53 protein-coding genes (2 of these 53 cut by a window edge) are annotated in these 55,766 nt (G+C 64.7%); 15 read left to right on the top strand and 38 right to left on the bottom strand.

Annotation, left to right across the window (positions count from 1 at the left end):
- The 3 genes in view from pseF to pseB are tightly spaced (at most 1 nt apart) and all read right to left on the bottom strand, a layout consistent with a single transcriptional unit that may run on beyond the window.
- Positions 1-482, bottom strand: the 5' portion of a protein-coding gene (pseF, locus tag ACFZCE_RS14780) for a pseudaminic acid cytidylyltransferase (RefSeq protein WP_390940194.1). It extends 217 nt beyond the left edge of the window; the window shows 482 of its 699 coding nt (coding positions 1-482); its start codon is at positions 480-482; its stop codon lies off the left edge, out of view.
- Between the two features lies 1 nt (position 483).
- The gene (pseC, locus tag ACFZCE_RS14775) at positions 484-1,641 is read right to left on the bottom strand and encodes a UDP-4-amino-4,6-dideoxy-N-acetyl-beta-L-altrosamine transaminase (RefSeq protein WP_390940192.1); all 1,158 of its coding nucleotides are present in this window, start codon (positions 1,639-1,641) and stop codon (positions 484-486) included.
- On the bottom strand, positions 1,638-2,639 hold the full coding sequence (pseB, locus tag ACFZCE_RS14770; protein WP_390940190.1) for a UDP-N-acetylglucosamine 4,6-dehydratase (inverting): 1,002 nt from the start codon (positions 2,637-2,639) through the stop codon (positions 1,638-1,640). The genes pseC and pseB overlap by 4 nt, the downstream gene beginning before the upstream one ends.
- A 185-nt stretch (positions 2,640-2,824) precedes the next feature.
- Between pseB and vioA the strand changes: the two genes are divergently transcribed.
- The gene (gene vioA / locus ACFZCE_RS14765; RefSeq protein ID WP_390940188.1) at positions 2,825-3,958 is read left to right on the top strand and encodes a dTDP-4-amino-4,6-dideoxy-D-glucose aminotransferase VioA; all 1,134 of its coding nucleotides are present in this window, start codon (positions 2,825-2,827) and stop codon (positions 3,956-3,958) included.
- On the opposite strand, the gene ACFZCE_RS14760 is transcribed toward vioA, so the two are convergent.
- The 20 genes from ACFZCE_RS14760 to flgA all read right to left on the bottom strand — a co-directional run bounded on the left by ACFZCE_RS14760 (position 3,950) and on the right by flgA (position 27,798).
- Entirely contained in the window at positions 3,950-4,729 is a 780-nt protein-coding gene (locus ACFZCE_RS14760) for a hypothetical protein (protein ID WP_390940185.1), read from the bottom strand. The genes vioA and ACFZCE_RS14760 overlap by 9 nt on opposite strands.
- Entirely contained in the window at positions 4,726-5,862 is a 1,137-nt protein-coding gene (locus ACFZCE_RS14755; RefSeq protein WP_390940183.1) for a hypothetical protein, read from the bottom strand. The genes ACFZCE_RS14760 and ACFZCE_RS14755 overlap by 4 nt, the downstream gene beginning before the upstream one ends.
- A 35-nt stretch (positions 5,863-5,897) precedes the next feature.
- Positions 5,898-8,864, bottom strand: a complete 2,967-nt coding sequence (locus ACFZCE_RS14750; RefSeq protein WP_390940181.1) for a glycosyltransferase — start codon at positions 8,862-8,864, stop codon at positions 5,898-5,900.
- Between the two features lie 43 nt (positions 8,865-8,907).
- Positions 8,908-12,474 (bottom strand): glycosyltransferase, encoded by a 3,567-nt coding sequence (locus tag ACFZCE_RS14745; protein ID WP_390940179.1) that lies wholly within the window; start codon positions 12,472-12,474, stop codon positions 8,908-8,910.
- A gap of 354 nt (positions 12,475-12,828) precedes the next feature.
- A complete protein-coding gene (locus ACFZCE_RS14740) occupies positions 12,829-14,400 on the bottom strand; it encodes a flagellar hook-associated protein 3 (RefSeq protein WP_390940177.1) in 1,572 nt (523 codons plus the stop codon).
- 12 nt (positions 14,401-14,412) lie between these two features.
- A complete protein-coding gene (flgK, locus tag ACFZCE_RS14735; RefSeq protein WP_390940175.1) occupies positions 14,413-16,461 on the bottom strand; it encodes a flagellar hook-associated protein FlgK in 2,049 nt (682 codons plus the stop codon).
- Between the two features lie 10 nt (positions 16,462-16,471).
- Entirely contained in the window at positions 16,472-17,770 is a 1,299-nt protein-coding gene (gene flgJ, locus ACFZCE_RS14730; protein ID WP_390940173.1) for a flagellar assembly peptidoglycan hydrolase FlgJ, read from the bottom strand.
- Positions 17,771-17,781: 11 nt separating this feature from the next.
- Positions 17,782-18,894, bottom strand: a complete 1,113-nt coding sequence (locus tag ACFZCE_RS14725) for a flagellar basal body P-ring protein FlgI (protein WP_390940171.1) — start codon at positions 18,892-18,894, stop codon at positions 17,782-17,784.
- Positions 18,895-18,906: 12 nt separating this feature from the next.
- Entirely contained in the window at positions 18,907-19,602 is a 696-nt protein-coding gene (gene flgH / locus ACFZCE_RS14720; RefSeq protein WP_390940169.1) for a flagellar basal body L-ring protein FlgH, read from the bottom strand.
- A 52-nt stretch (positions 19,603-19,654) separates the two neighbouring features.
- Positions 19,655-20,440: a flagellar basal-body rod protein FlgG gene (flgG, locus tag ACFZCE_RS14715; RefSeq protein WP_390940167.1), complete on the bottom strand. Its 786-nt coding sequence runs from the start codon at positions 20,438-20,440 to the stop codon at positions 19,655-19,657.
- Between the two features lie 61 nt (positions 20,441-20,501).
- Complete coding sequence (locus tag ACFZCE_RS14710; RefSeq protein ID WP_390940165.1) at positions 20,502-21,242, bottom strand: flagellar basal body rod protein FlgF; 741 nt, start codon at positions 21,240-21,242, stop codon at positions 20,502-20,504.
- A 210-nt stretch (positions 21,243-21,452) separates the two neighbouring features.
- Positions 21,453-21,644 carry a hypothetical protein gene (locus tag ACFZCE_RS14705; RefSeq protein WP_390940163.1) on the bottom strand — a complete coding sequence of 64 codons (192 nt, stop codon included), beginning with the start codon at positions 21,642-21,644 and terminating at the stop codon, positions 21,453-21,455.
- A gap of 38 nt (positions 21,645-21,682) precedes the next feature.
- Positions 21,683-22,981, bottom strand: coding sequence for a flagellar hook protein FlgE (gene flgE / locus ACFZCE_RS14700; RefSeq protein WP_390940161.1), 1,299 nt, complete (start codon positions 22,979-22,981; stop codon positions 21,683-21,685).
- Between the two features lie 30 nt (positions 22,982-23,011).
- Entirely contained in the window at positions 23,012-23,731 is a 720-nt protein-coding gene (locus ACFZCE_RS14695; protein ID WP_390940159.1) for a flagellar hook capping FlgD N-terminal domain-containing protein, read from the bottom strand.
- Between the two features lie 15 nt (positions 23,732-23,746).
- The gene (gene flgC / locus ACFZCE_RS14690; RefSeq protein ID WP_390940157.1) at positions 23,747-24,199 is read right to left on the bottom strand and encodes a flagellar basal body rod protein FlgC; all 453 of its coding nucleotides are present in this window, start codon (positions 24,197-24,199) and stop codon (positions 23,747-23,749) included.
- Between the two features lie 3 nt (positions 24,200-24,202).
- Entirely contained in the window at positions 24,203-24,613 is a 411-nt protein-coding gene (gene flgB / locus ACFZCE_RS14685) for a flagellar basal body rod protein FlgB (protein WP_390940154.1), read from the bottom strand.
- Positions 24,614-25,238: 625 nt separating this feature from the next.
- Positions 25,239-25,982, bottom strand: coding sequence for a flagellar regulator YcgR PilZN domain-containing protein (locus ACFZCE_RS14680; protein ID WP_390940152.1), 744 nt, complete (start codon positions 25,980-25,982; stop codon positions 25,239-25,241).
- Between the two features lie 82 nt (positions 25,983-26,064).
- Positions 26,065-26,532 carry a flagellar export chaperone FlgN gene (locus tag ACFZCE_RS14675; protein WP_390940150.1) on the bottom strand — a complete coding sequence of 156 codons (468 nt, stop codon included), beginning with the start codon at positions 26,530-26,532 and terminating at the stop codon, positions 26,065-26,067.
- A 52-nt stretch (positions 26,533-26,584) separates the two neighbouring features.
- Positions 26,585-26,896, bottom strand: coding sequence for a flagellar biosynthesis anti-sigma factor FlgM (flgM, locus tag ACFZCE_RS14670; RefSeq protein ID WP_390940148.1), 312 nt, complete (start codon positions 26,894-26,896; stop codon positions 26,585-26,587).
- A gap of 152 nt (positions 26,897-27,048) precedes the next feature.
- On the bottom strand, positions 27,049-27,798 hold the full coding sequence (gene flgA, locus ACFZCE_RS14665; RefSeq protein ID WP_390940146.1) for a flagellar basal body P-ring formation chaperone FlgA: 750 nt from the start codon (positions 27,796-27,798) through the stop codon (positions 27,049-27,051).
- Between the two features lie 93 nt (positions 27,799-27,891).
- On the opposite strand from flgA, the gene ACFZCE_RS14660 reads away from it, so the two are divergent.
- The 3 genes from ACFZCE_RS14660 (at position 27,892) to ACFZCE_RS14650 (ending at position 30,996) form a co-directional block, all read left to right on the top strand.
- Positions 27,892-28,818, top strand: coding sequence for a chemotaxis protein CheW (locus ACFZCE_RS14660; RefSeq protein WP_390940144.1), 927 nt, complete (start codon positions 27,892-27,894; stop codon positions 28,816-28,818).
- Between the two features lie 66 nt (positions 28,819-28,884).
- Complete coding sequence (cheR, locus tag ACFZCE_RS14655) at positions 28,885-29,712, top strand: protein-glutamate O-methyltransferase CheR (protein ID WP_390940142.1); 828 nt, start codon at positions 28,885-28,887, stop codon at positions 29,710-29,712.
- A 21-nt stretch (positions 29,713-29,733) separates the two neighbouring features.
- Positions 29,734-30,996 (top strand): nitrate- and nitrite sensing domain-containing protein, encoded by a 1,263-nt coding sequence (locus ACFZCE_RS14650; protein WP_390940140.1) that lies wholly within the window; start codon positions 29,734-29,736, stop codon positions 30,994-30,996.
- A 195-nt stretch (positions 30,997-31,191) separates the two neighbouring features.
- Here the strand turns inward: ACFZCE_RS14650 and ACFZCE_RS14645 are convergent, their stop codons facing one another.
- The 3 genes from ACFZCE_RS14645 to ACFZCE_RS14635 form a co-directional block, all read right to left on the bottom strand.
- Positions 31,192-31,731: a DUF6392 family protein gene (locus tag ACFZCE_RS14645; protein WP_390940138.1), complete on the bottom strand. Its 540-nt coding sequence runs from the start codon at positions 31,729-31,731 to the stop codon at positions 31,192-31,194.
- Positions 31,732-31,793: 62 nt separating this feature from the next.
- Positions 31,794-32,267 carry a DUF6392 family protein gene (locus ACFZCE_RS14640; protein ID WP_390940135.1) on the bottom strand — a complete coding sequence of 158 codons (474 nt, stop codon included), beginning with the start codon at positions 32,265-32,267 and terminating at the stop codon, positions 31,794-31,796.
- 593 nt (positions 32,268-32,860) lie between these two features.
- Complete coding sequence (locus tag ACFZCE_RS14635) at positions 32,861-33,412, bottom strand: GNAT family N-acetyltransferase (protein WP_390940133.1); 552 nt, start codon at positions 33,410-33,412, stop codon at positions 32,861-32,863.
- Between the two features lie 236 nt (positions 33,413-33,648).
- Between ACFZCE_RS14635 and glcD the strand changes: the two genes are divergently transcribed.
- The 7 genes from glcD to ACFZCE_RS14600 all read left to right on the top strand — a co-directional run bounded on the left by glcD (position 33,649) and on the right by ACFZCE_RS14600 (position 41,542).
- Entirely contained in the window at positions 33,649-35,148 is a 1,500-nt protein-coding gene (glcD, locus tag ACFZCE_RS14630; RefSeq protein WP_390940131.1) for a glycolate oxidase subunit GlcD, read from the top strand.
- Complete coding sequence (gene glcE, locus ACFZCE_RS14625) at positions 35,148-36,197, top strand: glycolate oxidase subunit GlcE (RefSeq protein WP_390940129.1); 1,050 nt, start codon at positions 35,148-35,150, stop codon at positions 36,195-36,197. The genes glcD and glcE overlap by 1 nt, the downstream gene beginning before the upstream one ends.
- A gap of 3 nt (positions 36,198-36,200) precedes the next feature.
- Entirely contained in the window at positions 36,201-37,418 is a 1,218-nt protein-coding gene (gene glcF, locus ACFZCE_RS14620; protein ID WP_390940127.1) for a glycolate oxidase subunit GlcF, read from the top strand.
- 122 nt (positions 37,419-37,540) lie between these two features.
- Complete coding sequence (locus ACFZCE_RS14615; protein ID WP_390940125.1) at positions 37,541-37,867, top strand: helix-turn-helix domain-containing protein; 327 nt, start codon at positions 37,541-37,543, stop codon at positions 37,865-37,867.
- A 49-nt stretch (positions 37,868-37,916) separates the two neighbouring features.
- Positions 37,917-39,173, top strand: a complete 1,257-nt coding sequence (locus ACFZCE_RS14610; RefSeq protein ID WP_390940123.1) for a HipA domain-containing protein — start codon at positions 37,917-37,919, stop codon at positions 39,171-39,173.
- A 23-nt stretch (positions 39,174-39,196) separates the two neighbouring features.
- A complete protein-coding gene (locus ACFZCE_RS14605; RefSeq protein ID WP_390940121.1) occupies positions 39,197-39,607 on the top strand; it encodes a heme-binding protein in 411 nt (136 codons plus the stop codon).
- Between the two features lie 129 nt (positions 39,608-39,736).
- Positions 39,737-41,542, top strand: a complete 1,806-nt coding sequence (locus tag ACFZCE_RS14600) for an EAL domain-containing protein (protein WP_390940119.1) — start codon at positions 39,737-39,739, stop codon at positions 41,540-41,542.
- On the opposite strand, the gene ACFZCE_RS14595 is transcribed toward ACFZCE_RS14600, so the two are convergent.
- A complete protein-coding gene (locus ACFZCE_RS14595; protein ID WP_390940117.1) occupies positions 41,532-41,942 on the bottom strand; it encodes a response regulator in 411 nt (136 codons plus the stop codon). The two genes, ACFZCE_RS14600 and ACFZCE_RS14595, sit on opposite strands and share 11 nt — an antisense overlap.
- Positions 41,943-42,183: 241 nt before the next feature.
- Between ACFZCE_RS14595 and ACFZCE_RS14590 the strand changes: the two genes are divergently transcribed.
- Positions 42,184-42,456 (top strand): DUF6555 family protein, encoded by a 273-nt coding sequence (locus tag ACFZCE_RS14590; RefSeq protein WP_390940115.1) that lies wholly within the window; start codon positions 42,184-42,186, stop codon positions 42,454-42,456.
- Positions 42,457-42,572: 116 nt separating this feature from the next.
- Complete coding sequence (fabV, locus tag ACFZCE_RS14585; protein ID WP_390940113.1) at positions 42,573-43,778, top strand: enoyl-ACP reductase FabV; 1,206 nt, start codon at positions 42,573-42,575, stop codon at positions 43,776-43,778.
- A 26-nt stretch (positions 43,779-43,804) separates the two neighbouring features.
- Here the strand turns inward: fabV and ACFZCE_RS14580 are convergent, their stop codons facing one another.
- Positions 43,805-44,233, bottom strand: coding sequence for a PACE efflux transporter (locus ACFZCE_RS14580; RefSeq protein WP_390940111.1), 429 nt, complete (start codon positions 44,231-44,233; stop codon positions 43,805-43,807).
- 96 nt (positions 44,234-44,329) lie between these two features.
- Between ACFZCE_RS14580 and ACFZCE_RS14575 the strand changes: the two genes are divergently transcribed.
- Positions 44,330-45,238 carry a LysR substrate-binding domain-containing protein gene (locus tag ACFZCE_RS14575; RefSeq protein ID WP_390940109.1) on the top strand — a complete coding sequence of 303 codons (909 nt, stop codon included), beginning with the start codon at positions 44,330-44,332 and terminating at the stop codon, positions 45,236-45,238.
- Here the strand turns inward: ACFZCE_RS14575 and ACFZCE_RS14570 are convergent.
- The 3 genes from ACFZCE_RS14570 to ACFZCE_RS14560 form a co-directional block, all read right to left on the bottom strand.
- The gene (locus ACFZCE_RS14570; RefSeq protein ID WP_390940107.1) at positions 45,209-45,847 is read right to left on the bottom strand and encodes a hypothetical protein; all 639 of its coding nucleotides are present in this window, start codon (positions 45,845-45,847) and stop codon (positions 45,209-45,211) included. The two genes, ACFZCE_RS14575 and ACFZCE_RS14570, sit on opposite strands and share 30 nt — an antisense overlap.
- A 159-nt stretch (positions 45,848-46,006) precedes the next feature.
- Complete coding sequence (locus ACFZCE_RS14565; protein WP_390940105.1) at positions 46,007-46,135, bottom strand: PA1414 family protein; 129 nt, start codon at positions 46,133-46,135, stop codon at positions 46,007-46,009.
- Between the two features lie 246 nt (positions 46,136-46,381).
- Entirely contained in the window at positions 46,382-47,677 is a 1,296-nt protein-coding gene (locus ACFZCE_RS14560; protein WP_390940103.1) for a DEAD/DEAH box helicase, read from the bottom strand.
- Positions 47,678-47,973: 296 nt separating this feature from the next.
- On the opposite strand from ACFZCE_RS14560, the gene ACFZCE_RS14555 reads away from it, so the two are divergent.
- A complete protein-coding gene (locus tag ACFZCE_RS14555) occupies positions 47,974-49,179 on the top strand; it encodes an SRPBCC family protein (protein WP_390940101.1) in 1,206 nt (401 codons plus the stop codon).
- Here the strand turns inward: ACFZCE_RS14555 and ACFZCE_RS14550 are convergent.
- The 7 genes from ACFZCE_RS14550 to ACFZCE_RS14520 form a co-directional block, all read right to left on the bottom strand.
- Positions 49,157-50,116, bottom strand: a complete 960-nt coding sequence (locus ACFZCE_RS14550; RefSeq protein WP_390940099.1) for a LysR substrate-binding domain-containing protein — start codon at positions 50,114-50,116, stop codon at positions 49,157-49,159. The two genes, ACFZCE_RS14555 and ACFZCE_RS14550, sit on opposite strands and share 23 nt — an antisense overlap.
- Positions 50,117-50,265: 149 nt before the next feature.
- A complete protein-coding gene (locus tag ACFZCE_RS14545; RefSeq protein WP_390940096.1) occupies positions 50,266-51,276 on the bottom strand; it encodes a helix-turn-helix domain-containing protein in 1,011 nt (336 codons plus the stop codon).
- 18 nt (positions 51,277-51,294) lie between these two features.
- Positions 51,295-52,293, bottom strand: a complete 999-nt coding sequence (locus tag ACFZCE_RS14540) for a 4-hydroxyproline epimerase (RefSeq protein WP_390940095.1) — start codon at positions 52,291-52,293, stop codon at positions 51,295-51,297.
- Between the two features lie 6 nt (positions 52,294-52,299).
- Complete coding sequence (locus tag ACFZCE_RS14535) at positions 52,300-53,151, bottom strand: ABC transporter permease subunit (RefSeq protein ID WP_390940094.1); 852 nt, start codon at positions 53,149-53,151, stop codon at positions 52,300-52,302.
- Positions 53,148-53,996 (bottom strand): ABC transporter permease subunit, encoded by an 849-nt coding sequence (locus ACFZCE_RS14530; RefSeq protein ID WP_390940092.1) that lies wholly within the window; start codon positions 53,994-53,996, stop codon positions 53,148-53,150. Before ACFZCE_RS14530 ends, ACFZCE_RS14535 begins: the two co-directional genes overlap by 4 nt.
- On the bottom strand, positions 53,993-55,111 hold the full coding sequence (locus ACFZCE_RS14525; RefSeq protein WP_390940090.1) for a betaine/proline/choline family ABC transporter ATP-binding protein: 1,119 nt from the start codon (positions 55,109-55,111) through the stop codon (positions 53,993-53,995). Before ACFZCE_RS14525 ends, ACFZCE_RS14530 begins: the two co-directional genes overlap by 4 nt.
- 145 nt (positions 55,112-55,256) lie before the next feature.
- Positions 55,257-55,766: the 3' portion of a glycine betaine ABC transporter substrate-binding protein gene (locus ACFZCE_RS14520; protein WP_390940088.1), read on the bottom strand. Its footprint extends 342 nt past the window's final position; 510 of the gene's 852 nt are visible here — the last part of the coding sequence; the start codon falls outside the window, past its right edge; it ends in the stop codon at positions 55,257-55,259.

Raw genomic sequence — 55,766 nt, 5'->3', positions numbered from 1 at the left:
GTGTTACGGAACTCTGGGTACATTGCCTGCACCGCGCCGGCGCCGTTCAGCACCAAGGCGCGCTGCACCGGGAAGCCAAAGCTGCACACCGAGAACGCATAGGCGCTGCCGGGATGGGCCTGCAAGGTGGACAGGCCTTCGCGCAGGTAACGCGGCTGCACCAAGGGCGCGGTGGCGTACAGGCAGCAGGCCAGTTCCGCGCTCGGCAGTTGCTCCAGGGCGTGGCACACCACCGCCAGGGTGCTGGTGTAGTCGTCGGCCAGCGCCGCCGGGCGCATAAACGGCACCTCGGCGCCTTCGGCCAAGGCCACCTCGGCAATGGCCGGGCTGTCGGTACTCACCACCACCCGCGCAAAGCAACCCGCGGCCCGCGCCGCGCGGATCGACCAGGCGATCATCGGCAGGCCGTTGAACAGCTTGAGGTTCTTGCCGGGGATGCGCTTGCTGCCGCCCCGGGCGGGAATGATCGCCACCGCGCCCATGCTAGCCGCCCACCCGCGCCAGCGCCGTGGCCAACTGGTCGATCACCTGGTCTTGCTCGGCCTCGCTCAGGCCGGCGTACAGCGGCAGGCTGATGGCCTCGCGGTAATAGTGCTCCGCCGCCGGGAACTGCCCCTCGGCAAAGCCCAGGCGCCGGTAAAAGGGCTGCAGGTGCACGGGAATGTAATGCACATTCACGCCGATGCCGGCCCCGCGCAGGTGCTCGAACACCGCCCGGCGCTGTTCGGCGGCCACCCGCACCACGTACAGGTGCCAGGCCGAACGCGCCTCGGCCTGGGGCTGCTGGCCGGCCAGCGGCAAGCCGGCCAGGCGCTGCCCATAGCGGCTGGCCAGGGCGCTGCGCTGGGCCACGAAGAGGTCGAGCCGGCTCAGTTGCGAGGCGCCCAGCGCCGCTTGCAGGTCGGTGGCGCGGTAGTTGAAGCCCAGCTCGACCTGCTGGTAATACCAGGGCCCGTCGCTGCCGCCGTGCATCTGCGTCGGGTCGCGGGTGATGCCGTGGCTGCGCAGCCGGCGCAGGCGTTCGGCAAGGTCCGCGCGCCCGGTCAGCAGCATGCCGCCCTCGCCGGTGGTGATGATTTTCACCGGGTGGAAGCTGAACACGGTGATGTCGGCAAAGCCGCCCTGCCCCACCGGCTGCCCGGCGTAACGCGCGCCCACCGCGTGGGAGGCGTCTTCGATCAGGGTAAAGCGGTACTGCCGGGCCAACTGCGCCAAGCGGCGCATGTCGCAGCTTTGCCCGCCAAAGGCCACCGCCACCACCACCTTGGGCAGTTGCCCCACACGCTCGGCGGCCGCCAGCTTCTCGGCCAGGGCATCGGCGCACAGGTTTAGGGTGCCGGGGTCGATGTCGACGAAATCCACCTCGGCGCCACAGTACAGCCCGCAGTTGGCCGAGGCGACGAAGGTGTTGGGGCTGGTCCACAGGCGGTCGCCCGGGCCCAGGCCAACGGCCAGGCAGGCCAGGTGCAGCGCCGCGGTGGCGTTGCACACCATCACCGCGTGGGCGCTGCCGCAGTAAGCTGCCAGTGCCTGTTCAAAGCGCTCGACCGCCGGGCCCTGGGTCAACCAGTCGGAGCGCAGCACCTGCACCACGGCGTCGATGTCAGCCTCGTTCAGGTTTTGCCGGCCGTACGGGATCATCCCTGCAGCCCTTGGTGCAGGCTGTGGATTTGCCCCACGTCGAGAAACGCCGGGTTGGTGTCAGAGCGGTACTCAAAAGTTTCCGCCACCGGCTGGCCGCGCTCGCCGGTGGCATCCACGGCAAAGTCCACATCCATGCTGGTAAAGCGCACCGACGGCTGGATGGTGAAGTGGTCAGCGAATTCGAGCGTCATCCGCGCGTCGTCGAGCGGCACCATCAGCTCGTGCAGCTTCTCGCCGGGGCGGATGCCCACCACCCGCTGCGCCAGGTTCGGCACCAGCGCGCTGGCCAGGTCGACGATGCGGATCGAGGGGATCTTCGGCACGAACACTTCGCCGCCATGCATGCGCGCAAAGCTGGCCATCACAAAGGCCACGCCTTGGTCGAGGGTGATCCAGAAGCGCGTCATGCGCGCGTCGGTGATCGGCACTTCACTGGCGCCCTCGGCCAGCAGCTTGCGAAAGAACGGCACCACCGAGCCACGCGAGCCGGCCACGTTGCCGTAGCGCACCACGGCAAAGCGGGTGGGCTGGTCGCCGGCGATGTTGTTGGCGGCCACGAACAGCTTATCCGACAGCAGCTTGGTCGCGCCGTACAGGTTGATCGGGCTGGCGGCCTTGTCGGTCGACAACGCCACCACCCGGCTGACGCCATTCTCGATGGCCGCGGCGATCACGTTTTCCGCGCCGTTGACATTGGTGCGGATGCACTCGCCGGGGTTGTACTCGGCGGCCGGCACCTGCTTGAGGGCTGCGGCGTGGATCACGTAGTCCACCCCGCGCATGGCCGTGCGCAAGCGCTCCGGGTCGCGCACATCGCCGAGGAAATAGCGCATGCACGGCGCGTTGAAGCTTTGCTGCATCTCGTACTGCTTGAGTTCGTCACGGGAGAACACCACCACCCGCCGCGGCTGGTACTGGCGCAGCAAGGTGGCGATGAAGTGGCGGCCGAACGAGCCGGTGCCGCCAGTGATTAAAAGGGATTTGCCGTCGAACATGGAAAAAGGCCTTTAAGGCTACTGTAGATAGACGCGTTTTTGACGATTACAGCGCCGGATGAATCGCAGCAATTTACGCGCCAAGCGCAGTTGGCAAACAAATTGCTGAGTTCAGCCTAAGCGAGATCGCGCGACCATTTATTGGCACAGCGAGAGCCCCCGATTACCCAGGAGTGCGCGCCACCATGTCTAAAGTCATTCCAGTCACCAGCCCGCTACTACCGCCACTCGAAGAGTTTATGCCCTACCTGCAAAAGATCTGGGACAGCCGGCGGTTGACCAACGGTGGGCCTTTCCATCAGCAATTGGAAGCTGCGCTGGCCGACTATTTGGGGGTCGAACATCTGTGCCTGTTCGCTAACGGCACGCTAGCACTGCTCACTGCTTTGCAAACCCTGCGGGTAAGCGGTGAAGTGATCACCACGCCGTATTCGTTCGTGGCGACCTCCCATGCGTTGCTGTGGAACAACCTAAAACCGGTGTTCGTCGATATCGACCCTGTCACCTGCAACCTGGACCCCGCGCGCATCGAAGAGGCGATCACGCCGAACACCTCGGCCATCCTGCCGGTGCATTGCTATGGCAACCCCTGCGATGTCGAAGCCATCGGTTCAATTGCCGACACCTATGGGCTCAATGTCATCTACGATGCCGCCCATTGCTTCGGTGTACGCCACCGGGGCATGAGCGTATTGCGCCACGGCGACCTGTCCATCCTGAGCTTCCATGCCACCAAGGTCTTCAACACCTTCGAAGGTGGGGCGATCGTCTGCCCCGACTTGAAGACGAAAAAACGCATCGACTATCTGAAGAACTTTGGCTTCGCCAACGAAGTCACCGTGGTCGCGCCGGGCATCAACGGCAAGATGAGCGAGATCAACGCTGCCTTCGGCCTGTTGCAACTGCAGCATATTGACGCGGCCCTCGAGCAGCGCCAGCGCATTGACGAGGCTTACCGACAACGCCTCGAAGGCATACCGGGCCTGCGCCTTGGCGCACTGCAGGCCGGGCAGGACGCCAATTATTCCTACTTTCCGATTTACATCGAAAACGGCTTCGGGGCCTCTCGCGATGCGGTGTATGAACTGATGCGTGAGCACGACATCCTGGCACGCCGTTACTTCTATCCGCTGATCAGTGAATTCCCAATGTATCGCGGGTTGGAGTCATCGGCCGCCGGGCGTTTGCCAGTCGCCTCGCGGATTTCCTCGCAGGTGTTGTGCCTGCCCATCTACCCGGGCCTGCCGGAAGAAGTGATCGACAGCGTCTGCCGCCTACTGGAAACGGCGGCAGGGACCACTGCGCAGCTTTCAGCGTAAGCTGCGCAACACGAACAAGGGCCGGTTGAGGAACTCCCCCAAAGCATCGGCGCGTGGCAGGTTTTGCGCCGACAAAGCGGCGTACTCGACCCCTCCGGTCGGCAGCGACTGAGCCACGCCAATAGCCTGTATTTCCCAGTACCCCGCCACTACCTGTTCGATGAAGCCGATCATCTGCGCCTTGGTACCTTCGCTGAACAGCGGCAGATGGCGGTCCCCCTTCCAATTAAAGCCCAGTTGGAACACCAGCGTCGAAACGTTGCCAGCCAGCGCTCTCAAGGTATTGGCCACATGCTCCAAGGCCCGTTCCTGGGCGAGGTTGCTATCGCCGTAGTCATCGCCGATGTGATGCAACACGTTGAGCAGCAACATCACGCCAACGCGCCCTGGCCAATGCCCGTTGAAATCCACATAACCCGGTCGCACCTGCAGGCGAGACTGCTCGCCGAGCATTTCGGCGGCCTGGCGAACGAATGCGCAGTGCTCGGCGTTCCCTTCGCAATAGGTCACCTTAGCCGCGCCTAGGTCCAGCGCCTCGAAAGAGAAAAAACCGGTGTTACCGCCAATATCCACCACCTGCTGGTCAGTGAAGTCGACCTGCTGGGCAATCCAGGCCAGGCGCTCACGCTCATGGCGCGACACCACACTCAAACCTTGTTCACCCAGCAGCGCTTGCACACGGCGGGCCAGTACCTGGTAGTTGGAATGTTTGCTGGCGCGATTGTAGAGGGCTGCCAGGGTTTGCCCGGCAGCAGAAGCAGAGGTGTTCATGTGCTGTGGGTTCCTTTGAGCTCAGCATAGTAAAGCGGCAGTGTATCGTCGCGCAGTAGCAGGTCAGCACCCAGCCAGGCCATGTAATGATCTAGCAAATGCACCCCGTTACCGCCGTCCAGAGCGTCAACTTGGCGGCCCTTGCGCTGGTCGGCCACTAACCCGCCTGACCAGAAATACCGAGCCGAGGCTGGGGCCTGCGGCGCGTGCGCCGGGCGCGGCGGAATAACTCCGTGTTCTGCGAAGAAATCCACGATCAACTGCCCACCGGCATCAGCGACCAATTGCATCGGCCCCCAGGGCCGGGGATTGGCTTCAATCATTACATGGCGCGTGGCGCTGCAGCGTACTTCGATCATGATAAGGCCATGAAAGCCCACGCTGCGCAACATCCGCTCATAGGGCGCGCTCAGCGCTGGATCAACGTCCACTTGCTCGGCGGCCACCATCGAATTGCCCCCGGCCTGCTGCAACAGATTGCGCTGCTGCAACACCGAGCACTGGCCACTGCGCGAAACATGGTAAAGCAGGTAAACGCTGGCGCCGGTGGCAAACTCCTGCAGGTAGAAGTCATCGCCATTATGTTGAGTGAGGAACGCGGCGTATTGCAGCGGGTCGGCAAGTATCACTGGCTTCAGTTGAACCGTCGCGCGGCCCCCGTAGCTTCGGGGTTTGGCCACCAGCGGAAAATCCCCCGGCGCCGGTGCGCCAAGCTCGCGTGGCTGCTCGATACCGAAGTCTGCGCACAATTGGCCAAAGCTGTATTTGTCAGATACGCAGTGGTACAGCGCCTGGTCCACCAGCGGCACGATCGCCCCCTCGGCTTCAAGTGCCTGGCGGTGGCGTGGTTCAAGGATGAACCGATTGAAAAACTCGCAAATCGGGATGATCAAGACCTGCCGATAGCCGTGGCGTTGGCGTAATGCGCGCACCGCCTCCAGCAGCATTGGCAACTCCAGCGCGCTACTGGTACGGACCTGATGCACCCATTGGGCGTAGTCGGTTAAGAGCAGAGGGTCCTGCTCATTGCGCGCCAACAGGTGGATCACCCGCCCATGCCGGCGTGCCTCACGGCACAGGGTAATCAATGCGCGGTTATTGAAACCTGAAAGTGAAAGCATGCCGATCGACATAGTCGTACTCGCGAGGTCATGGACCGAATGCGCCGTCATGGCTGTGGTTCGAAGGCACGCAGCCAACTGGCCAGTGCCATGTCGTGCTCAACTGCGCCGGTACCGCCACCGGCCAAGGCCGACAGCACCCGAACGGATTTGCCGAAACGCGCGCAGGCTTCGGCCTGCTCTGCGCTAGCCACCCACAATTCATCGAACGGTTGCAGGGTAGCCGCCAAGCCCGGCGCCTCGAGGTCGGCCTGGCCGGCGCTGCCGAGGTCGCACACCAGCGGGCCCTCACCGCGCACGCCAGCGTAGCCGCGAGCCAGAGCCAGGCCGTCGTACACCACGGTGGCCTGGCGGAAGGCGCCATAGGCGTGTGCAGGCCCCAACGGGCCTGGCCGAATGCCTCCGGCCAGACGGCCAAGCTCACGCAGCCGCTTGAGCGCGACAGTGGCCCGGGTAGTCCCTGCGCTAATCACCACCGCCAGTGGAAGCGCCTTGAACGGCAGTGGCTGCCAACCGAGGGCGGCGTCGGCTTGCAGATCGAACCCATCGCCGTCGGCACTGTAATGGGGGCTGAATCCAGGGTCGCGGCACAACTGCGTTGGCCATTTCGCCCACAGCGCCTGTTCATCCTGGCCGGCCGGGGTGTCATTGCGTACCGGTTCGGTGAGTGCCAACCAGGCCCGTGGCGTCCACACGTTGCGATACCCCGCGGCGCGCAACTTCAAGCACAGGTCGGCATCGGCCCATCGGTGCTGAAAGTCGGATTCATCCAGGCCGCCGACCTGCTCGAAGGCGGCCTTGGCCAGCATCAGGCAGGCGCCACTGGCCACCTCGCAAGCCCGCTCGGTCTGAACGAAATCCAGCGGCGGTGCTTCCAGTGGCTGTAAGGCCACCTGCAGCGCCGCGCCCAGGCCCAACCGCAGCCCTGAGTCTTGCCGAGTTTCGCCGCGCTGTACACGCCGCGCGCCCACGGCGCCAACTTCTGGGCGCAGGGCGTGGTTGAGCAGGTACTGCAACCATTGCCCCTCTACTACCACACAGGCCGGGGCCAGCAGCACCAGATACTGGCAAGCTGAGGCCGACACCGCGCGATTGAGCGCAAGGTTGTAAGGCAGCGGTGCCTCGCTGAGCTGAGCCTGCACACGCCCCTCGGCCTGGGCCTGCAGGGCAACCATCCACTCGAGCATGCCCGCCGGGGTAGCGTTGGTCTGCACCAGCACCACCTGCATCGCCGGATACTCAGTCAGCACCAACAAGCTGGCCACGCAGCGTTTGAGGGTGTCGAAGGGCTCGATGGCCGGCACGAACACCGCCACGGGGGGGGTCGCGGGGTCACCGTAGTCGATGAAATAGCGCTGTGCGCCGGCGTCGAGCACCTGGGCCTGCAGATAACCGCGCGCGTGCAGATGGCGCAGTATCGCCCGCGCCTCATCGACCGGCGCAAGCGCCGGCGCGGGAAGGCGAAACAACACCGGCTCGCTGATATGACCAAAGCCCTGATAGCCTGCCTCGCACAAGCGCAAGATCGCGTCGAGCTCGAACGCACCACTGTAATCAGCGTCAAAACCGCCCACTGCCTGAACCGCGGCGCGGTTGAACAACCAATGCCCGGCCAGTGCAGCCGGGCAACTGAGCAACTGCTCAAGGTTGAAAGGCGAACGCAGTATCGGCCATAAGCCAGACTGCGCATCGCCGGCGATTTCGTCACAGTACACAGCCGGGCACTCTCCAGCGTGCTCAAGCTGCAATAGCGCCGCCAACAAGCTATGCGTATGGAAACGCTCACCGGCCTGCAGGTGGACGACCCAGTCATGTCCCAGCTCACCCATCGCCCAATTCAGCGACGCTACCCATTGCGCGGCTTGTGCCTCAACCCAGTAGAGCCGCTCGCCCACGCTACCGGTGCCTGCCTCAGGGCGGCTGGACACCACAACCAATTGGGTCTCGGCGAGCAGCGGTGAGTTCAGGTCTATTGAGCCCAGACTTTGCAGCAATGCCGGCTCGTCATTGTAGGGGTCACTCAGCAGGATCAACAAACGAGGGCGATGGCCCTGGCCGGCGTGCTCGGCAATCGCCGCCAGGGTGGCTTCACCCAGCCGGCGCTGCTGTAACCAGCGGTTGAATTGCCGAGGGGTTTCGCTCCATCGGCCCATGGCCAGGTAAGCGACCATGTCCATGTCACGGCCCGCGGCAGCATTGGCCAAGGGGGCGACATGCACCAGGCGGTTTTCGCTGGCTGGCCGCACCCACCCCAAGCCTGCCAGCAACTGGCGGAACAACGCATGAAAGCGCCCAGCCGCTTCAACGTTCTCTCGGCCTTGCTGGCTCACCTGCTGGGTCGATACCCGATAGGAGGTCAACACTTCGTCGAGCATGGCCAGGTCGCCGTTGCGCATCAACTTGGCGTAGATCGCCAAGTCGCCGACCCAACTGATGTGCTGCCCATCCAAGCCAAAGATACTGTCGCCAAAGGCGAGCAGATCGTCCCGCCGGCATAGCACGGAAGTAGGCTCGCCAATGAAGTTCCAGGTGTACTCGGCGATGAACGAAGTGAGCTCTGGGCCGCGTAGGCGCACGCTCTCGGTGAAATCGAAACGGGTCGCGTAGGTGTCGGGGAGTACCTGCCCCAGCTCGTCGATCAAGCGCCGGCGGGCGGCGACCAGGGCGAGCCCGGGGTGCTCTTCGAGGGTTTCGACCAGGCGCCGCACGCACTGCGGCTCAAGCAGGTCATCGTCGTAGAGAAACTTGATGTACTGCCCTCGCGCCCGGCGCACGCAGGCAGTGACATTGGGGGCCTCGCGCAGTTGGGTGGCATTGCGCACGTACTCGATCGGCCAAGGGCTGCGCGGGCGTAACCGCTCGACTATCTCGGTAATGGCCGTGGTGGGGCAATCATCACCGATGACGATCTCCAGCGCCGGATAGTCCTGGGCGAAGGCGCTCAGCAAGGCCTCTTCGAAAAAGATGGCCTTATAGGCTGGAATCACGATGCTGACCAATGGCGCTGGGCCCATGCTGGCTCCTGTTAAGCAATCGATTGAAGTGAGTAAGCCAGGGTTAGCCCGGCAGCCAGGCGTCGCGCCAGCGGTTCAGCGCGCTGCCGTGCAGCATGTAGTCGCGCTGCACCGCCTCGCGCAGGGCCTGGCCCTGCCGGGCGTTGGCCTCCGGGTCGGCGAGGCAGGCGCGGATCGCCGCCACCCACTCTTCGGTGCTGTTGCTGCCCACCAGGCTGACCGGCAGGTCGCCGCGGTAGCTGCGGGTGGCGGTGGCCACCACCGGGTAGCCGCAGGCGCCGTATTCGAGCAGGCGCAGGTTGCTTTTGCAGTCGTTGAAGATGTGCTGCTCCAGCGGCGCGATGGCCAAGTCGAGGTCGAGGCTGGCGAGCTTGGCGGGGTATTTGTCCAACGGCACCTGGCCGTGGAACTCGTGCACGTACGGGCGCAGTTCATCCGGGCACATGCCGAAGAACACCCAGTGCACCTCGCCGGCCAGGGCCTTGACCACGTCTTTGATCATCAGCAGGTCGCCGGTGTGGCTGGTGCCGCCGCCCCAGCCCACACGCGGCTTGGGCGCATGGCGGCGGGTGCCGCTCAGGTGCAGCCAGCGCTCGGGCGGGAGCATGTTCGGCACCACCACGATGTCGCTGTTCATGTCGCTCATCACTTCGGCGAGGGGTTGGGTCGACACCACCAGCCGGTCGCACATGCCCACGCTGCGGCGCAGCGAGGTCTGGATTTCCTTGGCAAGAAAGCGCCGGTGCTCGTTGGCGCCGGGTACATCGAGCAGGTAGTCGTCGAGCTCGAACACGCGGAACGCCTGCGAGTAGCGCTTGAAGCTGACAATCCCCTCGCTGGCGCGGTCGCTGTAGCGGCCCTGGAAGATCACCGTGTCGGGCTGCATGCGCGCAGCTTCGATCACCGCCGGCACGCCGTGGTAAACCAGCCCGGTGACTGCGCCAGTGTTCTCCAGCGCCTTGAACGGTTCGATCAGCCGGTAGTGGCCGACCGCGCCGGGGTTGATCGGCAGGCACAGCAGGTGCGGCCGGATGCGCTGGGCGAACGGCTGCCAGCCGGCCTTCAGGCCTGGGTCGAGGGTAAAACTGATGCTGTTGGCGCTGAGGTTCTTGTTGTAGGCCGGGTCGCGCGCGAGCTTCGGCGCCCATCGCTCGAAGGCTTCGGCGCAGGCTTCGAAGTAGCCAGGGCGCAGCGGCGCGATGTTCTCCGCCGAGGTGCGGTAACCCACCTGGGCGTGGGGCGTCCAGGTCACCAGCCAGCCGGCGTCGCGGGCGCGCAGGCAAAGGTCGAGGTCGCCGAAGTGGTCGCTGAGGGGGCTGGCGTCGAGGTCACCGAGGCTGCCCAGCAGCTCGCGCTTGAACACCATGCAGTGCTGGCTCACGGCGCTGTAGTTCTGGTTCATCGTCAGCCGGTGCAGGTAGCCACGGGCGGTCGGCGCCTCGCCCACGAACGGCGAGCCGGCCACCCCACGCATGCCCAGCACCAGCCCGGCGTTCTCGACGCGGCCGTCGGCGCCGAGCAGCTTGGCGCCGGCGATGCCGACCTCCGGGCGCTGCACTTCGCTGAGCAGTTCATCGAGCCAGGCCGGCTCGACGATCCGGCAGTCCGCGCTGAGCAGCAGCAGGTAGGCGCCGCTGGCCTGGGCCGCCAGCGCGTTGTAGCGCGCGCCCTGGCTGCTGCCGGCCGGCTGGCGGTCGATGCGGATGCGCCCGGCGCCGATCTGCGCAAGGTTCTCCAGCCACTCCCAGGTGCTGGCCGGTTCGCTGGCCAGCGCGCCGATCAACAGCTCGAGGTGGGCGTAGGCGGTTTTCTCCAGCAGGCCGTCGAGGCAGGCTTGCAGGCTGGCCAGGTTGCCCTGGCTGAGCAGCATCAACGACACCTGCGGGGTGCTCGGGTGCTCATAGCGCACCTGGGCAAAGCCACCGGCCGGCGTCGCCCGCCAGTGGAAGGCCTGGCCCAGGCGCTGCAGGTGGCCTTCGATGAGGAAGGCATGCCCGGCGACCACACTGGGGTCGCTCAGCCACTGGGTGTACGAGCGCCCAGCGTGCAGCAGCACTTCGGCCACATGGCCGACGCAATCGACCGTCCACAGCTCGGCCATGCGCAGCAGCAGGTCGACCGCCAGGGCATCGCCGGCCTGGCCGTCGAGGCCGCCGGCTTCGGCGAAGCGCTGGCGCGAAAACGCAATGGCGCGGCCTACATAGGGGTAGGAGCGGGCCAGGTCGAGGTTGAAGTCCGGCTTGAACACCGGCTCGGCGTTGGCCGCCAGGGTGTCTTCGTCGCTGTACAGCGCGCACAGCTCGGGCTCGGTGGCGATGCGTTCGGCCAGCAGCAGCAGGGCGTGGTCGCCGAGCACGTCGCCGGCTTCGAGCAGGTAGAACCAGTCGAAGCCTTCGATCTCGATCAACTGGCGGTTGAGCTGCGCCGCCCAGTCTGCTTCCAGCGGCACGATGATGTTGCCCTCCTCCATGCGCGGCTCGGCGCAACTGGCCGACAGCACCAGCACCCCGCAGGCGCCATAGCTTTGCCGTTGCAGGCTGGCGAGGGTCTGCTCCAGCGGGCCTTGGCCGCGGTCGAGCACGATCGGCATCAACTGCGGCTGGCGGGCCCAACTGGCGACCCGCTCGGGCAGGGTCTTGCGCATGCCTTCGGAGAACTCACGGGTTTGCAGCCACTGCTGGTACATCGCCGCGAAGCTGTCGCAGTCGGTGCCCACGCGGTCGCTCTCGGTGTCCAACTGGATGTGCAGCAGCCGCGACATCGGCAGCTCGGTGTACTCGCGTGCCTCTATCGGCAGCGGCACCACCGGCATTGCGCACGCCCGCACCGAACCCGGCCAGGGCGCGCGCTCACCGGCCAGCTTGCCGATCAGGTTGGCGATGATGCCGCGCTCGGCGTTGCGCCGGCTTTCAATGTCAACGCCCTTGAAGCGCGCGGCATGGAAACGTTCGCTGACCAGGTTCTGCCCGATCAACGCCAACGGGCCGTGGCGCAGGGCGCTGATGTACAGGGCCAGGTCGAACTCCACGCTGAGCTCGCTGCTGGGCGCGGCCATCGCCGGCACCACCCGGTCGAGCAAGGGTTTGCGCAGCAGCGCGGCGCTGAGGTCGCCGAGGAAGTTCAGCGGCGCGCTTTCAAAGCACGACAGCAGGTCGCCGCCCATGATCAGTTGGTCGTCGCTGAACAACACGAAGTTGCGCGAGCGCGGCGGCAGGATCACCCCGTCTTCGTCGGCCAGCCAACGGTTTGACACGCTCAGTTGGGCGTCGCTATAGGCCTCCAGCGCCGCCACCTGGCGGGCCACCAGCGGCGGCAGGATCCAGTCGTCGGCCATCAGGAATTTCACGTAGCTGCCCTTGAGGTGCGGCAGGACGTAGGCGATGTCCTGGGGGTAGTTCAGCGGCTGCTTGGGCACCAAGTGGGTGACCGGCACGGCGCTGTGGGCCTGGGCTTCGGCGATGGTCTTGGCGACTTGCGCGTCACCGGAGAGGTCGCACACCACCACCTCCAGCGCCGGATGGCTCTGGCCTAGCGCACTGTGCAGGCTGCGGTAGAAATGGCGGGCGTCATGGACGTGAAGCGCGATGCTGACCAGCGGAATCTGTGGCATGGGTACACTCGTCTCGGATGGCCGCCGTTGCCGCGGCCAGAAAAATGACGGTTACTGCTCTGTTGAAGCCTATGTTGCAAAAGCAGTGCCGTGATGGAGACGAACGGTAATCCGATGAAGGGTGTGGTGGGGTTTGAGGGCCCTTCGCCCGGCACAGCCGGAGTGCTGTTCACTTAAGCCATTTCACGGCTTTAGGGATGGATCAATCTGTGAGCTCTGCTGAATTTGTGCATGAGCTTCAGGGCCTATCGCCCGGCACAGCCGGCCTCCCACCAGATTTGTGTAAGCCATTGATTTTTGGAGCAACACAGACCCCGTGGGAGGCCGGCTGTGCCGGGCGAAGGGCCTGCCGCCTTAGAGCTTGTCGAACAGGCTCAGCTGGGAAATCTTCGCGAACGACAGCTGCGCGGCTTGCAGCATGGTTTGCTGCAGCGTCAGCTTCGAGGTGGCGGCGGCCATGTCGGTGTCGCCGATGTCCGACTGGGTCGAGGCATTGGCCAACTGCAGGCTTTGGTTCTCGTTGCTCTGGATGTCCAGCACGTTCTGCCGCGCACCGATCGAGCCACGGGTGGTGTCGACCCGGGTGCTGGCCGAGCCGATGTTGCCGATCGCCGACTCCAGCGCGTTCTTCAGCGCCCGCTGGGCCGCGGCATCGCCGGTGGTCGGGGTGCTCAGGGCGGTTTGCAGCTGGTTCAGCGTGTCGAGGATGTTCTGCGTGCTATGGGTGTTGGCGCTCACGGTGAACTGGTCGTTGTCCGCCGGCGTGCCGCTCACGGCGAAGGTCACCCCGGCGGTGGTCAGCGAGCCGCTGCCGTCGTAGGTGCCGGTGGCGATCGGCTTGCTGCTGTCGGTCAACGGCTGGGCGTACACCGAGTACTCGCCGCTGTCGTTGGTGAACTTGATCACCGCCCCACCGGTGGGGAACGCCGCGGTGTAGGTGCCGGAATCGGTCACCGAACCGGTGGTCATCTGCGCGGTGGAGGTGTTGGTGGCGATGCGGTTGGTGGTGATGGTGTCGGGCTTGGCCTGCAGGGTGAACGAGCGCGCAGGGTCGAGCACCGTCGCCGCGGTGTCGCCGCTGCTCAGGGTCATGTTCACGCCGAAGTCAACGCCATACACGCTGATGGTGCTGCCGCCTTCTTTGGTCGAATCCCACACGCCCTTGCCGCTGGTTTGCGCGGTGATGTCATTACCGCTGGCGTCGGTCACGGTGTAAGCGGTGCCGCTGCTGAAGGTCAGGGTGTACGGCTGGCCGGCGGTGAAGCTCTTGTTGTAGCTGGTCAGCGAGTTCAACTGGCCGTTGCTGACCGCCAGTTTACCGTCGGCGGTGCCGGCGGTCTGGGTGGTCAGGGTGCGGCTGGTGTTGGTGGCCAGGTCGAAAATACTGAAGCCGGTGTCGTTGGTGGCCACGCTCAGGGTGTCGGACACCTGCAGGCTGAGCTGGGTCTCGTCGCCCTGGTAGGTGTAGGTGCCGTCGCTGTTGAGCAAGTACGGCTGGGTGTTGGTCTTCGAGCCGCTGAACAGGTACTGGCCGTTGGAATCCTTGGTATTGAGCAGGCCATAGATGGTCTGCTTGATCTGCCCGATCTCGCTGGAGATCGACGCCCGGTCGTCGTCGGTGAGCGCGCCGTTGCCGGCCTCAACCGCCAGTTCCTGGGCACGCTGCAGCGCCGTGGTCACGTTGGCCAGCACGCTTTCCTCGCTGTTCAGCGAGTTGTTGGCCAGGGTGGTGTTCTGGCTGTACTGGGTCAGCACCGAGCTCTGCTGTTGCAGTTGCAGCAGCTTCGAGGCGCCGATCGGATCATCCGCGGCGGTTTGGATGCGCTTGCCGGTACTGATCTGCTCCTGGGTCTTGGCCGTGTCGGAGAACCCCTTGGAGTAGTTCGACGTGCTGTTGGTGTAGTACTGGCTGGTCGAGATACGCATGGCAAGGGCTCCTTACAGGGCGTTGAGCAGGGTGGAGAAAATTTCCTGCGCAGTCTTGATGATCTGCGAGGACGCCGTGTAGTACTGCTGAAATTTCACCAGGTCGGCGGCTTCTTCGTCGAGGTTGACCCCGGCGACCGAATCCCGGCTGTCGGTGGCCGACTTCAACACCGCGGCGGTGGCGGTGGCGTCACTGGAGGCCTGGGCCGCCTTGGCGCCGACGTTCTCCACCAGCTTGGCGTAGGCGCCGGTCATGCTCACGCCGCCACCGCCGGCGCTGGTGCCCACGGTCTTGGCGGTTTGCAGGCTGATCAGCGACTGCGCGTTGCGGTTATCCGAAGACCCGTCGGTGTTGTAGGCCACGGTGTAGCTGTCGTTGGCGACCGGCGAGCCGCTGACCGACATCTGGAAGGTGGCGTTCATGGCGTTGCCGTCGGCATCGACCATCTGCGTGCCACTGTCATCGAGCATCGGCACGGAAATATTCAGGGTGTTGGTCTGGTTCGGCACGATGGTGCCGGTGCCGATGCTGGTGCCCTTGGAGTTGTAGACGGTATAGGCCTGGCTGCCGTTGCTCGAGGTACCGAACACCAGCTTGACCGGCATGCTGTTCTCGATGCCGGTTTGCGCCTTGGCCAACGCCGCGCTGTCGTACACGTTCAACTGGGTGGTCAGCACCGGCTGGGTGATGCTGCCGGTACCGGTGTTGCCCGAGCTGCTGGTGGCCGCCAACGGCGAGGCGAAGGCAAGCTTCGACACGTCGGTCATGGTGGTGCTGATCAGGCTGGCGCCGGAGCGGGTCGGGGTCACCAGGAAGCTGTCACCGGCGCTCGGCGCGCCGCCGTTCATGGCCAGCTGGAAGCCGTCGATGGTGGGCGTCGGGTCTTCGTCCAGGGTGTGGCTGCCCATGGAGGTGCCGTCGGAGCGGGTCACCGTGTAGGTGTTGGCGTCGGTGAATTTCACCGAGTAGTTGTAGGTGCTCAGCGCGCTGGAGTTGCTGATGCTCACGCTCAACGTGCCGGTGGCGGTGTTGTTGGTGCTCGCCGCCTGGCTGCGCGAGGCCAGCGCGGTGGCACTGTTGATGCTGGAAAACAGGTTCGAGCCAAAGTCGCCATTGAGGTCGATGCCCTGGCCGAGCTGGGTGTTGATCTGGTCGCTGACCACGGTCGCCATGCGCCCGAGTTCGTTCATCGCCGGCTGCAGCACCTCTTTGCGGTAGCTGAGCAGGCCGCCGATCTGGCCGCCGCTGACCACGCTGGTCACGTCGGAGCTGTAGCTGGCGTAGTTGACGGTCAGGCCGTACTGGCTCGGGTCGGTCGAGCTGGGCTGGGCCGTCAGAGTATTGGAGGTGGTGCCCGAAACCAGCGCCTGGCCGGTACCCAGGTACACGTCGTAGGCGCCGTCACGCTGCTGCACGGTCACGCCCACCAGCTCGTTGAGCGAGCGCACCGCTTCGTCGCGGGCGTCGAGCAAGCTGTTGGGCGAGGTGCCGTTGGCCGACAGGGCGACGATCTGCTGGTTGAGGGTGGCGATCGACGAACTGAGCTGGTTGACCTGCCCGGCCAGCGTGCCCAGTTGGCTGTTGATCGAGTCGTTCTGCGAGGCCATTTGCGACGAGACCGAGTTGAAGCGGTTCGACAGCGTTTGCGCGGCGGTCACCAGCAACTGCCGCGACGCGGTGTCGCTCGGCGAGGCGGCGGCGGTTTGCAGCGACGAGAAGAAGCTCGACAGCACCGAGGTGATCCCGGTGGAGCTGTCGGACAGCAGCGAATCGAGCGAGGCGGCCTGGGTCGAATAGGTGCTGGCCTGGGAACTCAGGGCGGTACTGGCCGACACTTGGTTCTGCAGGTACGAGCTGTAGATCCGGCGCACTTCGGCGAGGGTGGTCCCGGTACCGACATAACCGGCGCCGCCGATGCTTTCGAGGGCACCGGCGTTGCTCACGGTCGACTGCCGCGAGTAGCCCGCGGTCGACACGTTGGTGATGTTGTTACTGGTGGTCGACAGCGCGGTCTGGCTGGACGACAGCCCGGAAAGCCCGACGTTGATCAGATTCGCCATGGTTCAAGCCTTACAAAGTCGAAGTGGTGCCGCTGCCGGCCGCATAGTTTTGGTAGTTCTGGAGCTGCTTGGCGATCGCCGTGATCTTGCTGGCGTAGTTCGGGTCAGTGGCATACCCGGCCTTTTGCAGCTCTTTTACAAACTGTTCCGGGTTATCGGCCGCCTTCAACGTATCTTGATAGCGATCGTTGTTCTGCAGCAGGTTGACCAGGTCATGGAAGCTGTCGGCGTACGAACCGTAGGCACGGAACTGCGCGGTTTCCTTCACTTCCTGGCCGTTTTCGTATTCGCTGGTGACCGCCCGCGCCGAGTCGCCCTTCCAGCTGCCGGTGGCCTTGATGTTGAACAGGTTGTGGCTGCTGCTGCCGTCGTCCTGGCGCAGGATCGACTTGCCCCAACCGGTTTCCAGGGCCGCCTGGGCGACCAGCACGGTGGGGCTGACGCCAATGCGCGCGGCGGCGTCCTGGGCCATCGGCAGCATGGTGGCGATGAATTCGTCGGGCGAGCTGAACGCCGCCTTGTTCGGTGCCAGCGGCACCTGGGAATAGGTGCGCGCCTGCGCCTTCACGTTGCTGGCGAAGTTCTCGGTCCAGTCGCCGTAGCTGCCGTCACTGCCCTGCCCGGCCGCGCCGCTGCTGGCGGCGTTGGCGCTGGCCACGGCGGCGGCCACGCCCGACGGCGCGCTGCCCGGTACACTGATGCGGTTGGCCAGTTGCGGGTGCAGGTCGGTGAACTTGGCCACAGTGCTGCCATCGCGCGCCAGTTTGCTGGCGTCGCTGCTCGGCACGATGCCGGCGAGCAGGCGGTCGGCGGCCTTGCTCGGCAGGGCCAGGCGGCGTTCGTTGAGCTTGGCCATGTCGTTGCGCGCCACGCCGGTGCTGCTGGCGTCGGCAGCGGCGCTGCGCTGCGCGCCCAGGGCATGGGCGCTGCCATCCACGCTGCGGTTGAACGGGTTCTTGCCGTCGCCCACCGGGCGGTTGACGCTGTTCGACAGCTGGCGCATCAGCACGTTTTGCAGGCCGATGCCGTTGCCCTTGTGCGACAAGGTCACGGCCAACTGCTGGTCGTACATCTCTTGGTACTGCTTGGCCGTTTCGGTGTTCATTGGGTTGTCTTTGCCCAACTGCTCGGTGGCCGAGCGCATGGACTTGAGCATTTCACCGACAAACACCGACTCGAACTCCTGCGCAACCTTACGCAGGTTGGCATCGCTGTCGCGGTCGCCGTACTTCAGCGAGCTGACACGGTTCAGGTCGGTGTAGGCACCGGAGTCGGTGCCGGATGAAACGCCGCCGTTAGGCATGTCCATGCTGCATCACCTCAGATAACGATCAGGTCGGCTTGCAACGCTCCGGCCTGCTTCAAGGCTTCAAGGATCGCCATCAGGTCACTGGGCGCGGCGCCAACCTGGTTGACGGCACGCACGATCTCATCAAGCGTGGTTCCGGGGCCGAACTTGAACATCGGCTTGGCTTCCTGTTCGGCGTTGACCTTCGACCGTGGGACCACTGCCGTCTGGCCGCCGGACAAAGCACCGGGTTGGCTGACGATCGGGTCTTCGGTGATGGTCACCGTCAGGCTGCCGTGAGTCACTGCCGCTGGCGAAACCTTGACGTTCTGGCCGATCACAATCGTGCCGGTCCGAGAGTTGATGATGACCTTGGCCATGGCCTGGCCGGGGTCTACTTCAAGGTTTTCCAGAATCGACAGGTAGTCGACGCGCTGGTTCGGGTCCAACGGTGCAGTGACGCGTACCGAGCCCCCGTCCACTGCAGTTGCAACTCCTGGGCCAAGCAGCTCGTTGACCTTGTCGACAATGTGCTTGGCGGTGGTGAAGTCAGGCCGGTTGAGGTTCAGCGTCAGGTAGTTGCCCTGGTCGAAGCCACTGGGTACCGAACGTTCGACCGTGGCACCGCCCGGAATACGCCCCGCCGACGGTACGTTGACGGTAATTTTCGAGCCGTCACGGCCTTCAGCGTCAAAACCACCTACTACCAGGTTGCCCTGGGCAATCGCGTAAACGTTGCCGTCGATACCCTTGAGCGGGGTCATCAGCAGGCTGCCGCCACGCAGGCTTTTCGAGTTACCGATGCTCGACACGGTGATGTCAATGGTCTGGCCCGGCTTGGAGAACGCCGGCAGGTCGGCATGGATCGACACCGCCGCGACGTTCTTCAGCTGGGTGGTGCTGGTGCCGGCCGGCACCTTGATGCCGAACTGCGCCAACATGTTGTTGAAGGTCTGCAGGGTGAACGGGGTCTGGGTGGTCTGGTCACCCGTACCGTCCAGGCCTACCACCAGGCCGTAACCGATCAACTGGTTGTTGCGCACGCCCTGGACGCTGGCGATATCCTTGAGCCGTTCCGCGTGGGCTACCCCGCCCACGCTCAAAACCAGGAAAGCCGCGACCATCAACTGTTTGAATTTCGACATGTTCGTGCGCACTCAGAAGGGGTAGTAGGGGCTCGCGAAGAAACGGTCCAGCCAACCAGGCTGGCTCGCTTCGGCAAACGAACCGGTACCGGAATACGTGATACGGGCATCGGCGACGCGGGTCGACGACACGGTATTGTCGGTCGCGATGTCATCTGCACGAATCAGGCCAGCAATGCGCACGAGTTCTTCACCGGTGTTCAGGGTCAGCCATTTCTCGCCACGGACCGCGATGATGCCGTTGGGCAGCACATCGGCCACGGTCACGGTGATCGAACCCGTCAAACTGTTGGCCTGGTCACCCTTGGCCTGGCCGTTGGTGGCGCGGTCGCCGGTGTAGCCAACGCCGAGGTTGGCCTTGCCGCCGGTCAGCGGGTTGCTGCCGCTCACGCCACCGCCGAACAGCGAGGTCAGGCCCATGCTGTTGCTGCTGGTCTTGCTCACCTTCGAGTCCGCGCTTTTCGACGCGCTCATCTTCTCGTTGAGGGTCACGGTGATGATGTCGCCCACACGGAACGCTTTGCGGTCGGTGTACAGGTTCTGGTCGAAGCCGGCCTGGTAGATCGAACCGTTGGTCGCCGCGGCAGGCAGCGGAGTTCGCGGCAGCACCGGCGAGTAGTACGGGTCGTTCGGTTTCGGCGGGGGTGCCATGCAGCCGCCGAGCACGGTAGAACCAACCAGCAGCAGAGCGATAGGCAGACGTTTCATCACAGCTTCGACCTCAAGGGAGTTACTGATCCTTCAGCCAGTTAAAGGGCTATTACAGGTTCTGGGTGATGAAGCCCAGCATCGAGTCGGCGGTGGAGATCACCTTGGAGTTCATCTCGTAGGCACGCTGGGTGGTGATCATGTTGACCATCTCTTCCACGGTGCTGACGTTGGAGTTTTCCAGGGTGTTCTGCAGCACGGTGCCGAAGCCGTTCAGGCCTGGGGTACCGACGTTCGGCGCGCCGCTGGAGGCGGTTTCCAGGTACAGGTTGCCACCGATGGCCTGCAGGCCCGGCGGGTTGACGAAGTCAGCGGTCTGCACGTTGCCGATCACCTGCGCGGTGGCGTTGCCGGCGGTGGTGATCGACACGGTACCGTCGGTGCCCACGGTGAAGCTCTGCGCTTCGGCCGGCACCACGATCGCCGGTTGCAGGGCCAGGCCCTGGCTGGTAACGATCTGGCCGTCGGAGTTCAGGTGGAAGGTACCGTCGCGGGTGTAGGCGATGGTGCCGTCCGGCTGGCTGATCTGGAAGAACCCGTGGCCGTTGATGGCCATGTCCAGCGGCTGGTCGGTGGTTTGCAGGCTGCCTTCGGTGAAGTTCTTCTGCGTGCCGACGATGCGCACACCGGTACCAAGCTGCAGGCCCGAGGGCAGTTGGCTGTCCTGGGTCGACTGCGCGCCGGGCTGGCGGCGGGTTTGGTAGAGCAGGTCCTGGAATTCGGCACGGTCTTTCTTGAAGCCGGTGGTCGACACGTTGGCCAGGTTGTTGGAAATGGTGGTCAGGTTGGTGTCTTGCGCAGCCAAACCGGTTTTCGCGACCCAAAGTGCTGGAAGCATTGCGTTCTCCTGTGCCGCCGCTGAAGGCGGCGCTGAAATTCGTCAATAAAACGGTGGGTTATCAGGACATTTGCAGGACGCGTGCCATCGCTTCATCGTCTTCCTTGGCAGTCGTCATCATCTTGATGTGCATCTCGAACTGCTTGGAAAGCGACATCACGTGGGTCATCTCTTCAACCGCGTTCACGTTACTGCCCTGCAGAAAGCCGCTGGTCACCTGCACGTTGGCGTCGACCGTGGCCGGCTGGCCGCTTTTGGTATGGATCAAACCGTCGCTGCCCTTGATCAGGTCCGAGTCTTTGGCGCTGACCAGCTTGAGCCGGTCGACCACCGCCAGCACCGACGGGCCCTGGCCCAGCGAACGGATGCTGATGGTGCCGTCCTGGCCGATTTCGATCTTGTCGTCCGGCGGCACGGCGATCGGGCCACCGTTGCCCAGTACCGTCATGCCGGTGCTGGTGCGCAGCACGCCGAGGGCATCGACGTTGAGGCTGGCGGTCTTGGTGTAGGCCTCGGAACCGTCCGGGGCCTGCACGGCAATCCAGCCCTCGCCGCCGACGGCGACGTCCATGTCGCGGCCGGTTTCGATCATCGGGCCAGCGCTCATGTCGGTGGCCGGGTTCTCGGTCATGGCGAAGGCGCGCGAGGCGAAGGTGTCGCCGAACAGCGGCATGGAACGAGCCTGCTCGAGGTCTTTCTGAAAGCCATTGGTGGAAACGTTGGCCAGGTTGTTGGCATGAGCCTTCTGCGCGTAAGCGTTCTGGCTGGCGCCGGTCATGGCCACATAAAGCATCTTGTCCACTGGTGATCTCCCTCGACGAACACTTGCCGCCGTACTGTGAGTTACCAGAGCTATAGCAAAGGCCGGGCCAACTTTTGAAAAAACTGCGCAACCCTTGTATCACGCGGGTTACAGCGAGGCGGGAGATTTCATGCGGGAGAAAAGCGCCGAGATTTCGGCGCGATATTGCCGGGCAACGGCAACAGCCAAGCGACGGTTTAACGCCGCGGGCTACGGGCGGCAGCCGGCGTTGCGAAACGGCCCGGCAAAACGTACGAATTGCGGGCCCGGGTCGACCTGCGAACAGACCAACTGGTTGCTGACCATGCTGCGGTAGCTGTACCAGGGCGCGGAACCGCCCTGGGCCAGGCTGGCCGCCGCAAGCGCCAGAAACACCACAGCGAGACGACGGAAAAACGCCATGCTAGGAGTCCTCGCGGGCGTCCTTGCCCGCTGGGCCATCAGGTCATCTGGATGATGGTCTGCATGATGGTGCTTTCGGTGGAGATGGTCTTGGCGTTCGCCTGGTAGTTGCTTTGCGCCTTGATCAGGTTCACCAGTTCAGCGGTCAGGTCGACGTTGGAGTCTTCCAGCGCGCCGGCGGTCAGGGTACCCATGGTGCCGCTGGCCGGGGCGCCCACCACCGGTACGCCGGAGGCGGCGGATTCGCGCCAGCCGGTGTTGCCGTTGGGGGTCAGGCCCTGCACGTTGGCGAAGTTGGCCAAGGCCACCTGGCCGATGGTTTTCGACTGGCCGTTGCTGTACGTACCGAACAGGTTACCTTCGTTGTCGATGGTCAGCGACGACAGGCTGCCGGTGGCGTAGCCGTTCTGGGTCTTGGCGGTGGTCGCGGAGCTGGTGTTGTACGAGGTGGTCTGGGTCATGTTGATGGTCACGCCAGCGGTCGCCGCCACCGAGCCGTTGCTGGCCATGTCGCCGGCGGCATTCTTCGCGGCCGGTACCCAGTCGCTCATGGTGAATTTGCCGGTGGTGTCGACGGTCAGGTCCGAACTGGTCGAGCTGGCCAGCGAACCGTCGGAGTTGAAGCTCAGGGTTGCGCTGTACGGCACGGTCGAAGCCGGGTTGCCGGGGTTTACGCCGTCCACGGTGACGTACATCGACCACTCGTTGGTGTCGGTCTTGGCGAAGTACTGGGTCAGGGTGTGGGAGTTACCCTGGCTGTCGAAAATGTCGGTACTGAAGGTGTAGTTGTACGAGTTGGTGTCGGCGGCATCGAACGGGCTCACCGACGGGGTGCTGCTGGTGGAGTTCAGGTTCAGGGTTTCCGACAGGGTATCGGTGGCCTTGGGCGCCAGTGCCGAGGTGTCGACCTTCAGGGTGGTGAGCACGCCGGCCACGACCTTGCCGTCGGCGTCAACGCTGTAGCCCATCAGCTTGGCGCCGTTGGCGTCGACGATGTTGCCGGCGTTGTCGGTCCCGAAGGCACCGGCGCGGGTGTAGACCTTGTTGCCGTTGTCGCTGGTAATGAAGAAGCCGTTACCGTTGATGGCCATGTCCAGGCTGGCACCGGTGCTGGTGATGGTGCCCTGGGTAAACTGTTGCGACACCTGTTCGGTGGTCACGCCGGTACCGGCGCCGTTCTTGGCGCTGCCCAGGAACAACGAGTTGGCGTACACGTCGCCGAATTCGGCACGCGAGGATTTGAAGCCGGTGGTGGCGACGTTGGCAATGTTGTTGCCGGTGACGTTAAGGGCAGTGTTGGCAGCATTCAGACCGCTGAGGCCGACGTTGAACGACATAATTGACTCCTAGGTTGCCGAAAGGTCGGCTTACAGTCCGATGGTGTTGACGGCAGAGAGCTTCACACTGGAGCCGTCAGCCAATTTAAGGGTCATGTCACTTGCCGAACTTCCCAGGGTCACACTGGTGACGGTAGAAGGCAGGTAAGTGGTTTGTGCAACTGCCTTGCCGTCGAGTACGGCGTTGGCCACAAACTTGTAGGTGCCAGACGCCAACGTATTGCCGTCGTTGTCGGTACCGTCCCAGTTGAAACTCACCGTCCCGGCGCTTTGCGAGCCCAGGTCGATGTTCTTCACCAGCGTGCCATCGGCGTCGTAAACGTCGACCGTGGCGTCGGTGGTGGCGGCGCTCAGGGAAACCTGGCCGCTCAAGCCCGCGCTGGTGTCTACCGTGGTGCTGCTTGCCGCGGCCAGTACGCTATGGCCAACCAGCGACGAGGCTTGCAGCGCCTGCGAAGAGGTGTAGTTGCTCGCCAGGCTTTCAACCGTGCTGTTGAGGGTGTTGATCCCCTCCAGGCTGCTGAACTGCGCCAGTTGCGCAACGAATTCGGAGTTGTCCTGCGGGTCGAGCGGGTTCTGGTTCTTCAGCTGGGTCACCAGCAACTGGAGGAAGGTGTCCTTGCCCAGTGAGCTGGTACCGGTCGAAGAGCTCGAGCTCGACGAGCTGGTGCTCGACGCGGTGCTCGAGGAGCTCAGCGCATATTGCGAAAGTACGCTGGAGCCGCTGGTGCTGTCAGTGGTGGTAGTCATCGCTCATCCTTCCTGTTACTGACCCAGCGTCAGTACTTTCTGCATCATGGTCTTGGCGGTGTTCATGATCTCGGCGTTGGTCTGGAAAGACCGGCTGGCGGAGATCATGTCGGCCATTTCCTCGACCACGTTGACGTTCGGGTAGTACACGTAACCGTCTTTGTTGGCCGAGGGGTTGTTCGGTTCGTAACGCGCTTCCAGGTTGCTCTGGTCTTCAACGATGCCGGCCACTTGCACGCCCTGGCCGCCATCGCCGCTGTCGTTGAACAGCGAGCCGCTGTCACCGCTGCCGCCGCCCATCTGGTTGCTGAGCATGGTCGAGAACACCGGGTGGCGGGCACGGTAGGTCTGGTCGAGGCTCGAGCTCACGGTGTCGGCGTTGGCGATGTTGCTGGCCACGGTGTTCAGCCGGGTGTTCTGGGCGCTCATGCCGGTGCCGGCGATGTTGAATACGCTAGAAAGTGACATGGCTTACTCTCCCTTCAGGGCGGTGACCAGCCCTTTGAACTTGTTGTTGAGCAGCGTGAAGCTGGCCTGGAAGTCGACGGCGTTCTGCGCGTAGTTCGAGTTCTCGATCTGCGCATCGACGGTGTTCTGGTCCATCGAAGGCTGCGACGGCACCCGGTACTTCAGGGTGCTGTCGGCGCTTTCGTCGAAGCCATCGGCCTCGATGTGGTTAGCGTTGGTGCGCTCAAGCGAAAAGGTCCCGCCAGAAGTCTTCTGGGCCTGGCTGGCGAGCACGGACGAGAAGTCCATGTCGCGCGCCTTGTAGTTGGGGGTGTCGGCGTTGGCAATGTTGTTGGCCAGCACCTCAGCGCGTTTGGCCCTGAAGTTCAGCGCTTGCTCGTGGATGCCGAGCGCTTGGTCGAAACTGATGCCCATGGTCGAAAACCTCTGACGGCGGAAATTCGTACTGCTACCGGGTCTATAGCAACCGCTGTGCCAACTTTGCACAAGCCCCATTCCAGAGGCCTCCACCCGTACATCGGCAGGGCCTATGCCAGAAAAGCGGCAAGGGCTTTCCGGCGGGAGCGGCAAAAGCGGCAAACAGCGGCGCCAGGACAATTGCCGGGCGGGGGCCGCCGGCAAATTGTCATGCGTGAGGGGATTGCAAGGGGTGGGCCAACAGAGGGGTGGCGCGGGCGGGAGGGGATGAAAGGTGTGCCGTAATGCTGTTCACTTAAGCAATCAGAGCGCTGAATTGAGGATGAAAAGCCCTGACGTCTCTCGATGGTTTACCGAGCGCATGGCCTGGCTGGCCCTTCGCCCGGCACAGCCGGAGTGCCGGACCACGGCCTCCCACCAGATTTGTGTAAGTACTTGATTTAATGGGCAACACAGAACCCGTGGGAGGCCGGCTGTGCCGGGCGAAGGGCCCTGGAGCTCATGCACAAAATCAGCAGAGCTCACATATTCATGCCCTCCACGAGGCCGTGAAGTTGCTTAAGTGAACAGCATTACGGCACAGCCGGCTGTGCCGGGCGATGGGCCCTAGCAGGCTGCCGGCTTAGAAATCGTCTTTATCGAACCGGCGCGCTTCGCGCTGCAGTTGATAGACAAAGCGCTCGACGTTGCGGCTGGTCAGCCCGCTCATGTTATGAAAGCGCACGCCGGCGAAGGTGGTGTCCAGGCGCTCTTCGAAGTGCAGGTGGCGCAGCTCGACCGCGGTGCTGATCGGGCCGAACGGCAGGGCTGCGGCATAGCGCTCGTACACTTGGCCCAATTGCAGGTGGCTGGTGATGTCGCCATCAAAACGCAGCTTGCAGCCGGTGGCGGAAATATCCAGCAGCTTGCCACGCAGTTTGTCTGCCATTTTGTCGCCGGCCAGCTCCACATCGACCAGGGCCGAGAGCTTGAGGGCGGCGCGGAAGGCATTGCGGCGCTGGTGGTAGATCACCTCGGAGGGCAACGCGCCGCGGTAGCCGCGGCCGTTTTCGTTGTCGATCAGGGCCACCGGGCCGGCCACGTCCCAGGCGATGCGCACACCGTCGTGGAAGCCTTCGACCTTGAAGCTCTCCCCCGCCAACATGTAGCGCTCGCCGTCACGCGGGATCAGCTCATCGAGGATCACGCTGCCGGCGTCGCGGTCGACGTCGATCACGTAGCTCTGGAACCGCTGGTTACGCTCGGTAAAGGTGATGATCAACGGATCGTGGCCATCCTGCAGGGCACGCAGGTTGGCGATGATTTCGAGGGGCGTCGTCAGCACCTTCGGTGGCTGCGGGGCATCGTCGGCCGAGCTGTTGAACACGATCAGGGAATCTCCAGGCTAAAGGTGACGCATGCATCCATAGCATTGTGCCACCTTTTTATCACGTCGCGATATGGGCACGTCAAGCCTGGCTAAAGGCGCGGATGGTACCCAGCTTCGAGGTGGCCCCGCGGGCAGTATAGAGCGACGGCGCCTCGCCCCCGTTGAGGATGCGCAGTTGGTTGGCGGTGGCATGCTGCTGCATGCGGATCGCCCGGCCGTTCTCGTCGTTGGCCTGCTTGCAGCGGGCAAGGATGTCACTGAGCATGTCGCCCTTGGCCAACAGTTCGTTGCCCAGCGGCGAGATTTTCGCCAGGTGCTGCAAGCCTTCGCGGTCGGTGCTCATGCCCAGCATGGCCAAGGCCTGGCTACGCTGGCGGCCGTGTTGCTGCAACTGCACGATCAGCGACTGCTTGTGCGCCAGGATGTTTTCCAGCAACGGCATGTCACGGCCACCCAACGCCTGCGCTTCGACCTGAAGCAGTTCGAGCAATTGCTGGGCGGGGGCCAGGTCACTTTCGATCAGATGAAGCAATGCGGTGTCTTGCATGGCGGCTCGAACTCACGGAGAAATACCGGTGATGCCGTGCCAGGCGTGGGCCTTAGCGATCGGCTTCCAACTTAAGCATGTTCGCGGCGGTTTTCGTCGGGTCGACGTTGTAACTGCCGTTGGCGATCTGTTCTTTCAACTGCGCGACCTTGCTGGCGTTGACCACCGGCTGGTTTTGCAGGTCACTGGTGACCTTCTGCAGGAACTGCGCGCTGTCGCTCAGTTGCACGCTTTCACCGGCCGCGCTGGTTTTGCTTACGGTGGTGTCGGTGCTCACGGCTTCAGTGGCGCGAGTGCTGCTGGTACGGGTAGTGCCGGTGACGGGGGTGGTACCGCCGTTCACCCGGTTAAAATCAATAACCATGATGTGAAAACCTCTGGGGATTCTGGACGCTTGCCATGTTTTCGACGCTGGGGCGAAAAACTTTAGGTTTTTTTTCGCCAAGGCCCAGAGCGCCTGCAACCAGAGGGCAAGTCTAGGGAAAACCCGGGGGTACCGCCACTGCCGTGGCGTATCTACATCGCCACTTCTACTTGCCCGGGGCCTGTGACCCGAGCTTTGACCACACGATTGGAGCGCAGGTTGCGCACGCGGATCTGTTCACCTTCACCGCCATCGGCCAGGGCCTCGCCGGGCATCTTCACGGCGATGCCGCCAACGCCGGCGCTGATCACCACCTGGTCACCCTTGCGCACCAGCTCCGGCCGTTCCACCTGCACCGGCGACAGCACCTGGTCCATGGCCACCGGGCGTACCAGTTTTTGCCCCACCGCCTGGCCGAGGTCGGTCAGGTAGCCTTGGCTCAGCGGGCCGACGTCACGCTCGCGCAGCGCGACGTCGGTTTGGCCGATCACATCGTCACGCTTGAGCGGGCGGGTCACGGTGACCACCGGGCGGAACAAATGCACCTGCGCCGGCACGAACACCGTCCACGGCGTGGAGCCTTCGCAGCGCACCTTCACCACCACCCGGCCAATCGGCGTGGCGGGGCTTTGCAAGGTGGCGCCGAGTTGCTGGTCACAGCCGGGCATGCTCAGGCGCGGGTCGAGGTTGTTCACTTCTACCTCAGGCCGGCCTTCGATCTGCGCGGTCGCCAAATAATCTTCTACCGTGAACTCAAGAAACCCCTGGGTGACACCGATAAGCTGTTCGGGCAAGGTGGCATCATCGGCTTGTGAGCGTCCAGAACCGAAGAGGCACAGTGCGGTAACCAGCCCAAACAGGCTGTGGATCAGATGTCGTGAAAATGGCGTTTTATCGTTCATGGCTGGGCTTGAGCAAGGCCTGTGCCAACTTGCTTGAAAAGCTGGCCAGCGGTAGCGCCGCGGGCCCGACAGTTTAACGCGGAGGCTTCAAACATGGCTGGTGTAATGGATTCAGTGAACCAGCGCACACAATTGGTAGGGCAGAACCGCCTTGAACTGTTGTTGTTCCGTCTCAACGGCCAGCAGTTGTATGGGATCAACGTGTTCAAGGTCCGCGAGGTGCTGCAATGCCCCAAGCTGACCTTGATGCCCAAGTCCAACCCTGTGGTGCGCGGCGTCGCCAACATTCGTGGCGCGACCATTCCAATTCTCGACCTGGCGCTGGCCACCGGCGGGCGCAGCCTGGAGAAGATGGGCGACGCGTTCGTGATCATCACCGAGTACAACACCAAGATTCAGGGGTTTCTGGTGCACTCGGTGGAACGCATCGTCAATATGAACTGGGAAGGCATTCACCCGCCGCCCAAGGGCACCGGCCGTGACCACTACCTCACCGCCGTGACCCGGGTCGACAACCAGTTGGTCGAAATCATCGACGTGGAGAAGATCCTCTCCGAAGTGGCGCCGATGTCCGAGGCGATCAGCGTTGGCGTGGTCACCGAGGAAGTGCAGCAAAAGGCCGTGGCCATGCGCGTGCTGACGGTCGACGACTCGTCCGTGGCGCGCAAGCAGGTCAGCCGCTGCCTGGAAACCGTCGGCGTTGAAGTCACCGCGCTGAACGACGGCAAACAGGCGCTGGACTACCTCAAGGCGATGGTCGAAAAAGGTGAAAAGCCCGCGGAGGAATTTCTGATGTTGATCTCCGACATTGAAATGCCCGAGATGGACGGCTACACCTTGACTGCAGAGATCCGCAATGACCCGCGGATGCAAAACCTGCATATCATTCTGCATACTTCGCTGTCGGGCGTGTTCAACCAGGCGATGGTCAAGAAGGTCGGCGCCGACGACTTCCTCGCCAAGTTCCGCCCAGACGACCTCGCCGCGCGCGTGGTCGAACGTATCAAGGCGCGCAGTTAACGCGCCGCAAGCAGTAATCCGGGGGCCTGGCCCCCGGTCACATTCATGATTCAAGGGGCACCCGCGTTGTCAACGGCCAATCTCGATTTCGAACAGTTCCGGGTTTTCCTGGAAAAAGCCTGTGGCATCCTGCTGGGGGAGAACAAGCAGTACCTGGTCTCCAGCCGCCTCAACAAACTGATGGAACAGAACGGCATCAAGTCGCTGGGTGAACTGGTGCAGCGCATCCAGGCCCAGCCCCGAGGCGGCCTGCGTGAACAGGTGGTCGACGCCATGACCACCAACGAAACACTGTGGTTTCGCGACACTTACCCCTTCGAGGTGATGAAAAACAAAGTCATCCCGGAAATGCTCAAGGCCTCGCCGGGCCAGCGCCTGCGGGTATGGTCGGCGGCCTGCTCGTCGGGCCAGGAGCCGTATTCGCTGTCGATGACCTTCGACGAATTCGAGCGCAGCAACCCCGGCCAACTGCGCATGGGCGCGCAGATCGTTGCGACCGACCTCTCGCCGTCGATGCTGGCCAACTGCAAAAGCGGCGAGTACGACAGCCTGGCGATCGGCCGCGGCCTGTCGCCGGAACGCCTGCAGCGCTTTTTTGACAGCCAGCCCGGCTCGCGCTGGGCGGTGAAGGCGCCGATCCGCCAGCGCGTGGAGTTCCGCCCGTTCAACCTGCTCGACAGCTACGCGGTGCTGGGCAAGTTCGACGTGGTGTTTTGCCGCAACGTGCTGATCTACTTCTCCGCCGAGGTGAAAAAAGACATCCTCAAGCGCATCCACGGCACCCTCAAGCCGGGTGGTTACCTGTTCCTTGGCGCCTCCGAGGCGCTCAACGGCCTGCCCGAGCACTACCAGATGGTCCAATGCAGCCCGGGGATCATCTACCAGGCCAAGTAACGCGCACCACAGGAGGCCCTGATGCCCGACCGCCACATGCCCCCTGCCCTGCGCTTCATGCTCGCCGCCCGCCGAATGGAACTGGGCGGCCTCGAAGGCCTGGCGTTCACCTGCGAGCTGGTCACCCAGATCAGCCAACTGGTGCACGCCCTGCAGCGCGAACGCGGCTATTCCAACCTCTACCTGGGCAACCCCGACCAGGTGCACCTCGGCCAGCTTGAGCGCCTGAGCGACGAAGCGCTGGCGGTTGAGCGCTCGGTACGCGCGCGCTTCGAAGCGATGGACCTCGAGGCCAGCAGCGCGGTCGACCGCGCGCGGCTGTTCAACCGCATCGCCTACGTGCTCCACGGCCTGGAAGAACTGCCGCGGCTGCGCCGGCGCATCCGTGAGCGGCTGATCCCCGCGCTGGACGCCACCGCCGCCCTTACCCGGCTGATCGGCGGCCTGCTGGCGGTGGTGTTCGAAGCCGCCGACACCGCGGCAGACCCGGCCATCACCCGGCTGCTGGTGGCGATGTTCAACTTCATGCAGGGCAAGGAGTTGTCTGGCCAGGAACGCGCCACCGGGGTGGCCGGGTTTACCGCCGGCTACTTCGACGACGCCCTGCGCCAGCGCATGGAACACCTTGGCCACGCCCAGGAACGCTGCTTCGAAACCTTCACCGAGTTCGCCAACGCCGAGGCCCTGGCGCTGTGGCAGGCACTGTTGGCCCAGGAATGCACCGCGCAGATCGAGCGCCTGCGCGTGCTGGCGGCGCGCACCCACACCCAGGCGCGGGTCGACGCGGGGCTGTCGGAGCTGTGGTTCGAGGTCACCACCCAGCGCATCGACGCGATGAAAACCCTCGAAGTGCACCTGGCCGGCAGCCTGCTGGTGGCCTGCCAGCGCAGCATCCAGGCAGCGCGCACGGACCTCGAAAACCACCGCCTGCTGCTCGGCCGCCTGGCCAGCCTGGAAACCAGCAACGAGGCCGAGCAACCACGGCTGTTCAACATCCAGGCCAGCGACCTCGACAGCAACCTCAGCGAGGCCCTGGCGCCACACCTGGGCCGCTCGGTGCTCGACCTGCTGCACGCGCAAACCCAGCGCCTAGCCACCGTCAACGACGAATTGGAGCAAGCCCGCCAAGCGCTGAACGACCGCAAGGTGGTGGAGCGGGCGAAGAAATGGCTGATGGACAGCCACCAGCTCTCGGAACCGGAGGCTTACGCACGGCTGCGCCAGGCGGCGATGGACCGCGGGCAGAAGCTGGTGGAGGTGGCGCAGCAGGTGTTGCAGGGGTAGGCGCACGGGCGATGGGCCCTCGAAGGCAACCTACTCCGGGTACTCTGCTCGGCTTTTAAACACCACATACAGCGGCGCTAGATCTTCTTCGCAGACTAAGCCTTGATTGATCATCGCCGCATGCCCAAATGGCTGATCCGTTGTTCAAATTGTACTGCGCTCATTCGTACCCCCTCTAACGTGGGCGTTTTTACTTCAGGCATCTGGTTTGATGAGGCTGAAGATGATCATTTTTACTTCGAGTGACTCGAGGTAATTCAACATGAGCGTAACATTGGGAAAACGATCAGATGGCAAGGTCAGCAGTTCCCAGCCCCCGGTCTGCCAAACCGGCGCAGGCATCCTGACCGGGCCAGAATAGTGCTGTGAAGGGCCAAACCACTCGCGCGCCATGCGCTGGTCCATGCCTGCCACGAACGGCGCAGGTAGTTCACCTGCATACGCCACGGTCAGGGGTGTGGATTTAACCAGCGTGATATATAAACTCTGAAACACCTCGCTCTCAGCATCAAACTCCATTTCCAAGCCAGCTTCCAGTTCGAAATACAGATGCCAGTCTCCTTCAAACACTTGAAATAATTCCCCATCGGGAATAACGCCATTTTCAATCAACTGCTTATGGGTCAGCCCCAGATTGGCAATCAAGGTTTCGATGCCCAACGCCCCCATGAGCTTAGACGGCGGCGTGGCCATTGGCATATGTGGAAAATCCTCTAAAATACTTTTACGGGCCATACTCCAAACTCCTTGTTAGCAGCGCGAAAGCCTGCCCATTTATATGAGTTTGCCTACAGGCTTCAGTTATTTTTCCCCTTCTGACTGAAGGCGATCATCTCCACCTCAAGGGACTCGAGATAATTCAACGTCAGCGTGGCGTTGGGGTAGCGTCCCGCCGGCAAGGTCAGCCGTTCCCAACCCCCGGTCTGCCATACCGGCGCAGGCATCCTGACCGGCCCAGAATAGTGCTGTGAAGGGCCAAACCACTCGCGCGCCATGCGCTGGTCCATGCCTGTCACGAACGGCGCAGGTAGTTCACCCGCATACGCCACAATCGACGGTGTAGTTTTAACCAGCGTAATATATAAGTCCTGAAACACCTCGCTCTCGGCATCAAACACCATTTCCAAACCAGCCTCTAGCTCGAAATACAGATGCCAGTCGCCTTCAAACACTTGAAATAATTCCCCATCGGGAATAACGCCATTTTCAATCAACTGCTCATGGGTAGAACCCAAGTGGGCAATCAGCGCTTCAATTCTAGATGCACTCATCACTATTCTCCTTGTTTCCGGTGAAGCACGTACCACAGTGCGCGCGCCCTTTCAATACTTCAGTGCATTCGGCTTCTAGGAGGCCAGCTTTGATCGCGCTCACATCATTGACGCGCAAAACAGCCAATTCATTTCAAAACTTTATCAGAGGGTACCGCCTTGCAAAAACGCAAACACCCGAGGACGCGAACTATATAAATATCACCGCCACCGCAACAGCCGTTTTTCTTTGCAGAATATTTAGACAAGAGAGGCCGGCTGCGCCGTAATGCTGTTCACTTAAGCAATCAGAGCGCCAAATCGGGAGTGAAAAGCCCTAATGACTTCAGGTGGTTTTACTGAGCGCGTGACCTGACTGGCCCTTCGCCCGGCACAGCCGGAGTGCCGGACCACGGCCTCCCACCAGTTTTGTGTAAGTACTTGATTTACGGGGCAACACAGAACTGGTGGGAGGCCGGCTGTGCCGGGCGATAGGCCTAGAAGCTCATGCACAAAATCAGCAGAGCTCACAGATTCTTCCGCCCCATGAAGCCCTGAAATGGCTTAAGTGAACAGCATTACGGCTGTGCCGGCCAAAGGCCCCCCGCAGCCCCCTACGCCCGGCTGGAATCCACCCGCCGGCGCAGCCACTGCCGATACGGCACCGGCTCCCCCGCCCCCACTCGTTCGTCGAGGGTCAGGCACCAACTGCCGGTGGCCACCTGCAAGTCGATCGCCGCCGGTTGCCCCAGGTGGGCGAAGCCCAGCCGTTCATGCAGGGCGATGCCGGCGCTGCTGGCCAGCGGCAGCGTCACGTACAGCGCCAGAAACCCTTGCTCGGCCAGTTGCGCCGCCAGGTGCCGGTAGAGGGCCTCGGCCACTGCCCCTTGATGCGGGCCGGGCCAGGCGTGCACGGCCACTTCCACCGACCAGCGAAAACCCGCCGCCGCGCGGTGGGCGCGGGCGTAGGCGAAGCCGATCAGGGTGCTGCCCTGCTCGGCCACCAGAAACGGCAAATGGCCGAGGGTCGCGCTGATCAGCGCGGCCGCCTCCAGGCCTTGGCCCAAAGCATCCGCCGCCAGCCCGGCAACGGCGCTGCCGGGTTGCCGGTACAACTGGCAGACCGCGCGCCCATCGGCGGCGCGGGCGGTTCTTATCGTTGTCATCACCATTGCGCATTTCCCAACTGCGGCCCGGGTCCAGAACAGTGTGGATCCACTGTCCAAAACGAATCAACTGCGTGCGGATGTAAGGCATTGATCCATATCAAAAGTGCCGCTGCCAGGCACGCCTGGGTCGCCCCCATGCTCAGGCTGTGACGGCCGTCACGTTGGCCGCCAAACTGGACAACCACGCCAGCGTTGCCCACCCTGAAAGCACAAGAACAACAGGCGTGTGCCCGATGAACATCCTCTACGACGAACGCCTCGACGGCCCGTTGCCGCCGGTGGACCGCCCGCGGCTGGCCGCGGCGCTGCGCGAGGCCGCCCCTGGCCTCACGCTGCTGGAGCGCCGCGAAGAGCTCGCGCCCTATGAATGCGACGGCCTGGCCGCCTACCGCACCGCGCCGCTGCTGGTGGCGCTGCCGGAGCAGCTGGAACAGGTACAGGCCGTGCTGCGGGTGTGCCACCGGCTGAATGTTCCGGTGGTGGCCCGCGGCGCCGGCACCGGGCTTTCCGGTGGCGCGCTGCCGCTGGCCAGTGGGGTGCTGCTGGTGATGGCGCGCTTCAAGGCGATCCTTGAGATCGACCCGGCGGCGCGCTGCGCGCGGGTACAACCCGGGGTGCGCAACGCGGCGATCTCCCAGGCGGCGGCGCCCTACGGGCTGTACTACGCCCCCGACCCGTCTTCGCAGATCGCCTGCTCCATCGGCGGCAACGTGGCGGAAAACGCCGGCGGCGTGCACTGCCTCAAATACGGCCTGACCGTGCACAACATCCTCCAGGTGCGCATGCTGACCATGGCCGGCGAGCACCTCACCCTCGGCAGCCAGGCGCTGGACGCCCCCGGTTTCGACCTGATGGCGTTGTTCACCGGTTCCGAGGGGCTGCTGGGGATCATCACCGAGGTCACCGTGAAGCTGCTGCCCAAGCCGGAGGCGGCGCGGGTGCTGCTGGCCAGCTTCGACAGCGTGGCGGCCGCCGGCCACGCGGTGGCCGAGATCATCGCCGCCGGGATCATCCCCGGCGGCCTGGAGATGATGGACAACCTGGCGATCCGCGCCGCCGAGGCGTTCATCCACGCCGGCTACCCGGTCGAGGCCCAGGCCATCCTGTTGTGCGAGCTCGACGGCGTCGAAGCCGACGTGCTCGCCGACTGCCAGCGGGTCGAGGCGCTGTTGCGCGCGGCGGGCGCGGCGTCAGTGCAGCAGGCTTGCGACGAAGCCGAGCGGCTGAAGTTCTGGGCCGGGCGCAAGAACGCCTTCCCCGCCGTGGGCCGGCTCTCGCCGGACTACTACTGCATGGACGGCACCATCCCCCGCCGGGCGCTGGCCGAGGTGCTCGAAGGCATCGCCCGGCTGGCCGAGCAGCACGGGCTGGCGGTGGCCAATGTGTTCCATGCCGGCGACGGCAACATGCACCCGTTGATCCTCTTCGACGCCAACCAGCCCGGCCAACTGGAACGCGCCGAGGCCCTGGGCGGGGCGATCCTCGAGCTGTGCGTGGCGGTGGGCGGCAGCATCACCGGCGAGCACGGCGTGGGCCGAGAGAAAATCAACCAGATGTGCGCGCAGTTCAGCAGCGCCGAGATCGAGGCGTTCCATCGGGTCAAGGCCGCCTTCGACCCACAGGGCCTGCTCAACCCCGGCAAGAACATTCCCACCCTGCAGCGCTGCGCCGAATACGGCGCGCTGCATGTGCATCACGGCCAGGTGCCGTTTCCTGAACTGGAGCGTTTCTGATGGGCACCTGCGACGCCAGCGCCAGTTGGCAAGAACAGGTGCGCGCGGCCCTGGCCGACGGCGTGTGCCTGCACCTGCGTGGCAGCGGCAGCAAGGCGCACCTGGGCCGGGCGGTACAGGGCCGGCTGCTCGACACCCGCGAGCACCGCGGCATCGTCTGCTACGACCCCGCCGAGCTGGTGATCAGCGCCCGTGCCGGCACGCCCTTGGCCGACGTGGAAGCGGCGCTGGCCGAACGCGGCCAGATGCTCGCCTTCGAGCCGCCGCGCTTGGGCCCTGGCGCCACCCTCGGCGGTACCCTCGCCTGTGGCCTGAGCGGCCCGCGCCGGCCCTGGGCCGGGGCGCTGCGTGACTATGTGCTCGGCACCCGCGTGCTCAGTGGTGATGGCCAATGGCTGCGCTTTGGCGGCGAGGTGATGAAAAACGTCGCCGGCTACGACCTGTCGCGGCTGATGGCCGGCAGCCAAGGCTGCCTCGGGCTGATCGGCGAGGTGTCGCTCAAGGTGTTGCCGCGCCCTCGCGCGCGGCACAGCCTACGCCTGCCGATGCCGCTGAAAGAAGCCCTGGCACGGCTGGCCGAATGGGGCCAACAGCCGCTGCCGTTGTCCGCGGCCAGCCACGACGGCCAGGCGCTGTTCCTGCGCCTGGAAGGCGGCGAAGGCTCGGTGCAGGCCGCCGCCGAGCGCCTGGGCGGTGAGCCGTTGCACGATGAGTTCTGGGCCGAGGTGAACGAGCAGCGGCTGGGGTTTTTCCAGCAGCCGGCGCCGCTGTGGCGCCTATCGTTGCCGCCCAACAGCGCCGACCTGGCCCTGCCCGGCCCGCAGTGGGTCGACTGGGCCGGCGCCCAGCGCTGGCTGAAAACCACCGCCCCGGCCAGCACCGTGCACGCCCTGGCGGCCGGCGCCGGTGGCCACGCCAGCGCCTGGCACGCGCACCCGGCCGGCGCCCAGCCGCTGCCCGCCGCGCTGCTGGCACTGCACCAACGGCTCAAGGCGGCCCTGGACCCTCACGGCCTGTTCAACCCCGGCCGCCTGTACGCGGAGCTATAGCCCATGCAAACCCACCTGAGTGAGCACGCCCGCGGCCTGCCCCGCGCCGAAGAAGCCGAGCGCATCCTGCGCAGCTGCGTGCACTGCGGCTTTTGCAACGCCACCTGCCCCACCTATCAATTGCTCGGCGATGAACTCGACGGCCCGCGCGGGCGCATTTATCAGATCAAGCAGGTACTCGAGGGCGAGCCGGCCACCGCGCAGGTGCAGCAGCACCTGGACCGCTGCCTGAGCTGCCGCAACTGCGAAACCACCTGCCCGTCGGGGGTGCAGTACCACAACCTGCTCGACATCGGCCGCGCCGAGGTCGACCGCCAGGTGCCGCGCCCGGCCGGGCAGCGCTGGCTGCGCCTGGGCCTGCGGCAACTGGCGGCGCACCCGGCGGCGTTCCGCGCCGCCCTCGCCCTGGGGCAAACCCTGCGCCCGCTGGTGCCGGCGGCGCTGCAGGCGAAGCTGCCCGCCAACGCGCTGCCGGCGCTGGCCCGGCCCACCCGGCAGCACCCACGGCGCGTGCTGATGCTCGAAGGCTGCGTGCAGCCGGGCCTGGCACCCGGCACCAACGCGGCCGCCGCGCGGGTGCTCGACCGCCTCGGCATCAGCGTGGTGGCGGCCAGCGCCGGCTGTTGTGGCGCCATCGACTACCACCTCGACCACCAGGCCCAGGGCCTGGCCCGCGCCCGCCACAACATCGATGCCTGGTGGCCGGCGCTGCAGGCCGGCGCCGAAGCCATCGTGCAAACCGCCAGCGGCTGCGGCGCGTTCATCCAGGACTACGCCCACCTGCTGCGCGATGACCCGGCTTACGCCGCCAAAGCCCAGGTGGTCAGCGAACGGGCGCTGGACCTCGCCCAGGTGCTGGCGCGCGAACCGCTCGGCGCGCTCACCCTGAGCGAGGCGCCGCGCCTGGCCTTCCACAGCCCGTGCACGCTGCAACACGCCCTGCGCCAAGGCGGGCAGACCGAAGCCCTGCTGCGGCGGTTGGGGTTTCACCTCACCGGCGTGGCAGACGCCCACCTGTGCTGCGGCTCGGCGGGCACCTATTCACTGACCCAACCGGCCCTGGCCCGGCAACTGCGCGATCAGAAGCTCGCCGCGCTGGAAAGCGGCCAACCGGCGTTGATCGCCACCGCCAACATCGGCTGCCAAAGCCATTTGAACAGCGCCGGGCGCACGCCGGTGCTGCATTGGGTGGAGGTGTTGGAGCGGGCCCTGATGGGGTAAAAATACCTGCATGGAGGTATTAAAGGCCATTCGTTACCCACATGTAGGTGTTTTTAAGCCAAAACGGCCTTGCATGGCCTCACCCATTTGCTACGCTTTGCGCATGCCAAAGGAGCCTGCCCATGCCGCGTAGAACCTACAGCCCCCATACCCTTTCCGTGGCCAAAGTGCTCGGGGCGCAGATCAAGATCCAGCGCAAACTGCGCCACCTGACCCTCGCAGCCCTGGCTGAGCGCGCGGGCATCTCCCGCAGTTGGTTGCAACGCATCGAGGCCGGCGACCCGCGTTCGGAAATGGGCGTGGTGTTCGAGGTCGCTCACCTGGCCGGTGTCGAGTTGCTGGCCGCCGAGGCTGACATCCCCAGCATCGAAAAACGCCAAGCCGAACGGCTTGCCCTGTTGCCGGCCGCCGTGCGCCCTCGCCACATAGAGGCCAACAATGACTTCTAAACCACGGGACTGTTTTGTTTGGGTGTGGCTTCCGGGCCAGGCCGAGCCTGTGGTTGCCGGGCGCCTGGTACCGTTGGGCCAAGGCGAGCACGGGCCGGCCTTCGGCTTTATCTACGGTAAAAGCTACCTGGCCAACCCGCGGGCGATCCCCCTCAATAGCATCGAGCTGCCGCTGGGCGAGCAGACCATCGCCCCGGCCGCCGGCCTTGGGTTGGCTGGCGGCCTGCGTGATGCCTGCCCGGATGCCTGGGGCCGGCGGGTGATCCTCAACAAGCTGTTCGGCAAGGCCCCGACCCAGGCGGCTGAAGACAGCCTCGACGAAACCACGTTCATGCTCGAGTCCGGCTCGGACCGTATCGGCGCACTGGACTTCCAGCAGTCGCCCACCCACTACGTACCGCGCAGCAGCGACCATGCCAGCCTCGAAGAGCTGCTGCGCGCGGCGCAATTGATCGAGCAGGGCATCCCGCTCAGCCCTGAATTGGACCAAGCCCTGCGCCATGGCTCATCGATCGGCGGCGCGCGGCCCAAGGCCCTGCTGCAAGACGGCGGGCGTAAGTACGTGGCGAAGTTTTCTTCGTCTACCGACACCATGAACGTGGTCAAGGCTGAGTTCATCATGATGCGCCTGGCCAGCCGGCTGGGCATCGATGCGGCGCCGGTGCGGCTCGAGCGCGCGCTGGGCAAGGATGTATTGCTGATCGAACGCTTCGATCGGGTCGAGCAAGGTGGCGCCTGGCAGCGCAAGCTGATGGTCTCGGCGCTGACCCTGCAGGGGCTGGATGAAATGATGGCGCGCTATACCAGCTACGAAAACCTCACCCATATCATTCGCAAGCAGTTCAAGAACCCCAAGGCCGACCTGCGTGAACTGTTCCGCCGGCTGGTGTTCAACGTGCTGTGCGGCAACACCGACGACCACGCCCGCAACCACGCGGCATTCTTCGATGGCCAGCACTACGCGCTCACACCGGCGTACGACATCTGCCCGCAGGTGAGGTCCGGCAACGTCGCCAGCCAGGGCATGCTGATCATCGGCGCGGCGAACCAGAGCCAGGTCAGCCTGTGCCTGGAGGCCGCCCATTTGTTCCTGCTCGCCCCCGCCGAGGCCCAGGCTATCGTCAGTGAGCTGATCGAAGGCATCGGCGAGCACTGGGCGCTGACCTGCCAGGAAGCCGCCATCAGCCCGGTCGATCGCAACCAACTGGCCACCCGGCAGATGCTCAACCCCTTTTGTTTCGAAGGCCTGGCCATCCCGGCGCTGGCCCAGCGGGCCACCGCCATTCGCGCCACCCTGCCCGCCTGACCCTACCCCACAAGGAGCCTCACATGCAGACCAAACCCATCCTCGCCCACGCCGACGTGGCCCGCATCCTCGCCGCCGCCCGCGCCGAGGCGCTGGCCCAGCAATGGCCGGTGAGCATCGCCGTGGTCGACGACGGCGGCCACTTGCTGGGCCTGGAGCGGCTCGATGGCGCCACCGCCAGCAGCGCCTACATCGCCACTGAAAAAGCCCGCACCGCCGCCCTCACCCGCCGTGAAACCGAAGCGCTGGAGCAGGTGGTCAACGGCGGCCGCACGGCGTTCCTGGCCGCGCCCAACCTCACCCCGCTCGGCGGCGGCGTGCCGGTGCAGTACCAGGGCCAGGTGATTGGCGCGGTGGGGGTGTCGGGGGTCAAGCCGGACCAGGATGCCCAGGTCGCCAAGGCGGGGGCTGCAGTGCTGGGCGAGAAGCCCTGAGGTATCGCACAAAGCCACCCATCCGCAACTTTTCACGCCCCGGTGCGCAACTAGTGGCGTAGTGCTATTGTCACATTCGATATTCGATCGATATCACTGCGTGCCAGGGCAGGCGCGGGGGGATCACACATGGCTCAAGGCGCACCGATACCATTGAACGAAGCCCAGCGCCTGCGCCGGGTCAACGACCTCTGCCTGCTCGACCCCGAGCCGGACCCGGTGCTCGACCAATTGGTCAGCGCCGTCAGCCTGCACTTCAATGTGCCCATCGCGCTGGTGTCGATCGTCGACGAGCAACGCCAGTGGTTTCGCGCCGGCACCGGGCTGTGCCAGCGCGAGACCTCTCGCGACCAGTCGTTCTGCGCCTATGCCATCCTCAGCGACGGCCTGTTCGAGGTGTGCGACGCCCAACGCGATGCGCGCTTCGCCGAGAACCCGCTGGTCACCGGCGCGCCGTTCATCCGCTTCTACGCCGCCGCCCCGCTGACCACCGAAGACGGCCTGGGGCTGGGCAGCCTGTGCATCATCGACACCCAGCCGCGGCCGCCGCTCACGCCCCACGAAGCGCAGATGCTGCGCCACTTCGGCCAACTGGTGATGCTGCGCCTGGCCGGGCTGCGCAATGCCAGCTACCTCGACGGCCCGACCGGCCTGTTCAACCGCCTGCGCCTGGAGCAAGACATCACCCAGGTGCTGCCCGGCGGCGGCCACAGCCTGGCGGTGATCGACATGATTTCCCCGGGGTTTCTCAACGACATCGTCAAGGCACTGGGCTACAGCTTCTCGCAAGAACTGATGAACGTGATGCACGTGGCCTTGAAGGCGCACCTGCCGGCCCAGGCCACGCTGTACAAGATCAGCCCGCACCGCTTTGGCTTCTTGCTGCCGCCCAGCGTCGACGAGCAGCCGGAGTTGATTTTCCAGCGCTTGACCTGCGCCTTCGAGGCGCCGCTGCTGTGCCGTAATATTCCGATCCAGCCCCAGGTGGGCGTAGGTGCGATCCGCCTGCAACTGGACGACGACATCGAAAAAGACTGGCTGCGCCTGGTGGTCAGCGCCGCCGACGAAGCCCGCGACAAAGGCACCGGCTGGCGCTGGTACGAGCCGCACCTCGACCTCGCCCAGCAGCGCGCATTCCTGCTGCTCGGCTCGCTGGCCGAAGCCGTGCGCGCCCATGACCAACTGCAGCTGGTGTACCAACCACGCATCGAAGTGGGCACCGGGCGCGTTGTCACCGTCGAGGCCCTGCTGCGCTGGCAGCACCCGGTGATCGGCCCGGTCAGCCCCGCGGAATTCGTGCCGCTGGCGGAAAAAACCGCGCTGATCCGCCCGCTCAGCCTGTGGGTGATGCGCCAGGCGGTGCAGCAGGCCGCGCACTGGCAGCAACAGGGCCAACGCTTCAAGGTGGCGATCAACGTGTCGGTGCTCGACCTCTCCAGCCCGGCCTTCACCGACACCCTGCTCGAACTGCTGGCGCAGCAGGGCATGGACCCAGCCGGGTTCGAGATCGAGCTCACCGAAAGCGCGCTGTCAGACAACCTCGGCATGGTCCGCTCACAGCTCGAACGCCTGCGCGCGGTGGGCATGGACGTGGCCATCGATGACTTTGGCAGCGGCTACAGCAACTGGACCTACCTGCGCCAGTTGCCGGCCACCACGGTCAAGCTCGACCGCTCGCTGGTGCAGAACGCCACCGATGAAATCAAAGACCAGCGCCTGATCGAGGCGATCATCGACCTGGCCCAGCGGGTGGGCTACCGGGTGGTGGCCGAAGGCGTTGAAACCGAAGACCTCTACGAAGCCATGGAGCAGGCCGGCTGCCAGGAAATCCAAGGCTTTCTGATTGCCCGGCCGATGACCGCGGCAGCCCTGGAGCGCTGGCTGCAGCACGAGCGCCCGGGGCTTTCGCAGTACTGGCGAGCGCTCAGCCGCTAGTGCGCTGGCGCCCTTCGGCGAGCAGCCGGCTGGCGGCGTACAGCAGCGATTCGATCGCGAACGGCTTGGCCAGGAATGGCCCGACCGGGTGGCGCTCGTTGTCGCCGGGGTAGCCGCTCATGGTCAGCACCGGAATGTGCGGCCATAGCTGGCTGACGAAATAGCCCAGTTCCAGGCCATCGAGTTCACCCGGCATGCGCACGTCGGTGACCATCAGGCTGACCTGCCCGCCAAGGTCTTCGAGCAGGTGCATGGCCTCGTTGGCGTCGTTGACCCCGGTCACGGCGAAGCCTTCGTCGCGGAACGCCTCGCACACCACGCAATTGAGCAGGATCTCATCCTCGACCACCAACACATGCGGCACCTGCGTGCCGTTTTCGCTGAGTACCTTCCTGATCACTCCGGCCCCCTTGCAAACCCCTGTGCCCGCCTTCGTGCAATAGAACCGCCGCCGCGCAAAAGATTCGCCCGCGCGCGGGCCTGACGACAAGCTGCGCTAAATATTCGCGTACCGCGCGGGGCAAGGGCTGCCGGGGGCACGACCGTTCACGCCAGCCATTTGAAATCCGATGGAATTTGTGACGCCAGGCACGTTCCGTTAAAGCGTGTGAATGTTCAAAGACCAACCGAGATTGCTACAGATGCCTAGCCCAAAGCTTTTCATCATCGATTACAGACTTCACGGCTCCCAGAAAAGCTTCGTGCTGCGCCATGACCACATGGACAACGCGGAAGCCTGGCACTGGGCAAGCTGCGACGCCGGGATCGGCCACATCGCCCGCAACCGCCACGACAAGATCAAGAAAACCTCCAAGCCGATGGCCGAGAAGTATGGCATCACCGACGTGACCTGGCGCGAGGCCGGCGCCTCGCCCCTCGAAGGCGAACGCCTGGCCGACGCGCCGGCGCGCTGACCCCGACGTGACGCCGGCGCGGCGGCGGTCATCGAATACCAGGGCGGCATCGGCGCTTCACCCTTCGGGTGTTAACTATTAAGATGCCGCAAGCTATTCGATGACGAGGAATACAAGTGATCATCCATCCCAAGGTTCGCGGCTTTATCTGCACCACCACGCACCCGCTCGGCTGCGAGCGCAACGTGCTCGAACAGATCGAGGCCACCCGCGCCCGTGGCGTACGCACCGACGGCCCGAAAAAGGTCCTGGTGATCGGCGCCTCCAGTGGCTACGGCCTGGCCGCGCGAATCACCGCCGCCTTCGGCTTCAAGGCCGACACCTTGGGCGTATTCTTCGAAAAACCCGGCACCGAGAGCAAGCCTGGCACCGCCGGCTGGTACAACTCGCTGGCCTTCGACAAGTTCGCCAAGGCCGATGGCCTGTACAGCAAGTCGATCAATGGCGACGCCTTCTCCGACGAAGCCCGCGCCAAGGTGATCGAGCTGATCAAAACCGAAATGGGCGGCCAGGTCGACCTGGTGGTCTACTCGCTGGCTTCGCCGGTGCGCAAGCTGCCTGGCCGCGGTGAGCTGAAGCGCTCGGCGCTCAAGCCGATCGGCAACACCTACACCGCCACCGCGATCGACACCAACAAAGACACCATCATCCAGGCCTCGGTCGAGCCGGCCACCGAGCAGGAAATCGAAGACACCATCACCGTGATGGGCGGCCAGGACTGGCAGCTGTGGATCGACGCCCTGAGCGATGCCGGCGTTTTGGCACCGGCCGCGCGCACCGTGGCGTTCAGCTACATCGGCACTGAAATCACCTGGCCGATCTACTGGCACGGCGCCCTGGGCAAGGCCAAGGCCGACCTCGACGCCACTGCCCAACGCCTGAACACCCAACTCGGCGCCCAGGGCGGCGGCGCGGCGGTGGCGGTGCTCAAGTCGGTGGTCACCCAGGCCAGCGCGGCGATCCCGGTGATGCCGCTGTACATCGCCATGGTCTACAAGATCATGAAAGAAAAGGGCCTGCACGAAGGCACCATCGACCAGCTCAACCGGCTGTTCCGCGACCGCCTCTACCGCGACGACGGCCAGGCCGGTGAAAGCGACAGCGAGGGCCGCCTGCGCCTCGACGACTGGGAACTGCGCGACGACGTACAAGGTGAATGCCAGGCCCTGTGGCCACAGGTGACCACCGAGAACCTGTTCGCGATCACCGACTACGCCGGCTACAAGCACGAGTTCCTCAAGCTGTTCGGCTTCGAGCGCAAAGACGTCGACTACGACGCCGACGTGGCCACCGGCGAGCAGTTCGACTGCATCGAGCTGTAACCGCCTGAGGGCCGGGGCGCAGCGCGTTATACCGCGTGCTGCGCCTTGCTCCGCGGCGCCCCGAACAGTGCGTCGAAGGCCCAGGTGAACACGTAGGTGTACACCAGGAAGAACACCAGCAAGCCCAGGTCGAGCAAAAATGCCTCGATCAGCGTAATGCCCAGCCACCAGGCGAACACGGGCACCAGGATCACCACCAGCCCCCCTTCGAAGCCCAACGCATGGGCCACCCGCCGCCACACCGTGCGCCGCGCCGAGCGCTGCCGCGCCTCCCACGCCTCGAACAGCCCGTTCCAGGCCAGGTTCCAGCCAATCGCCACCACCGAGGCGATCACCGCCGCCACCCCGGCATGCCCCGCGTCATGGCCCAGCCAACCGATGGCCACACTGTTGAAGGCAATGGCGATCCCTTCATAGAGGCTGACGTACAGCACCCGGCGTTTGATCCCTTGCATGTTCGATAGTCCTAGGCAGATGTAAAACGCTACACTGCGCCAATAAAGCTGATACCCCAAGTCAGCTTCTTTCAGCTTTATTGATAGGTAGCAGCGATGGCGTTTACCAGCGACAGCGTGCGGGTGTTCCTCGCGGTGCTCGATCACGGCTCGTTTTCGGCGGCGGCGCGGGCGCTGCAGCGGGTGCCGTCGGCGGTGAGCATGGCCATCGGCCAACTCGAAGCGGAGCTGGACTTCCCGCTGTTCGAACGCAGCGGCCGCGCCACCCAGCCTACCCCGGCGGCCCTGGCCCTGGAGAACCAGGCGCGGCAGTTGGCCCAGCAACTGGCGCAACTGCACGCCCATGCCTTGCAACTGCATCAGGGCCTGGAAACCCGCTTGGCCATCGCCATCGCCCCAGAGCTGCTGGCCGCCACCTGGTACGCGCCGCTGGCGCAATTGGCCGAGGCGTTCCCGGCACTGGAAGTGGAAATCCGCAGCGCGCCACAGGTAGAGGCCTTGAGCCTGCTGCACGCCGGCCAGGTGCAACTGGCGATCGTGTTCGAACGGCCGGGCATGGACGAGCGCGAAGACTTCGAAGAGCTGGCCAGCGAAACCCTGGTGGCGGTGATCGCCCCTGGGCACCCGATCCTGCAAGCCAACCAGGGCCGCCTGTGCGGCGATGACCTGGCCTGCATCCGCCAGATCGTGGTCGCCAGCCAGCACGCCGGCAGCGCCGCGCCACGGGTGTTGCTGTCGCGCCAGCACTGGCTGAGCGACAACTACCTGGCCACCCTCAGCCTGGTCGAGGCGGGCCTGGGCTGGGCCTACCTGCCCCAGGCGCTGGTGCGCCCGCGGGTGGCCGATGGCAGCTTGCAAGTGATCAGCTTCGTCAACATGAGCAACCAGCTGCAGCTGTGGGTCGACGTGGTGTGGGCCAAGGCGCGCCCGCTGGGCCTGGGCGCGCAGCGCTATATCGAGCTGCTGCGGGCGGCCTCACTGAACCGGCAGGAAATTCAAAAATAGCAGGCTTTGCGCGTAGTTCAGGCCGATGCGCCGGTAGCGCTCGTCGAGCAACTGCGCCAGCAGGTCAAGGCGGGCGACGATCTTGCCGAACTCAGTGGCGAAGCTGAGGTTGCTGCCCTCTTCGGAAATCTCGTTGGAGAACAACAGCGGCTGGCCATCCTTGCCCTGGCGCTGGCTGAGCATCCAGGTGGCCTTCTCGATGTTGCGCGCGGCGTTGTTGACGAAGCGCGGGTCGATCACGTCGGTCATGTAGAACTGCAGGCGGTTACCGTGGGCGGTGACCAGCATGCTGCCGATGGCGTAGATGAACGCGCCTACCCGGTCGCCCAGAAACTCCGGGCTCAGCGCGTAGCTCAGCGCGGCGAGGTCTTTGCGCCCGCCCAATTGAGGCATGGGTTGTTGCTGCTCGATGGCCTGGCGCACCTGGCGTTCGGCGGTGGCGGCGTCGAGAAAGCCCGACTTGCGCAGCTCCATCGGGTTGCGCAGGTACAGTTTGTTCATCAGCAGGTAGAGGCTGGCGAGGTTGTCGCGCATGGCCAGGGTGGCCATACGGTCGACGCTGGTCTGGAAGAATTCCTGGGGGCGGGTGCTACCGAGTTGCTGGACCATGTCCTGGCCCTGCTGTGGGGTGCATCCGGGCAGTGCGATGAGCGCACAGCAACAAGCGAAAACGTAGCGAGACGGCGGCATCGGGCGGTGGCTGGTTGGGAACGGGCCCAACGTAGAACCTGAAAACGCCCGAAAGTGCCTTGGCCGCGGGGTTAAAGCTTAACGGCGCGGTGGTGGCCGGCGGCGGCGGTCTTCTTCGGTGGGGATCGGCACCGGTTGCAGCGGTGGTGGGATCAGCCCCAGGGCAACGCCCAGATCATGCAGCCAGTTGAACAGTTGAGTCATCATATAGCCCCCCTCGGGGTCGACTGCGCGGCAGAAATACACGTTGCCGCCTTACCCGAATCATAGTCTCAAGCCCATGGAAACGCATCACTGTAGATGCGGCCGTTCAGCGCACATTCAACCGCGGTGTGGCCTGACGCGACCGGCGGCAGGCCCGTGGTAGCGGGCCCGGGCGGGGAATCGACGGCGGCGGCCAGGAAACATCCTGCAAAAGTAACATCGGCCGCCGGCGGGAGAGCTTGATGCCGTTCAGCGCTTTTTCAGTGGCGCCATGCCATCAGCGCTGCTGAGCGAGGGTTTCGCCGCCGGCTTGCGCTTGGCCGGGGCCTTGCTGGTGGCGGTTTTTTTCTCGACCTTTTTCTTCTTGGTGCCAGCGGCCTTGCCCGACGCCTTGACCTTCTTCGGCCCGCTGTAGGTGCCCTTGACCTCTTTGATCACCCGCCGCTCGAACTGCTGCTTGAGGTAGCGCTCGATGCTCGACATGCGGTTCCAGTCGAGGTGGCCGATCAGCGAGATCGCCAAACCCTCGGCGCCGGCGCGGCCGGTGCGGCCGACGCGGTGCACGTATTCGTCACCGTTGTGCGGCAGGTCGAAGTTGATCACCAGGTCGAGGCCGTCGATGTCCAGGCCGCGGGCGGCCACGTCGGTGGCAACCAGCACCTTGGCGCCGCCCTGCTTGAGGCGGTCGATCGCCAGCTTGCGGTCTTTCATGTCTTTTTCGCCGTGCAGCACGAAGGCTTTTACCTCCAGCGCCACCAGGTGGCCGTACACGCGGTCGGCCATGGCCCGGGTGTTGGTGAACACGATGGCCTTGCGGTAGGTTTCGTTGGCCAGCAGCCACTGCACCACCTGCTCTTTGTGGGCCGGGTGGTCGACGGTGATGATCTGCTGGCGGGTGTTGGCCGAGAGGTCGGTGACGCTGTTGACCATCAGGTGTTGAGGGTCTTTCAGCACCTTGCCGATGATGTCGCGCAGCGCCGCGCCGCCGGTGGTGGCGGAGAACAACAGGGTTTGCTGGCGCCCGGCGCACTCGTTGCACAGGCGCTCGACGTCTTCGGCGAAGCCCATGTCAAGCATGCGGTCGGCTTCGTCGAGCACCAGCACTTCGACCTCGTTCAGCTCCAGGTGCCCGGCATTGAGGTGCTCGAGCAGCCGCCCGGGGGTGCCGATGAGGATGTCGGGGCAACGGCGCAGGTTGGCTGCCTGCACTTTGAAGTCTTCACCGCCGGTGACCAGCGCCGCCTTGAGGAAGGTGAACTGGGCAAAGCGCTCGACCTGCTTGAGGGTTTGCTGGGCCAGCTCGCGGGTCGGCAGCAGGATCACCGCGCGGATGCTCACCCGTGGCCGCGCCGGGCCGATCAGGCGGTTGAGCACCGGCAGCACGAAGGCCGCGGTCTTGCCGCTGCCGGTTTGCGCGGTCACGCGCAGGTCGCGCCCGGCCAGCGCCGGCGGGATGGCTTCGACCTGCACCGGGGTCGGCTCGGTAAAATTGAGCTCGGCCACGGCTTTGAGCAGGCGTTCATGCAGGTCGAATTGGGAAAACACGGAAAACCACCTCGGTGACGGGGAAAAACGACCGCATAGATTACCTGTTTTGCCGGGGGTTTGCCGAAGGTTTTGCGCATTCGAGGGCCCTTCGCCCGGCACAGCCGGCCTCCCACGGGTTTTGTGTTGCCCGGTAAATCATGTACGTACCAACCTCTTGCCTCTTGCCTCTTGCCTCTTGACCAACCTGTAACCCCAGCTCAAGCCAACCCCCCCATTTATGTCAATAGACGCCCTCCCCCGCCCAGCCTCACCATGCTCGAAAAATACTGGCCTGACCGTGAGAGCACACCCCCATGCAACACCTCGACACCACCCGTGACCTGGCCCACGCCCGCCAGCCCCAGCATGCCCTGCCGCGCCGGATGTACAGCGACGAACAGGTGTACCAGGCCGACCTGGAGCTGTTCTGGTACCGTGAATGGATCTTCGCCGGCCACACCGTGGCGCTGGAGAAACCCGGCAGCTACTTCACCCTGCAACTGGGCGATTACCCGATCGTGGTGATCAAGGGCGAAAAGGGCGAGATCCATGCCCACCACAACGCCTGCCGCCACCGCGGCGCCAAGCTGTGCAGCAAAGACAAAGGGCGCACGCCGAAGCTGGTGTGCCCCTACCACAAGTGGACCTACAACCCCGACGGCGCGCTGATCTACGCCGGCAACATGGGCGAAACCTTCGACAAAAGCCGGTTCAACCTCAACCCGGTGCACGTCAGCGTGATCGACACCTACATCTACGTGTGCGTGGCGCCGACCCCACCGGCCATCGAGCCGTTTCGCGAGGCGCTGCTGCCCTACGTGCTGCCGCACAACCTGAGCCAGTGCAAGGTCGCCCATGAGTCGCACCTGGTGGAAAAGGGCAACTGGAAGCTGGTGTTCGAGAACAACCGCGAGTGCTACCACTGCGAGGGCAGCCACCCCGAGCTGCTGCACTCCTACGTCGAGAACCTGTCGGTGGCTGGGGTCAACGCCGAAGACCCGGCGCTGGCCAGCCACTGGCAACGCTGCGAGGCCGAGGGTTTTCCCAGCCAGTTGCTGATGGACCCCCACGGCCAGTACCGGATCACCCGCATCCCGCTGGCCCACGGCGCCAGCAGCTACACCCTCGACGGCCAACCGGCGGTGCGCGAGCGCCTGGCCAACCCGGGCGGCAACCTCGGCGCGCTGCTGTTCTTCAACTACCCCTCGACCTGGAACCACCTGCTCGGCGACCACGTGCTGAGCTTCCGGGTGCTGCCGATCAGCGCCACCGAAACCCTGGTGACCACCCACTGGCTGGTGCACAAGGATGCCGTGGAAGGGGTGGATTACCAGTTGGATAACCTGACCAAGGTGTGGGTGGCCACCAACGACCAGGACCGCGAGCTGGTCGAGGCCACCCAGGCCGGGCTGCGCTCGCCCAGCTACCAGCCGGGGCCCTACTCGCCAGTGGCCGAGGGCGGCGTGTGCCAGTTCGACGACTGGTACACCGACGCGCTCAAGGCGCGCCTAGCGCGCTGAGCACCCAGGCCTTGAAGCACTCGGCCGCCGGCAACTGTTCGGCGGCCTCGCGCAGCGCCAGGTAATGGAAGGTTTGCGGCTGCACCAACTCAAAGCCGGCCAGGCGCACCAGCCGGCCCTGGGCGATACGCTGCTCGACCAGGTGGTGCCAGCCCAGGGCGATGCCCAGCCCTTGCTCGGCGAGCTGGATCAACAGGCTGTAATCGTTGGCGCTGAACAGGTTCGGCGCCGCCGCCCCGCGCCCCGCCAATGGCACGTTGTGCAGGCCCAGCCAGATGTCCCAGTCGAGGTACTCGGCCAGCGCCGCGCGGCCATGGGGGCTGAGGTTCAGCAACGCGGCCTCGCGCAGGTGCTCCAGGCTCATCGGCCGCGGCAAGCGGCTGAAGTACGCCGGGCTGCACACCGGGTACACCGCCTCGCCAAACAGCTTCACGCTGCTGTAGCCCGGCTGGATGTGCGCCGCCTGGGTGATGAACACGTCCGGGCGCACCCCGGCGTCGAGCTGCTGGAAGTGATGGGTGGCGACGATGTTCAGCTCCACCTCCGGGTGCTGCGCGCTGAACGCCGGCAGCCGCGGCGCCAGCCACAGGTTGGCGAACGCCGGGGTGCAGCACACCGTCAGCGCGGCCTTGCCACGGGCCTGCTGGCGCAGGCGGTCGGCGGCCTGGGCGATGTTCATGAAGGCCAACTGCGCCGTTTCGAAGAACGCCACGCCCTCGGCGGTCAACCGCACCGCGCGCCCGGCGCGGGCGAACAGCGCGGTGCCGAGCAGGTCTTCGAGTTCTTTGATCTGCCGGCTGATCGCCGCCGGGGTCACGCACAGCGACTCCGCCGCGCGGCTGAAGCTGGAATACTTCGCCGCCGCGACGAAGGCCTTCACCGCGCGCAACGAAGGCATCTTGATCAGCAGCCGGTCGGGTTCGATCTGTTTGACCACTTGGGCACCTTGGGGTTGGGGTTGAGGGCCTCTCGCCCGGCACAGCCGGAGTGCCGGACCACGGCCTCCCACTAAATTTGTGTAACTCATTGATTTAAGAAGCAATACACAACCCGTGGGAGGCCGGCTGTGCCGGGCGAGAGGCCCTATCAGTTGAGCCGCGCTTCCTTCGACGGCGGATAACCAAAATACGCCGTATAGCACTTGCTGAAATGGCTCGGCGAAACAAACCCGCAGGCCACCGCCACCTGCACCACGGGCAGCGCCGAGTGCTGCAGCAGGCGCCGCCCTTCGGTCACCCGCAGTTCCAGGTAATAGCGCAGTGGCGTGGTGCCGAGCTGGTCTTTGAACAACCGCTCGATCTGCCGCCGCGAGCGCTTTACATAGGCCGACAACTGCTCGAGGTCGAGCGGGTCTTCGAGGTTGGCCTCCATCAGCTTGACCACCTCGCGCAGCGGCGGGGTCATCTTGATGTGCAGCTTGGGGTTCACCCGCCGGTAGCGCGAGGCCTCGAAGGCGAGGATGTCGACGATGCCGTCGACCAGCCCGGCCCCATGCCGCTGGCCAATCCATTCCAGCACCATGTAGAAGGCGCCGTTGGGGCTGGCGGCGGTGTAGCGGTCGCGGTCGACCATGTAGCTTTCGCTGGTCACCTGGCTGTACTTGGCCGCTTCGGCCAAGGCCGGGCGGTGCTCCGGGTGGATCGCGCAGCGGTAGCCGTCGAGCAGCCCGGCCTGGCCGAGAAACCACGCGCCGTTCCACAACCCGGCCAGGGCAATGCCCTTTTCCGCGGCTTTTTTCAGCAGCAGGCGCAGCTCTTGGTTGCCGCGCAGCGGCGTGCGCAGGCCGCCACACACCACCAGCAGGTGCAGGTCTTCGAGGCGGTGGGTGCGCAGGTCGGCGTCTGGGCGGATGACGATACCCAGGTCGCTGGTGACCTCGCCGCCGCCCAGGGTGAAGGTGTGGGTGGCGAACAGGTTCGCTTGCAGCAGGTTGGCGGTGACCAGGGTGTCCAGCGCCTGGGTGAAGGCCGGCAGTGAAAAGTGCTCAAGCAGAAAAAACCCCACGCGCGTATGCGCGGGGGCTGAGGTGGGCTCGTTTTTAACGTAGCGAAGGTTCTTGCCCTGATGCCCTTCGCTGAATACGCGTCTTTCTACCAAGAGTGGCCTCGTGCCGCATTAGGTCATTTGGAAGCCATGGGCGAGCGGGTCGCGGCTATCGACGATGATCGTGTTGTAGCCGATCACCTGCGCCCAGCCGGTCACCCCTGGGAGGATCGCCGGGTAATCACCGACCCGGGTTTCGCCCTCGATGCGGCCGATGAAAGTCGTCCCGATCAGGCTCTGGTGGCGGAACGTTTCGCCCACGCCCAGGCGCCCACGGCCATGCAATTGTGCCATGCGCGCGCTGGTGCCGGTGCCGCCGGGCGAGCGGTCGATGGCCTGTTCGCCATAGAACACCGCGCAGCGGCCGTCGATGCCGTCGATCGCCGGCTGGTCGCACCAGATCACGTGGTGCACGCCACGGATGCGCTGATCCTCCGGGTGCACCGGGTCGATCACCGCGGCCAGGGCGCTGCGCAGCTTCTGGCTGAGGTTGATCAGCGTCGCCGCGCGCACGCCCTCGAGGCCCGCCCAGTGCGCCTGCGGCTCGACCACCGCGTAGTAGTTGCCGCCGTAGGCGATGTCGACGCTGAGCGTGCCCAGCCCGTCGATCTCGACCTGCACATCCTGGGCGTGCAGGTAGCTGGGAACGTTGAGCATCTGCACGCTGGTGACCTTGCCGGCGGCTTCGGTGTAGCGCACGTCTACGCGCCCAGCAGGGGTTTCCAGCGCCAGTTGGCCGGGCACCCGCGGGGTGACCAGGCCTTCTTCCACGGCCGTGGTGACCAGGCCGATGGTGCCGGCGCCGCACATCGGCAGGCAGCCGCTGACCTCGATGAACAGCACCGCCAGGTCGCAGTCGTCGCGGTACGGCGGGAACAGGATCGCCCCGCTCATTACGTCGTGCCCGCGCGGTTCGAACATCAGCGCCTGGCGTACCCAGTCGTGGTGCTCGACGAACAACGCGCGGCGCTCGGCGATCGGCAGGTGCGGCAGCATCGGCGCGCCGCCGGCCACCAGCCGTACGGGATTGCCGCAGGTGTGCGCGTCGATGCAGAAAAACGTGTTCTTCATGGCGGTTTACCGGGCAGAGGGTTTGCGGCGGCGGTCAAGCGCGCCACGGGAGAGGCGGTCGAGCAGCAGCGCGACGGCGACGATCGCCAACCCCGCGCGCAGGCCCAGGCCCATTTCCATGCGGGTCAGGCCGCGGGTCACTTCCGCGCCCAGGCCACCGGCGCCGACCAGGCCGGCCAGCACCACCATCGCCAGCGACAACAAGATGCACTGGTTCAGGCCCACCAGCAGCGTGGGGGTGGCCAGCGGGATCTCGATCTTGAACAGGATCGCCCGGTTCGAGGCGCCCATGGCGTGGCCCAGCTCGAGCATGTTCTTCGGCACGCCATTGAAGGCCAGGGTGGTCAGGCGCAGCATCGGCGGGATGCCATACACCACGGTGGCGATGATCGCCGGCACCCGGCCGAGGCTGAAGATCATTACCGCCGGGATCAGGTACACCCACGGTGGCACGGTCTGCATCACGTTCAGCACTGGCTGCACCATGGCGTCGAAGCGCTTCACCTTGGAGGCGACGATGCCCAGCGGGAAGGCCACCGCCACCGAGATCAGCACCGCCACCGAGACCAGCGCCACGGTTTGCAGGGTCGCCGCCCAAAGCCCGGCGAGCAGGCAGAAGCCCAGCATCAGCCCGGCGAGCAGCGCCACCCGCACGCGGATCGCCACGGCCGCGGCGATCACCACGATGGCGATCAGCACACCCGGCGGCAGCGCCTGCAGGGCGCTTTCGAGGCCGCCCAGCAGGGTTTCGATGATCACGCTGAGCGCGCGGAAGAACCCGTGCAGGTTTGTATTGAGCCAGTCCACCGCGGGCGCGATGTAGCGCCCGGGGGAAAATTGAAAGTCCGGTGCGCTCATGGCTTGGCCCCTCGTTGCGCGGCGGCGGCGCTCTGCGCCATGCGGTCAAGAATCATCGTCAGGATCACGATGGCGATGGCGGCGTTGATCGACTTGGCGATGTCCAGGGTGCGGATCGCCCCGTAAATGGCTTCGCCTAGCCCGCCAGAGCCGACGATACCGGCGATCACCACCATGCCGAAGGCCATCATCAGGCTTTGGTTGACCCCCGCCATGATGCTCGGCATGGCGAACGGCAGGCGGATCTTGCAGAACATCTGCCAGCGGGTCACGCCGCTGGCCTCACCCAGTTCGATGAACGCGGTGGGGGTCATGCGGATGCCCAGCGAGGTGAGGCGAAACGCCGGCGGCAGGGCCACGATAAAAGTGGCCACCAGCGCGGTGCCCGGGCCGTAGCCCAGCAGCGCGATCGACGGCAGCAGGTAGATGTACGGCGGCATGGTCTGGATCAGGTCGAGCACGGGTTCGACCACTCGGTCCAGCGCGGGCAGCAGGCCGGCGATCACCCCCAGTGGGATGGCCACCAGCAGCGCCAGCACGGTGGCCACCACCACCAGCGCCAGGGTGCTCATGGTTTCCGGCCACAGGCCGATGAACGCGCAGCAGAGCATCGCCACCAGGGTGCCAAGGGCAAAGCCGCGGCCGGCCAGGCGCCAGCCGAGCGCCGCCAGCAGCAGCGCCACCACATAATACGGCGGCAACGACAGCAGCCAATACACGCCCTGGTAAAGGCCCTGCAGGCCGGCGTTGATGGCGTCGAACAGCCCGGAGCCGTTGTCGGCCACCCACTCGAGGCCGGCGTCGACGCTGGCGTCGAACGCTTCGGGGAAGGCGCCCAGGTTCATGGCAGCGCCCCTGCCAGCGCAGCGCCGGGCACCTGGGCGAATTCGTTGGGCTCACCCTGCACGCCGCGCAGCAGGTCACGCAGGGTGATCACCCCGACGATCTGCCCGGCGTCGATCACCGCCACCGCGTCGCGCTCGGAGGCCACGGCCAGGCCGATGATCGCGTCGAGGTCCGAATCGACCTCGGCCTTGGGCAGCTTGCCCAAGTCGAAGCCTGGGTGGGCGGCGCTGTACAGCGCCACGGGGGTCATCACCGAGTGGGCCTTGACCAGGTGCAGGCGCGAAATCCCGGCGACGAACTCGGCCACGTAATCGTCGGCCGGGTTGAGCACGATGTCTTCGGCGGTGCCGACCTGGATGATCATCCCGTCTTTCATGATGGCGATGCGGTCGCCGATGCGGATCGCTTCTTCCAGGTCGTGGGTAATGAACACCGCCGACTTGCCCAGCTCTTTGGTGAGCTGGCGGAATTCATCCTGCAACTGGCGGCGGATGAGCGGGTCGAGCGCGCTGAACGGCTCGTCCATCAGGATCACTTCCGGGTCGGCGGTGATCGCCCGGGCCAGGCCCACGCGCTGTTGCATGCCGCCGGAGAGCTCATCGGGGTAACGCTGGGCCCAGTCGCTCAGGCCCACCTTGGCCAAGGCTTGCTCGGCCACTTTGATCCGTTCGGCCTTGGCGATGCCTTGCACTTCCAGGCCGAACGCGGTGTTTTCCAGCACGGTGCGGTTAGGCAACAAGGCCACACTCTGAAACACCATGCCGATGTGTTTGGCGCGCACAGCGCGCAGTTCCGCCGGGCTCAAGGCCGACAGTTCACGCCCCTTGACCATCACTTTGCCGGCGCTGGGGGTGATCAATTTATTGAGTAGGCGGATCAACGTAGACTTGCCACTGCCCGACAAGCCCATGATGCAGAAAATCTCACCACGGCGAACGTCCAGGTTGACATCAGACACGCCCACGACGCAGCTGTAGTCTTGCAGAATCTGTTTTTTGGTGAGTCCTTTCTCGACCACGGCCTTCATCGCCGCGCCGGCGTTATCTCCAAAAATTTTCCAGACCGACTGGCAACTCACCAGTACTTCATTTGCGTCTACTGTTGGCGTGTTCATAAGCAATCCCGTCGAACCCGTTGTTGAGGCGGGTGTTAATCGTGTGCAGGTGTGGCAGGGGCGTGACGATCAAGAGGTGTTGGCTTGGCGGGCACTTCGCCCGGCCAAGCAGGCCTCCCACCGGTGTGCTGGGAGGCCGGGGCCGTTAGTTCTTCTTGATGTTTTCCCAACGCTTGATCAGGTCGGCGTGGCCATCGGTCCAGGCCTTGACGGCCTCGTCCATGGTCTTGCCGTCTTTTACGTCACCGTTGATGGCCTTGATGTCGGCGATCGGCACGTAAACGCTGGCGATCACTTCACGCGCGTTCGGGTTCTCGGCGCTGAAGCCCTTGTGGCCGATCCAGTAGTAGCCCTGCGGTGGCGGGAACACGCCCTTGGGGTCGGCGAGGTATTTCATTTCGAACTTCTGGGTCATCCAGGACGGGTCCCAGATGGTCACGGCGATCCACTCCTTGCGGTCCACCGCAGACTTCAGCGCCGCGGTCATCGCCGCGCTGCTGCCTTCGAGCAGTTGCAACTTGAGGCCGTAGCTTTTCACCGCGTTGGTGGCGTCGCTCATCAGGCCCGAACCGGGTTCGATACCGACGATCTTGTTGTTGAACTTCTCGGCGTTGGCGTTGAGTTCTTCCAGCGAGTTGACCGGCACATAACTTGG

Source organism: Pseudomonas sp. NPDC007930 (genome assembly GCF_042958985.1).
Lineage (GTDB): Bacteria > Pseudomonadota > Gammaproteobacteria > Pseudomonadales > Pseudomonadaceae > Aquipseudomonas.
The sequence above is the reverse complement of the archived record's forward strand: the minus strand, read 5'-3'. Positions and strand labels throughout refer to the sequence as shown.

Excerpts from the sequence above, each read along its gene's own strand:
- pseC (WP_390940192.1), bottom strand. The coding sequence starts at position 1,641 with ATGATCCCGTACGGCCGGCAAAACCTGAACGAGGCTGACATCGACGCC.
- pseB (WP_390940190.1), bottom strand. The coding sequence starts at position 2,639 with ATGTTCGACGGCAAATCCCTTTTAATCACTGGCGGCACCGGCTCGTTC.
- vioA (WP_390940188.1), top strand. The coding sequence starts at position 2,825 with ATGTCTAAAGTCATTCCAGTCACCAGCCCGCTACTACCGCCACTCGAA.
- ACFZCE_RS14760 (WP_390940185.1), bottom strand. The coding sequence starts at position 4,729 with ATGAACACCTCTGCTTCTGCTGCCGGGCAAACCCTGGCAGCCCTCTAC.
- ACFZCE_RS14755 (WP_390940183.1), bottom strand. The coding sequence starts at position 5,862 with ATGTCGATCGGCATGCTTTCACTTTCAGGTTTCAATAACCGCGCATTG.
- ACFZCE_RS14750 (WP_390940181.1), bottom strand. The coding sequence starts at position 8,864 with ATGGGCCCAGCGCCATTGGTCAGCATCGTGATTCCAGCCTATAAGGCC.
- ACFZCE_RS14745 (WP_390940179.1), bottom strand. The coding sequence starts at position 12,474 with ATGCCACAGATTCCGCTGGTCAGCATCGCGCTTCACGTCCATGACGCC.
- ACFZCE_RS14740 (WP_390940177.1), bottom strand. The coding sequence starts at position 14,400 with ATGCGTATCTCGACCAGCCAGTACTACACCAACAGCACGTCGAACTAC.
- flgK (WP_390940175.1), bottom strand. The coding sequence starts at position 16,461 with ATGGCGAATCTGATCAACGTCGGGCTTTCCGGGCTGTCGTCCAGCCAG.
- flgJ (WP_390940173.1), bottom strand. The coding sequence starts at position 17,770 with ATGGACATGCCTAACGGCGGCGTTTCATCCGGCACCGACTCCGGTGCC.
- ACFZCE_RS14725 (WP_390940171.1), bottom strand. The coding sequence starts at position 18,894 with ATGTCGAAATTCAAACAGTTGATGGTCGCGGCTTTCCTGGTTTTGAGC.
- flgH (WP_390940169.1), bottom strand. The coding sequence starts at position 19,602 with ATGAAACGTCTGCCTATCGCTCTGCTGCTGGTTGGTTCTACCGTGCTC.
- flgG (WP_390940167.1), bottom strand. The coding sequence starts at position 20,440 with ATGCTTCCAGCACTTTGGGTCGCGAAAACCGGTTTGGCTGCGCAAGAC.
- ACFZCE_RS14705 (WP_390940163.1), bottom strand. The coding sequence starts at position 21,644 with ATGGCGTTTTTCCGTCGTCTCGCTGTGGTGTTTCTGGCGCTTGCGGCG.
- flgE (WP_390940161.1), bottom strand. The coding sequence starts at position 22,981 with ATGTCGTTCAACGTCGGCCTCAGCGGTCTGAATGCTGCCAACACTGCC.
- ACFZCE_RS14695 (WP_390940159.1), bottom strand. The coding sequence starts at position 23,731 with ATGACTACCACCACTGACAGCACCAGCGGCTCCAGCGTACTTTCGCAA.
- flgC (WP_390940157.1), bottom strand. The coding sequence starts at position 24,199 with ATGTCACTTTCTAGCGTATTCAACATCGCCGGCACCGGCATGAGCGCC.
- flgB (WP_390940154.1), bottom strand. The coding sequence starts at position 24,613 with ATGGGCATCAGTTTCGACCAAGCGCTCGGCATCCACGAGCAAGCGCTG.
- ACFZCE_RS14675 (WP_390940150.1), bottom strand. The coding sequence starts at position 26,532 with ATGCAAGACACCGCATTGCTTCATCTGATCGAAAGTGACCTGGCCCCC.
- flgM (WP_390940148.1), bottom strand. The coding sequence starts at position 26,896 with ATGGTTATTGATTTTAACCGGGTGAACGGCGGTACCACCCCCGTCACC.
- flgA (WP_390940146.1), bottom strand. The coding sequence starts at position 27,798 with ATGAACGATAAAACGCCATTTTCACGACATCTGATCCACAGCCTGTTT.
- ACFZCE_RS14660 (WP_390940144.1), top strand. The coding sequence starts at position 27,892 with ATGGCTGGTGTAATGGATTCAGTGAACCAGCGCACACAATTGGTAGGG.
- ACFZCE_RS14650 (WP_390940140.1), top strand. The coding sequence starts at position 29,734 with ATGCCCGACCGCCACATGCCCCCTGCCCTGCGCTTCATGCTCGCCGCC.
- ACFZCE_RS14645 (WP_390940138.1), bottom strand. The coding sequence starts at position 31,731 with ATGGCCCGTAAAAGTATTTTAGAGGATTTTCCACATATGCCAATGGCC.
- ACFZCE_RS14640 (WP_390940135.1), bottom strand. The coding sequence starts at position 32,267 with ATGAGTGCATCTAGAATTGAAGCGCTGATTGCCCACTTGGGTTCTACC.
- ACFZCE_RS14635 (WP_390940133.1), bottom strand. The coding sequence starts at position 33,412 with ATGACAACGATAAGAACCGCCCGCGCCGCCGATGGGCGCGCGGTCTGC.
- glcD (WP_390940131.1), top strand. The coding sequence starts at position 33,649 with ATGAACATCCTCTACGACGAACGCCTCGACGGCCCGTTGCCGCCGGTG.
- glcE (WP_390940129.1), top strand. The coding sequence starts at position 35,148 with ATGGGCACCTGCGACGCCAGCGCCAGTTGGCAAGAACAGGTGCGCGCG.
- glcF (WP_390940127.1), top strand. The coding sequence starts at position 36,201 with ATGCAAACCCACCTGAGTGAGCACGCCCGCGGCCTGCCCCGCGCCGAA.
- ACFZCE_RS14615 (WP_390940125.1), top strand. The coding sequence starts at position 37,541 with ATGCCGCGTAGAACCTACAGCCCCCATACCCTTTCCGTGGCCAAAGTG.
- ACFZCE_RS14605 (WP_390940121.1), top strand. The coding sequence starts at position 39,197 with ATGCAGACCAAACCCATCCTCGCCCACGCCGACGTGGCCCGCATCCTC.
- ACFZCE_RS14600 (WP_390940119.1), top strand. The coding sequence starts at position 39,737 with ATGGCTCAAGGCGCACCGATACCATTGAACGAAGCCCAGCGCCTGCGC.
- ACFZCE_RS14590 (WP_390940115.1), top strand. The coding sequence starts at position 42,184 with ATGCCTAGCCCAAAGCTTTTCATCATCGATTACAGACTTCACGGCTCC.
- ACFZCE_RS14580 (WP_390940111.1), bottom strand. The coding sequence starts at position 44,233 with ATGCAAGGGATCAAACGCCGGGTGCTGTACGTCAGCCTCTATGAAGGG.
- ACFZCE_RS14575 (WP_390940109.1), top strand. The coding sequence starts at position 44,330 with ATGGCGTTTACCAGCGACAGCGTGCGGGTGTTCCTCGCGGTGCTCGAT.
- ACFZCE_RS14570 (WP_390940107.1), bottom strand. The coding sequence starts at position 45,847 with ATGGTCCAGCAACTCGGTAGCACCCGCCCCCAGGAATTCTTCCAGACC.
- ACFZCE_RS14565 (WP_390940105.1), bottom strand. The coding sequence starts at position 46,135 with ATGATGACTCAACTGTTCAACTGGCTGCATGATCTGGGCGTTGCCCTG.
- ACFZCE_RS14555 (WP_390940101.1), top strand. The coding sequence starts at position 47,974 with ATGCAACACCTCGACACCACCCGTGACCTGGCCCACGCCCGCCAGCCC.
- ACFZCE_RS14540 (WP_390940095.1), bottom strand. The coding sequence starts at position 52,293 with ATGAAGAACACGTTTTTCTGCATCGACGCGCACACCTGCGGCAATCCC.
- ACFZCE_RS14535 (WP_390940094.1), bottom strand. The coding sequence starts at position 53,151 with ATGAGCGCACCGGACTTTCAATTTTCCCCCGGGCGCTACATCGCGCCC.
- ACFZCE_RS14530 (WP_390940092.1), bottom strand. The coding sequence starts at position 53,996 with ATGAACCTGGGCGCCTTCCCCGAAGCGTTCGACGCCAGCGTCGACGCC.
- ACFZCE_RS14525 (WP_390940090.1), bottom strand. The coding sequence starts at position 55,111 with ATGAACACGCCAACAGTAGACGCAAATGAAGTACTGGTGAGTTGCCAG.